Below are 55774 nucleotides of genomic sequence, written 5' to 3' on the forward strand. Positions count from 1 at the left end.
GCGCCCACCGGCCCGACCTGCTGCGCGACCCCGACCCGGCGCTGGTGCGCAAGCTGGTCGACGCCGCCCGCGGCCACGCCCGGATGGTCACCCTGGCCCCCGAACTGCCCGGCGGCCTGGACTCGGTGCGGATGCTCGCCGACCTCGGGGTGATCGCCGCCGTCGGCCACACCGACTCCGACTACGCCACCACCCTGGAGGCGATCGAGGCCGGCGCCACCGTCGCCACCCACCTGTTCAACGCCATGCCCGGCATCGCCCACCGCGCCCCCGGCCCGATCGTGGCGCTGCTGGAGGACGAGCGGGTCACCGTCGAGCTGATCAACGACGGCGTGCACCTGCACCCCTCCGTCCTGGACCTCGCCTACGGCACCGCCGGCGCGAACCGGGTCGCCCTGATCACCGACGCGATGGGCGCGGCCGGCATGGGCGACGGCCTCTACCCGCTCGGCCCGCTCCAGGTCCAGGTCAAGGACGGCGTGGCCCGGCTGGTCGAGGGCGGTGCGATCGCCGGCTCGACCCTCACCCTGGACGTGGCGTTCAAGCGCTCGGTCACCGTCAACGGGCTGAGCCTGAACCAGGCCGTCGAGTCGCTGTCCGCCACCCCGGCCCGGCTGCTCGGCCTGGGCGACTCGATCGGCTCGCTGGAGACCGGCAAGCTCGCCGACCTGGTCGTGGTCGACTCGGAGGGCTACGACCTGGTCGCGGTGATGCGCCGCGGCCGGTGGATCGTCGGCGGCGAGAGGTTCTCCACCGTCAAACCCGCCTGAGCGACGCCGACGGCCGCCCTCCCCCACGCGGGGACGGGCGGCCGTGGTGTGTCCGGAGGAGGGGCGGGCTCAGCCGCCCGGCTCGATGGTGATCTGGTCGACCAGGACCGCGCCGGAGGGCACCGTGAGGGTCACCGTGTTCGGCCCGGCCTGGAACTGCGGCAGTATCCAGGTGCTGTACCAGGCGGAGGTCTGGTCCTTGGGCTGCGGCCCGTAGATCCTGTACGTCACCCCGCTCGGCCAGTCCTTGCCGTTCACCGCGGCCGAGCCCTTGAACTCCGCGCCCGAGTAGTTGTAGTGCACGGTCAGCTTGTAGGACCCGGCGGTAGCGATCTCGCCGGTCCAGGTCACCGAGCCGCCCGGCTGGAGCGTCAGGTAGCTGCCGTCGGCCGACTTGGCGCCCTTGACGGTGTTGCCGGAGGGCGCGTTCTGCCCCTGGAGCTGGCCGGCGTCCACGGTCGTCGGTCCGGAGACCGGGGTGGCGCTCGCCGAGGGGGAGCCGCTGGCGGTCGTGGCGGTCGGCCCCGGGGTGGTGGGGGCCGGCGGGGCGGTGGTGGCGGTGCCGCCCTTGCCGGTCTTGTTGTCGTCCGGGTCCCCGGTGGAGAGGGCTATGCCCGCCCCGATCGCTATCGCCGCGACCACGGCCACCGCGCCGATCACCGCGCCCTTGCTCCGGCCGCTGCTGCGCGGCTCCTCCCCCGGCTGCGGCCGGGAGTGCTCGGCGTAGCGGGTCTGCTGGGTGGGCGCCGCACCGTACTCGGGCTGCTGCGGCGGGCCGGGCTGGCCGTACGGGGCCTGCGGCTGGCCGCCCGGGTACTGCGGCGGCATGCCCTGCTGGCCGTACGGCTGCTGCTGCTGTTGCTGCTGCGCCCGCGGCGGGTAGCCGTACTGGGCGCGCCCGACCTCCATCGGGCGGCTGTACGGCGTGCGCGGGACCCCCTGCTGCGGCTCGGCCGGCTGCCCGGTGGAACCGTCGGCCGGGCGGTAGAGGTAGCCGAACGGGTCGTCGTCCTGCGGGGCACCGCCCCCCTGGCCCTCGGGCACTCCGTTGCTGCCGGCGGTCGTCACGGTGGTCTGCTCCCCCATCCGGTGCGCCGCCTGCTGCGGGCGGCGCAGATCATGGACGCTGTCGTACCGGGAACCCTACCTGCCGTATGTGACGGCGGGAAAAGAACCCTTGACAACTCACGGGTAACCGGGACCGACCAGGGCCGGCCCGGGCCCGCGGGGGCCGTCCGCCGGCTCAGCCCGCGCGCCGGTGCGAGCGCTCGCCGCGCGCCCCGCGCACCGCCCCGCCCCGGGCCCGCTTCTCGTCGTACATCCGCTCGTCCGCGGTCTGCAGCACCTCCTCGATGCTCATCCCGCAGCCGGCCCAGCCGACGCCGAGGCTCACCCCCACCCGCATCGCCCGTCCGTCGATCCGCATCGGCGGGATGATCGCGCCCCGCAGCCGGTGGGCGAGGTCCTTGGCCTCCTCGCGGCCGATCCCGTCCGCCAGCACCACGAACTCGTCGCCGCCGAGCCGGGCCACCGTGTCGCCGTCCCGGACAGCCTGGCTCAGCCGCCGGGCGACCTCGACCAGCACCGCGTCGCCCGCGTTGTGGCCGAACCGGTCGTTGATCGACTTGAAGCCGTCCAGGTCGCAGAAGAGCACCGCGAGCCCCTTGTCCACCGCCGCCGCGCCCGAGCGGAACGGCGCCGACCAGGCCTCGCCGCCCGGCCCGTACTCGGCCGGGACCACCGCGTGCACGTGCTCCCCGAAGCCCGGGCCGAGCCCGCTCGGCAGCCCCTCGGGCAGGCCGTAGCCGTGCGCCGGCCCGGCGTACCGGTCCGCGCCCTCCGGCCCGTCGTGCGCCGCGTGCGCGCTGTAGGAGTCGGCCGGGTAGCCGTACGGCTGCGGGTAGGCCACCTCGACCTGCCCCCCGGTGGCGCCGACCGGCTGCGGCTGGGCGCAGAGCCGGCGGGCCAGCCGGGCCTTGAGCTCGGCGCCGTTCGGCAGCCCGGTCAGGGCGTCGTGGCTGGCCCGGTGGGCGAGCTGGAACTCGTGCCGCTTGCGGTCCTCGATGTCCTCGACGTGGGTGAGCAGGAAGCTCGGCCCCTCGGCCGCGTCCGCGACGATCGAGTTGCGCAGGCAGACCCACTGGTAGCCGCCGTCCCGCCGGGACAGCCGCAGCTCCGCGCGGCCGCTCTCGGCGCTGGTGCGCTCCAGCAGCGCCCGGTCCTCGGGGTGCACGAGGTCGGCGAAGCTCTGCTGGCGCAGCACCGCCCGGGGCCGGCCGAGCAGTCGGCAGAGCGCGTCGTTCACCCTGGTCAGCTGGCCGCGCCCGACGCCGTGCAGCTCGGTGATCGCCATCCCGCTGGGCGCGTACTCGAAGGCCTGGCGGAAGCTCTCCTCGCTGGCCCGCAGCGCCTGCTGCTCCTTCTCCAGGCGGGCCAGCGCGCGCTGCATCTCGGCCCGCAGCCGGGCGTTGCCGATCGCGATGGAGGCCTGCAGGGAGAACATCTCCAGCGCCTCGCGGGTCCAGGCGCCGGGCCGCTTGCCGCTGCGCGGGCGGTCCACCGAGAGGACGCCGAGGAGGTCGCCGCCGGCGCTGTACATCGGGGCGAGCAGCCCGTCGGCGGGGTGCCAGTCGTTGGCGTACACCGGCAGCGGGCCGTCCCCGATCCAGCGCGGGATGTCGCTGGCGACGGCCCAGCCACGGTCGTACGGCAGGAAGCGCAGGGTGCCCCAGTGGTCGCTGACGCCGAGCAGCCGGTCCCAGGACTCCCGGGAGCCGACCTGGCCGAGCAGGACGGAGGGGCCGCCCATCGGGCTCTCCTCCAGCTCCCAGACGGCCGCCACCACGAGGTCGCCGTCGGGCCGGACGAGGCTGACCGCGGCGGCGTCGAAGCCGAGCCCGTGCACCGCGCCCTCGACCACGGCCTGGAGCGTGCCAGCGAGGCTGCGGGCAGCGTTGAGGTCCGCCACGACCCGGTGCAAGGTGCGGAGGGTCGCGAGACGGACGTACGGCTCCGACTCGGCTTCCATGCGGGGGCTCCCCGGCTGCTTCGGATAGTTCTTGATTGGTTATCGTCCGATTGCCAGAAGAACTGAATCACAGGGAGCACAGCGCTCGGCACGCTCGGTCAGCAATAGGCCATCACTTGTGACTTAAATCACACGAGACTAATGCGCCCTTAATCAGTTCATCTGTCCCGTAGTGGGACATACAGCGCCATCGGAACTTTTCTGGTGGTCGACCGCATTGGCCGCCGACTGAAGCCGACTGCACCCGCCAGTCCGGTCGCTTCACTCCTGAGGGTGAGTTCGGCCACCGGGCGTAACCCTTCGGCCGGACCGCCGGTCCTACGACCAAGGCCCGATGCCGTTCCTCCCGGGTGACGACTACCGTGCGGTACGTGTACCCGTCGCCGCAGCCCGAAGCTGCCCCCCACGCCACGCCCGACGAGTTCCGGGCTGCCCTCTCCCAGCTCGCCGCCGGCGTGAGCCTGGTGACCGTCCACGACCCGGAGGACGGCGAGGACGTCGGCATGACCGCCACGTCCTTCCTCTCGGTGTCGCTGGAGCCGCCGCTGGTGCTGATCTCGGTCCGCGAGGACTCCCGGATGGACGAGGTGCTCTCCCGGGTGGACACCTGGGCGGTCTCGGTGCTGACCGAGGGACAGAAGACGCTCGGCTCCCGGTTCGCCATGAAGGGCCGGCTCAGCGACCGGCTGCTGTTCGCGGACACCCCGCACCACCGCGGCCCGCGCACCGGCGCCCCGCTGGTCGACGGCGCGCTGGCCACCGTCGAGTGCCGCACCGAGCAGCGGATACCCGCCGGCGACCACACCCTGCTGCTCGGCCGCGTCTTGGAGGCCACGGTGCCCGACCCCGGCGGCCGCCCGCTGCTCTACTTCCGCGGCGGCTACCGCACCCTCGGCTGAGGCCGCGCCGGCTACTCGCCGCCCCGCGGCGCCCGGCGGCCCTGCTTCAGCTCGGAGCGGTGCTTCTTGTTCTCCAGCCGCCGCTGGACCATCCCCCGGCTCGGCCTGGTCGCCCGCCGGGCCTTCGGCGGCGGCGCGCACGCCTCGGTCAGCAGCGCCGACAGCCGGGCCGCGGCCGCCTCCCGGTTGCGCCACTGCGAGCGGAACTCCGAGGCCTGGACCACCAGCACCCGGCCGTCCACCAGCCGGCCGGCCAGCCGCTCCAGCGCGCGCTCGCGCCACACCTCGGGCAGCGCCCTGGTCGAGGCCAGGTCGAAGCGCAACTCGGCCTTGGAGTCGGAGGTGTTGACGTGCTGGCCGCCGGGGCCGGAGGAACGCGAGAAGCGCCAGACGAGCTCGGCGTCGGGGACGACCACCGACCCCCGTACGCGGATGGGCTCGGACATGCGCCCATCATCCCGCGCCCGGCCCGTCCGGTCACCCGGATATCGGTACGCCCCCCGCTTCCGCACCCGGTTACCCCCGGGCGCCCCGAGCCCCGACAATGGCGTACGTGATCGAGCTCGGCTACTCCCTCTCCAACCGCTTCCCCGACCCCCCGCAGACGGACTACCGCACCGCGTCCGTGCACGCCCTGCGGTACGACCTGTTCTGCGGCGACGTCTACCTGGACGGCGAGGGCTCGGAACTGTCCACCGCCTGGGGCTGGGTGCCCGTGCTCGACTTCGCGTGGGCGCTGTGCGACGTCGCCGAACTCCTGGACCGCGACCCGGACGGCGTCCGGGCCGCCCGGGTGCAGACCGCCGACCTCGACTTCACCCAGAACACCGAGCTGCTGCGCTTCGCCCGCCGCTTCAACTGGGTCGAGGTCACCGCCACCTGGCTGCCGGACGAGCCGCCGGTGGTGGTCCGCCACGGCGAGCTGCGGCGCGAGGCCCGGGACTTCCTCCAGGACACCCTGGCCGACCTCTTCGACATGCACCCCGACCTGGCCGACAACCCGAACATCTGGACGCTGCAGGGCCGGTTCCGGCGCATCTGACACGTCCTTTGCCCGGTCTTTGCCCTCCGTTGGGCGCCCACGAAGAATTCACGGCCCCTGCGGAACCAAGCCACCGCGGTATTGCGTTGTCCCGGGAAATAGCGAACGAAGCGAACGAAGGGACTGCAATCGTCATGCCAGTGAGCCTCTCCAAGGGTGGCAACGTCTCGCTGACCAAGGAGGCCCCCGGCCTGTCCGCGGTCACCGTCGGCCTGGGTTGGGACGTCCGCACCACGACCGGCGCCGAGTTCGACCTCGACGCCAGCGCGATCGTCCTGAACGCGGACGGCAAGGTGCTGTCCAACGGCCACTTCGTCTTCTTCAACAACACCAGCACGCCGGACAACACCGTCGTGCACACCGGTGACAACCGCACCGGCGAGGGCGCGGGCGACGACGAGTCGATCAACATCAACCTGGCCGGCCTGCCGGTCGAGGCCGCCAAGATCACCTTCCCGGTCACCATCTACGACGGCACCGCCCGCGGCCAGAACTTCGGCCAGGTCCGCAACGCCTACATCCGCGTGGTGAACGCGGCCGGCGGCGCCGAGATCGCCCGCTACGACCTCTCCGAGGACGCCGCCACCGAGACCGCGATGATCTTCGGCGAGCTCTACCGCAACAACGGGGAGTGGAAGTTCCGCGCCGTCGGCCAGGGCTACGCCTCCGGCCTGGCCGGCATCGCCCAGGACTTCGGCGTCCAGCTCTGACGCACCCGCGGACAACGCCGCGGCGCGGGAAGTCGGTCCGTCCGACTCCCCGCGCCGCGGTTTCTCCGTTTCCGGGGCCCGGCGGGCCTCAGCGCGAGGCGCGCAGCTCCGGCAGCTGGATCAGCTCGGTCTCGTCCTCCGGCGTCAGGTCCACCACGGTCGGCCCGCCCTGCTCCGGCCGCTCGGCCGACTCCGCCGCCCGGGCCTCGGCCACGGCCTTCTCGGCCACCGCCTCGTCGCCCACCACGTCCGCCAGGTCGGCGCGCTCCCCCAGTTCGGCGACGCTGCCCACCGCCGGTGCCGGGGCCGCCGGGCGCGCCGGGGCAGCCGCACCGCGGCCGAAGAAGCTGAAGCCCTGCCCGCGGGCCGGACCGGACTGCGCCGGGCGCGGCCGCTGCCGCTCCACCGGCGCGGGCGCCGCGGCCGGCCCGGCCGACGCGCCGCCGAGCTGACCGACCGTCGCGGTCAGCGCCGGACGCACCGGCTCGGGCCGCACCGGCGCCGGGGCCGCCGGAGCCCGCCCCGGGGTCGGCACCGAGGGCGCCACCGGGGCCGGCACGGCCACCGACGCGGCCGGGGCGACCGGCGACTCCTTCGCGGGCTTCCGCAGGGCCACCTCCGCGCCCGCCGTACGCGCCCGCCGGGCCTCCTGCTCCGCCGCGCGGCGCTCCAGCAGCCGCAGCACGGACGCCGCCCGCACGTAGGCGGCCGGGCTGGCCGGATGCTTCGGACGGCTCGCGGCGAGCGCCTGCTGGGCCGCCTCGGCCTCCTTGAGCGCCTGCTCGGCCACCGCCACGGCCCGCTCGCGCAGCAGCCGGGCGATCTCGGTCTCGGCCTTCGCCAGCCGCGACTTCTCCGCCGTCAGCCGCCGCCCGAACCGGGTGGCCCGCTCCTCGGCGACCTCCGCCGCGTACTCGGCCTCGGCCAGCTGCTCCTCGAACCGCTCCTCGGCGCGCAGCCGCTGGGCCGCGGACGTCTCGGCGGCCGCCCGGGCCGCCTTGTCCCGCTGGCGCAGCAGCAGCGCGAAGCCGAGCGTCGCGATCACCGCCGCGACGCCCACCGAGCGCACCAGGACGGTGTCCTGACTGAAAAGCAGAGCGGCCAGTGCGGCGACCAGCAGCACGCCGGCGGCGGTGGGGGGAAAGACCCGGCCGAGGACGGAGGAATGACGGTGGCGTCCGCGAGACATGTCCAAGAAACTAGCGTGCGAATTGGGGGCCTGTCAGCCCAGGGTCCCCTTCCGCCCTTGACAGGGTGCGGTTTTTACCGCACGTGCCCGGATTCTCACGCAAGATCACGAAGAAAGCCCTGCTCAGCGGTGCCGACCAGGCGGACGGTGCCGGCGGGGCCGTCGAGGCCCCCGTGACGCCCGGGCGGCGCCCCGGCGCTGCCCCGGCCGCGTCTCAGCGGTGCGACGCCGCCGGACCGCCCGGGTCGTCGTGGTTCTCCGGCAGCTTGCACACGTGCTGGATCCAGAGCGCCGCCGCGATCACCGCGGCCCCCGCCAGCACCGCGAGCCCGGCCGTCACGGCCTGGTCCTTGCGGGCCGACACGTCCAGCTCGCCCAGCAGGTAGATCCCGGCCCCCGCGTAGATCCCGGTGACCACCGAGGAGACCAGCGCGCTGGCCTGCCCCAGCACCACCGCCCGGGCCGCCAGCAGCGGGTCGACCCCCTTCGCCCCGGGCTGCCGCTCGCGCACCGCCTTCAGCCGGGCCCGCAGCGACAGCGCGGTCGCCAGCAGGACCACCGCGACCGCCGCCAGCACCACCGGCGCCGCGGCCGGCACCGCCGGCAGCGTGTCCACGGAGGCCCACAGCTTGGAGCCGGCCCAGGACAGCGCCGTCGTGGCGGCGGTGATGCCGATCAGGAGGCGGAGGCGAAGCAGCTTCACTCGGAGGAGGTCCTTCCCGGGTACCCGAACCGGCCGCCCGCCCGGTGGCGCGGCGACGCCAGGCCACCGTACCGGGCCCGGCCGGGCGGGCACCCGCGTGAGCGGCGGACACCTACTCGTACGGCCGGGCCCCCGGCCGAGTTCCCCGGGCAACGGCCCCGGTCACCGGCCTCCGGACCTACTCGGGCAGCGTCAGCCCGATGTCCTCGCGGCGCTTCACGCCCTGCGCGTCCGGACCGCCCAGCGCGGTCAGCAGCGCGTCCACCCGCCCGTGCCCGGGCACCTCGGCCTCCGGCTGGGCGTCCAGCCAGGGGGCGAGCACGAAGGCCCGCTCGTGCGAGCGCGGGTGCGGCAGCAGCAGCTGCGGGTCGTCGCTCAGCACGCCCTCGTAGGCCAGGATGTCGACGTCCAGGGTGCGCGGGCCCCAGTGGACGGTCCGCACCCGCCCGAAGGCGTCCTCGATGGCGTTGCCGCGCTCCAGCAGGTCCCGCGGGGGCAGCGAGGTGCGCAGCACCACGACCGCGTTGTAGTAGTTCGGCTGCTCCTCGGGCCCGCCGACGGCCTCGGTCTCGTACACCGCGGAGACGGCCTTGATCTTCAGCCCCGGGGTGTCGGCGAGCGCGTCGACGGCCCCCTGGAGGGTGTCCAGCCGGTTGCCCAGGTTGCTGCCGAGCGCGATCACCGCGCAGCGCTGGCTGTGCAGCGTGGTGTCGGCGGAGTCCACCCGGCTCTCCAGGTCGAACGCGTTCGGCGTGGCGGTCGGGTCACTGGTGCTCATGCGCCCGCCTCGCTTCGCTCAGCAGGGGCACTCACCCATGCGCACCTCTTGATCATCCGCTCGCTTCGCTCGCTCATCGGAAAACGTCCTCTACATCGGATACCGGGCGCGCGGTGGGGGTCATGCGCGGCCCCGGTGGATGGTCACGGTCACGTCGTCGAACGGCACGGTGATCGGGGCGTCCGGCTTGTGCACGGTGACCTCGACCTCCTCGACCGCTTCGTGCTTGAGGCACTGGTCGGCGATCCGCTGGGCCAGCGTCTCGATCAGGTCGACCGGCTCCCCGGCGATGATCGCGGTGACCTCCTCCGCCACCAGCCCGTAGTGCGCGGTGCGGGTGAGGTCGTCTCCGGCCGCGGCGGGGCGGGTGTCCAGGTGGAGCACGAGGTCGACCACGAAGGTCTGACCCTCGACGCGCTCGCGCTCGAAGACGCCGTGGTGGCCCCGGGCTCGCAGCCCCCGCAGGGTGACGCGGTCCAGCAAACGAATCACTGCTCCCAGTCGGACGGGCCCCGCCCGGAGAAAGGCATGGACGGGCAGGGCGAAGGCGGGCGGCACGCCCGCCACTCCGTTTCGAATCTACCCGCGAGCACGGACAACGCCTGACCGTCCTACCCGGCACGAACCGACGCCACGCGCACCGATATGGCGATTGACGTGAACGTTCGGTGACCACTCGGAAATTCCCGGCGACTTCCCGGCACCGCATTTCCGCAAGTGCCGGAATCAGCTCTCCTCGTCGTCGTCCCCGCTGGTCAGAACGGGTGAACCGTGATGCGACCAGAGCTTCCACCCGGCCGGGGTACGACGGAACAGATTCGTCGACACGACCTTTCCGCCGACCAGCGGCCCGAGTTCCCCCTCCTCCTCCGACTCTCCGCCGGACAGGATGTTCTCGGTGCACGTGACAAGGGCCACATCACCGTGCACCTCGGCCTCGACATCGGTCAGGAAGAACTGGATGTACTCCGTGTTCATCATGATCAGCATGTACGAACGGGTCACCTGGGCCCGGCCGCGGAGCACCGGCCAGCCCGGGTGCACGCACACCACGCCACCCTTGTCGTCGGCGTCCGCGGCGCCCAGCCAGGCATCCTCGACCGCTTCCAGGTCCCCCCGTTCCAGCGCCTCGTAGAGCCCCTGGTTCGCCGCCAGAACGGCCTCCAGGTCCGCCTCGCGGGCCCGCCCGGCCGTACCGCCGCTCAACCTGCCGTCACCTGTCACAGACCCTCCCTCACCCCAACCGCGCCGCGTGCTGCCAGGCCGCGACCACCCGGACGGCATCCGCCGTGCCGGACACGTCGTGCACCCGCACCGCCCAGGCTCCCGCCCGTGCGGACAGCACCGACACCGCGGCCGTCGCGTCGTCGCGCTCCCGGGCCGGGCGCAGTTCCCCGGTTGCCGGGTCGGCGAGCAGCGTACCCAGGAACCGCTTGCGCGAAGCCGCCACGAGCACGGGACGGCCGAGCGCGGTGAGCGCGTCCAGCCGGCCGAGCAGCGCCCAGTTGTGCTCGGAGGTCTTGGCGAAGCCGAGCCCCGGGTCGAGGATCAGCTGGTCCTCCTTGACCCCGGCCGCCAGCAGCGCGTCCACCCGGTCGGTCAGCTCGGCGACCACGTCCCGCACGACGTCGTCGTAGACGGCCATCCGGTCCATGTCGGCGGACTGCCCGCGCCAGTGCATCACCACGAAGGGCGCGCCGGTCTCGGCGACCACCCGGGCCATCGCCGGGTCGGCGAGCCCCCCGGAGACGTCGTTGACGATCGCGGCGCCGGCCTCGACGGCCCGCTCGGCGACCGAGGCGCGCATGGTGTCCACCGAGACCACCACCCCGGCGTCGGCGAGCTCGCGCACCACCGGGATCACCCGGCGCAGCTCCTCCTCCTCGGGGACCCGCTGCGAGCCCGGCCGGGTGGACTCGCCGCCGACGTCCACCAGGTCGGCACCGCGGGCCCGCAGCGCGAGGCCGTGCGCGATCGCCTTGGCGGGGTCGTGCCACATCCCGCCGTCCGAGAAGGAGTCGGGCGTGACGTTGACCACGCCCATCACGGCGCAGCGCTCCAGTCGCGGCAGACCGGCCGGCAGGGAGAAGGAGGGCGAATCGTTCATGCTTCCCATTATCGAACGGGGCCCCCGCCGAGGATTCTCGGCGGGGGCCCCGTTCCGTGCCGTCGCGGCCCCGAAGGCCCGCGACGGGCCTCAGGCGGCCTCGGTGACCTCACGGGTCGACGGGACCGGCATCAGCCCCTCGCGCTGGCGCCGGCGGCCGAAACGCGGCATCCCGAGCGTGATGAAGGCCTCCGCCTGCATCGCGGCGAAGCCGATCCGCGGCAGGTCCCGGGTGCTCGGGAAGACCAGGAAGCGCGGCTCCCACTCGGGCTGGAACTTGGCGTTGAACTTGTACAGCGACTCGATCTGGAACCAGCGCGACAGGAACACCAGCAGCCCCCGCCAGGCGCGCAGCACCGGGCCGGCGCCGATCCGCTCGCCGCGGGCCAGCGCCGAGCGGAACATCGCGAAGTTGAGCGACACCCGGCGCACGCCCATCGCGGGCACCGCCTGCAGCGCGGCGACGATCAGCAGCTCGTTCAGTCCCGGGTCGGCGGCGCGGTCGCGGCGCATCAGCTCCAGCGAGATGCCGTCCGGCCCCCAGGGCACGAAGTGCAGCACGGCCTTCAGGTCGTCGCCCTCCTCGCCCTCCTCCGGGGCCTTGTGGGCGGTGACCACCACGCAGTCGTCGTCCAGCGGGTCGCCGAAGCGGCCGAGGGCCATCGAGAAGCCGCGCTCGGTGTCGGTGCCGCGCCAGCGGGCGGCGGCGTCGGCGATCCGGTACTTCTCCTCCACGGTGAGCTCGGAGACCCGGCGCACCTGGCAGGAGTAGCCGTTGCGCTCGATCCGCTTGACCATCTGGCGCACGTTGCGCATGGCCCGGCCGGAGAGCGAGAAGGACGCGGTGTCCACGATCGCCTCGTCGCCCAGCTCCAGCGCGTCCAGGCCCGCCTCACGGGTCCAGACCTCGCCGCCGACCTCGCTGCACCCCATCACGGCCGGCACCCAGGCGTGCTCGCGGGCCTCGGCCATGAACACCTTGATCGCACCCGGCCAGGCCTCGACGTCGCCGACCGGGTCGCCGGAGGCCAGCATCACGCCGGAGACCACCCGGTAGGAGATCGCGGCCTTGCCGGTGGGCGAGAACAGCACGCTCTTGTCGCGGCGCAGCGCGAAGTAGCCGAGCGAGTCGCGCTCGCCGTGCCGCTTGAGCAGCTCGCGGACCTTCTCCTCGTCCTCCGCCGTCAGCTCGGGCTTCGGCTTGCCCGGGCGCAGCGCCAGGTACGCGGTGGTGAAGGCGGTCAGCAGGCCGAGCCCGCCGAGCAGGTAGGCGACCAGGTCGGACATCCGGACGTTGTTGTACCGGATCGGGCCCTCGAAGCCGAACAGTCCGTACCCGACGTGCTGCAGGCGCTCGGTCAGGCCCGGGTGGCCGATCTCGTACTTGGTCCGGGTGCTCACGATCAGCAGGCCGAGCAGCACGCTGAGGACGCCCATGACGACCAGGTTGACCACCGCCCGCCAGCGGGTGCGCGGGTCGGCCTTGGCGTAGAACTCGCGCTGGTGGACCAGCATCACGGCGAGGACCACCAGCGAGACGACCGCCGGGCCGATCTGGTGCCAGCGCACGATGTGCAGTCCGGCGCTGACCGGCAGCAGCACGCAGACCGCCCGCCAGGCCCGCCGCTTGCGCCGGCGCAGCGCGTGCGCCAGCGGCACCAGCAGGATGCCGACCATCAGCGCGCCGACCGCCGCCAGGCTGGTGGTGCCGCCCGGCAGCTGCCCCGCGAAGGTGTGCACCTTCGTGTGCCGGAGCCTGGGGAACACCGCGCTGGCGATGTCCACGAGCCCGATCAGCAGACAGGCGTAGCCGACCGCTCCGGGGAGCCAGGCCCTCGGGACGGCGGACGCCTGGTTGCGCAGCGTCTGCAGGCCGCGGCGACGGCGCGGCGGCTGCTCGGGGCTCGGCTCAACGGACACGGGAACGCTCATGGAAGCTCAGCGTAGAGGCTGCGGTGCGGTGTCCGGTCACTCCGGGGGAGGACGCGTGATGGACCTTCATGCCTATTCCTTCATCAGGCAATGCGCATACCAAGGACCCGGAAACGGTCGGTAAACCGGGGCCGTGGTCGCGCTGCGGGTTGAGCCGGCGGTGGGAGCCGGGGGCCCGCCGCAGCGTGGCGCGACGGGACCCTCCGGGACGCGTTACGTACGGTGGACGCCGCATTCTAGGGCGCCGGTTGCCTCCGGCTCTCCCCGCCCTACCAGCCCGCCCGGGCATCCGGACAGCCTAGCCACGGTGGCCCGGCCTGACGGACCGCCAGACGATGAAGCCTGCACCGACAGTGTCCCACCGGAAGGCCGACGGCATGGAACTGACCAGCGACGCGCTGGTGAACTCGCTTCTCGCACTCGGCGCCGCGGCGGTCGTCACGACCCTGTGGCTCTGGCCGCGGCTGGCGCCGCAACGTCCGCTGCCGGTGCTCGGCCGGATCGGGTTACTGACGGTCGTTCAAGCCTCGGTCCTGGCCGTGCTCGCGCTGTCGGTGAACAACTCCTTCGGGTTCTACACCTCCTGGGACGACCTGCTCAGCCCCGGCGGCGCCAAGCTCGCGCTGGCCGGCAACGAGAACCACAGGGGCGGCACCCCGGTCCCCGACGCGCTGGTCCAGCCCACCACCGAGGGCGGCCTGGAGACCATCACCAACCTGCCGAAGGGCCCGCCCGAGGAGGTCGGCAGGATCGAGTCGGTCCGGGTGAGCGGCAAGGAGACGGGCTTCTCCGACCAGATGTTCGTCTACCTGCCGCCCGCGTACTTCGACCCGAAGCTCACCCTGGTCCGCTTCCCCGTCCTGCTGGCCATCGCCGGCTACCCGGGCACCACCCTGAACCTGCTGCACGAGCTACCCCTCGCCCAGACCGCGATCGAGCTGCAGCGCTCCGGCAAGATGCCGCCGACCGTCCTGGTGATGGCCCGCCCGGCGGTCGTCCCGTCCCGGGACACCGAGTGCGTGGACGTCCCCGGCGGGCCGCGCACCGAGACCTGGTTCGTCAAGGACGTCCCCGAGGCCATCCTCAGCGCCTACCGGGTCGGCCGCACGGCCGGCTCCTGGGGCACCCTCGGCTACTCCACCGGCGGCAGCTGCGCGCTGCGCCTGGCGATGCGCTTCCCGAACGTCTACGGCAGCGCGGCGAGCCTGCACGGCGACTTCACCGTGCGCCAGGACAACTACACCGGCGGCGACCTCTTCAACGGCGACAAGGCGCTGGCCCAGCAGCACGACCTCGGCTGGCGGCTGCAGAACCTGCCGGTCCCGGCGCTCAACGTGCTGGCGGTCTCCACCCGCGCGGAGGGGGACTACCCGCAGACCGTCCAGTTCGTCGACCTCGCCACCAGGACCGCGGCGGCCAACCCCCAGTTCAAGATCGACTCGCTCTACCTGGACGACGGCGGGCACAACTTCGACAGCTGGACCAGGGAGCTGCCGGCCACCCTCGAATGGCTGGGCTCGCACCTCGGCTAGCGCACGTGGGTGACTACCCGCCGGTCGGCCCGCCCGGCCGGCGGCCCGGGGGAACGTATCGCGACCGCCCGTCGGCCCCCGCCGGGCGCCCCCGGACCCGCGCAGGAGGCACTGTGCTGAGCACCCGCTCGCTCTTCGACGAGATCTACCGCAACGACCAGGCGTACCAGCTGTTCTGCAGCATCGCGGCCGGCGGCGAGGACCAGGGCGGCTGGGAGAACGAGCGGATCGCCGCCCTCACCCGGGACCCGGTCCTCGCCCCGAAGGTCGCCCGGCACGGTGCCGACGAGCGCAAGCACGGCCGGATCTTCGCCCAGCTGCTGAACCGGCGCGGCCTGCCCAAGGTGCCCGTGCCCGACGAGACCGACTACTGCATGCTGCTGGAGCGCCAGGGCATCGGCCTCTCGCACGAACGGCTGAACAGCGACGTCCCGCTGACCGACCGCGAGCTCATCACCTACCTCGCGCACAGCCGGGTCACCGAGCAGCGCGCCGCCGAGCAGATGCGGCAGCTGGTCAGGGCGTACGCGGACAACCCGGCCCTCGGCCGGGCGATGCGGGTGATCTCCGCCGACGAGGACGACCACCTCGCCTACTGCCACGAGGAGCTGCTGCGGCTGATCTCCGAGGGCCACGGCCCGTACGTCCGGCACGCCCTGGAGACCAGTGCCCGGGGCGAGGTCCGCACCTACCGGGACGTCGGCCTCGCCGTCACCGCCCGGATGGCCCGGATCCTGCGCTGGCCGCGCTGGCAGCTCGCCCTGATCACCCTCGGGGTGCGCGCGCTCCACCTGTACGACCGCGCCTACGGCTGGCGCCGGATGGTCACGCTGCGGATGCCCGAGCACCGCAACGCGCTGGGCACCCCGGCTCCGCCGCACGCGGAGCACGAGGTGCCCGGTTCCTGAACCGTCGGCCCGGCCGGCGCCCTACCGGCCGATGATGAGGCTCATCGCCTCGGCCCGGGTGGCCGGGTCGCGCAGCTGGCCGCGCACGCAGGAGGTGATGGTCTTGGCGCCGGGCTTGCGGATGCCGCGCATCGACATGCACATGTGCTCGCACTCGACCACGACGATCGCCCCGCGCGGCTCCAGGATCCGCATCAGCGCGTCGGCGACCTGGCTGGTCAGCCGCTCCTGCACCTGCGGCCGGCGGGCGTAGACGTCGACCAGCCGGGCGAGCTTGGACAGCCCGGTGATCTTGCCGCTGGTGGACGGGATGTACCCGACGTGGGCCACGCCGCGGAACGGCACCAGGTGGTGCTCGCAGACCGAGGTCAGCTCGATGTCCTTGACCAGCACCATCTCGTCGTGGCCGAGGTCGAAGGTGGTGGTGAGGACGTCCTCGGGCTCCTGCCACAGGCCCGCGAATATCTCCTTGTAGGCGCGCGCCACCCGGGCCGGGGTCTCCAGCAGGCCCTCGCGGTCCGGGTCCTCCCCGACGGCGAGGAGCAGCTCGCGGATGGCGTTCTCGGCCCGCTTCTGGTCGAAGGTACCGACGGCGGGCGGACCGTCGAAGGTCACCGGGTCGATCATGCGGGCCTCGCTTATGTATCGGAAGACTCTGGCTGAACAGCACGGATGCCGCGCCTCCAGGGTACAAACCCTGGTGACGCGGCATCCATTCCCTACGGAGCGGGGGTCAGCCCTCGGTCGGCGGCTCGGTGGCCGGCAGCGGCGGGAGCTTCACGACGTCCACCGGAGCGGCCTCGCCGGAGGCGGCGCCGTTGGTGAGCGCCAGCTCCTTCGGGGACTGCACCGGAGGCCGGGTGGACGGCGTGCGGCGGGCGGAGCCCGTCCAGGCCGGCCGGGTCGGGCGCTTGACGATCGGGGCGAAGACCTCGGCGATCTGCTCCTTGTTCAGGGTCTCCTTCTCCAGGAGCTCCAGGACCAGGTTGTCGAGCACGTCGCGGTTCTCGACCAGGATCTCCCAGGCCTCGTTGTGCGCCGTGTCGATGAGCTTCTTGACCTCTTCGTCGACCAGCCCGGCGACCTCTTCCGAGTAGTCGCGCTGGTGGCCCATCTCGCGGCCGAGGAACGGCTCCGAGTTGTCCGAGCCGAACTTGATCGCGCCGAGGCGCTCGGTCATGCCGTACTGGGTGACCATGGCCCGGGCCGTCGCGGTGGCCTTCTCGATGTCGTTCGAGGCACCGGTGGTCGGGTCGTGGAAGACCAGCTCCTCCGCCGCGCGCCCGCCCATCATGTAGGCGAGCTGGTCGAGCATCTCGTTGCGGGTGGTGGAGTACTTGTCCTCGTCCGGCAGCACCATGGTGTAGCCGAGGGCCCGGCCGCGGGACAGGATGGTGATCTTGTGCACCGGGTCGCTGTACTGGCAGGCCGCCGCGACCAGGGCGTGGCCGCCCTCGTGGTACGCGGTGATCTTCTTCTCCCGGTCGGACATGATCCGCGTGCGCTTCTGCGGACCGGCCACGACGCGGTCGATCGCCTCGTCCAGGATGCCGTTGTCGATCAGCTTCTTGTCCGAGCGGGCGGTCAGCAGCGCCGCCTCGTTGAGGACGTTCGACAGGTCGGCACCGGTGAAGCCGGGGGTGCGCTTGGCGACGGCCGACAGGTCGACGTCGGGCGCGATCGGCTTGCCCTTCTGGTGCACCTTGAGGATGTCCAGCCGGCCCTGGAGGTCGGGGCGCTCGACCGCGATCTGGCGGTCGAAGCGGCCCGGGCGCAGCAGCGCCGGGTCCAGGATGTCGGGGCGGTTGGTCGCGGCGATCAGGATCACGCCGCCCTTGACGTCGAAGCCGTCCATCTCGACCAGCAGCTGGTTGAGGGTCTGCTCGCGCTCGTCGTGGCCGCCGCCGAGGCCCGCACCGCGGTGCCGGCCGACGGCGTCGATCTCGTCGACGAAGACGATCGCCGGGGCGTTCGCCTTGGCCTGCTCGAAGAGGTCGCGGACGCGGCTGGCGCCGACACCGACGAACATCTCGACGAAGTCCGAGCCGGAGATGGAGTAGAAGGGCACCCCGGCCTCGCCCGCGACGGCGCGGGCCAGCAGGGTCTTGCCGGTGCCGGGCGGGCCGTAGAGCAGCACGCCCTTGGGGATCTTGGCGCCGACGGCCTGGAACTTGGCCGGCTCCTGGAGGAACTCCTTGATCTCGTGGAGCTCCTCGACCGCCTCGTCCGCGCCGGCGACGTCGGCGAAGGTGGTCTTCGGGGTGTCCTTGGTGAGCAGCTTGGCCTTGGACTTGCCGAACTGCATGACCCTGGAGCCGCCGCCCTGCATCTGGTTCATCAGGAACAGGAAGACCAGGACGATGATCACGATCGGGAGCATCGACAGCAGCAGGCTGACGAAGGTGCTCTGCTTCTCCGGGCTGATCGTGTAGCCCTCGGCGAGCGTGCTCGAGTCCTTGTCGTTGACCTGGGCCTGGAGCTTGTCGGCGATGGCGACACCCTGGTCGCCGATGTAAGAGGCCTGGAACTTGGTACCGGACGGGGTCTTGCCCGTTCCGGCACTGGGCAGCGTGGCGCCGTCCTTGAGCTGGATCTTGATCGTGTTCGAGTCACCGGTGGTGATCTGCGCCGACTTGACGTTGTGCGCGTCGATCGCCGCGACGACCTGACCGGTGTCCACCGTCTTGTAGCCGTTGGAGTCCGAAACGACCTGCATCAGCACGATGACGGCGAGGACGGCCAGCACGATCCACATGATCGGCGCACGGAAGTATCGCTTGACGTCCATCCATGCGGGGCGTTGCCGCCCCGTCCCTCCTGCCACTCAACGGCGCCGGGGGGCTGTTGGGCCGCGGCGCAATCCGATTGGTGCTCATGTGAAGAGCGGTTTATTGGACCGTACCGCAGTCGGACCCACCCATGGCGGGAGCACGGCGAGACGGCTGTGGTTCTTTGTCCCCGGGGGTCCAACGGGCGGGAACGGCCTACTGTTCCCGCCCGTAACCCGAACGGGGCCGTCAGCCGCCGTAGACGTGCGGGGCGAGGGTCCCGATGAAGGGGAGGTTGCGCAGCTTCTCCGCGTAGTCCAGGCCGTAGCCGACCACGAACTCGTTGGGGATGTCGAAGCCGACGTACTTGACGTCGATCTCGACCTTGGCGGCGTCCGGCTTGCGGAGCAGCGCGCAGACCTCCAGCGAGGCCGGACCGCGCGAGCCCAGGTTGCCGAGCAGCCAGGACAGCGTCAGACCGGAGTCGATGATGTCCTCGACGATCAGGACGTCACGGCCGGCGATGTCGGTGTCCAGGTCCTTCAGGATCCGCACCACACCGGAGGACTTGGTGCCCATCCCGTACGAGGAGACGGCCATCCAGTCCATGGTGACCTGCGAGTGCAGGGTCCGGGCCAGGTCGGCCATGACCATCACAGCCCCCTTGAGGACGCCGACGATCAGCAGGTCCTTGCCTGCGTAGTCCCGGTCGATTCGCTCGGCCAGCTCCAGGAGCTTGGCGTCGATCTCGTCCTTGCTGATGAGCACCTTCGCGAGGTCAGCGCCCATGTCGTTCTGGTCCACCGGGGATACGTCCTCAAACGTTCGGGGTCTGTGTGGCCGGCGGTCGGCTCCCCCTGGGCATGCCTCGCCCGTCAGTCGCCCTGCCGCCGAAAGACCAGCGTGCCACACCTGCGGGTGGCCTCGACGCCCCCGGGTAGGTGCAGCGGGCCCTGTCCGCGCCATCCGGTGACCAGCAGGTCGATCGTCTCCAGGTGCCGGGCGAACAGGTCCCCGGCCGGACAGCCCGCCCGCAGCGCGGCCCGGCGCAGCACCCGGCGGCGCACCGCGGGCGGCAGTTCGGCCAGCTTCACGGCGTCCAGGGCGCCGTCGCCCGTACGGAGGTCGCGTTCGGCCAGTGCGGCCCACTGGTCGAGGGCGTCGGCGTCGTCGCGGAACAGCCGGGCGGTGCGGGCCAGCGCCTCGACCACCCCGCCGCCCAGGTGCTTCTCCAGGACCGGCAGCACCTCGTGGCGGACCCGGGAGCGGGTGTAGGCGGGATCACAGTTGTGCGGGTCGTCCCAGACCGGGATCGACTGGGCGGCGCAGGCCTGCCGGGTGGCCGCCCGGTCCAGCTCCAGCAGCGGGCGGCGGTAGCGGCCCTTCTGGGCGGGCATCCCGGCCAGCGAGCGGGAGCCGGAGCCGCGGGCCAGGCCCAGCAGCACGGTCTCGGCCTGGTCGTCCCGGGTGTGGCCGAGCAGCACCGCGATCGCGCCGTGGCGGTCGGCGGCCGCGTCCAGGGCGGCGTAGCGGGCGTCCCGGGCGGCGGCCTCCGGGCCCCCGGCGCGGCCGACCCGGACCGGGACCGCCTCCACCGGGTCGAGGCCGAGGCTGCGCAGCCGGTCGGCCACCTGGGCGGCGCGCTCGGCGGATCCCGCCTGGAGGCCGTGGTCGACGGTGACGGCGCCGACCCGCAGGCCGATCTTGGGGGCCTCGAAGGCGGCGGCGATGGCCAGCGCCATCGAGTCGGCGCCGCCGCTGACCGCGACCAGGACCAGCGGCGAGCCGGGCGCGGCCGGGGTCCGGGGCAGACCGGAGGGGTGGCGCGCGGCGTTGCCGATCAGGGTGGTGCCGACCGCGGCACCCACCAGCGGCGCCCCGGCCGGGCGCTCCCGCGGTCGGCGCACCGGCGCGGTGAAGGTGGAACCGGCCTCGGCGGCGAGGTCGGTGAGCGTACGGCGAACGGCCAGGCGTATCGCGGCGACGGCGGGGTGAGGACCCACGGCGGACGACTCCTCGACGGAGGGGGGACAGGACGTGCGGCGGACGCGGCGGGGACCGCGCACCCGCATGAGCACCCGGTTACCGGGCGCTCACAGATGGTGGCAGATAGTGGCTACCCACTACGCCACCCGCGCCCCCGGCAGGTCGACCGTCCCACGTTCGGGTGAATGAAGAAACGCTTCTTCACTCGTCGTCGGCCTGATTGGACCACTCGTACGAGCGGGTTTGACCGGCGCGCGCCGCTTGCCGTCCGGCGTACGGCGCGCCCGCGTCACGACCGCGCTCAGCGGGCCACCCGGGCCACCCAGGCGGCCGGGTCGTGGATCTCGTCCTTGGTCGGCAGGGTGTTCGGGGAGGTCCACACCCGGTTGAACCCCTCCATGCCGACCTGCTCCACCACCCCGCGCACGAACACCGCGCCGTCCTGGTACTGGCGCAGCTTCGCGTCCATGCCGAGCAGCCGGCGCAGCAGCAGGTCGAGCCGGTTGGCGCCGCGGTCCCGGCGCTGCTGGAACTTCTCCCGGATCTCGGCGACCGTCGGCACCACGGCCGGCCCGACGCCGTCCATCACCACGTCCGCGTGGCCCTCCAGCAGCGACATCACGGCCGTCAGCCGGCCGAGGATCTCGCGCTGCGCGGGCGACTGGACGATCTCCAGCAGGTTCCCGGAGGAGGCGCCCTCCCGGCTGCCGCCACCCGGCAGGCCGCCGAGCGAACCCGCCGCGTCCCGCAGCCGCTCCAGCAGGGCGCCCGGGTCGACGTCCGTCTCGGCGAGGAAGGACTGCACCTCGGACTGGATGTGGTCGCGCAGCCACGGCACCGCGGTGAACTGCGTCCGGTGCGTCTCCTCGTGCAGGCAGACCCAGAGCCGGAAGTCGGACGGGTCGACGTCCAGCTCCCGCTCGACGTGCACGATGTTCGGCGCCACCAGCAGCAGCCGGCCCGGCCCGGGGCCCTCCGGCCCCAGCCGCGGCTTGTCGAACAGCGCCGCCGGGCTGTCCGGCGCCTCCAGCGGGGGCTCGGCCGGGGCGAAGGTCTCGTACTGGCCCAGCACCTTGGTGGACAGGAACGCCAGCAGCGCCCCGACCTCGATGCCGGTCGCCTTCTCGCCCACCGCGCCGAACACCCCGGCCGCCGTGCTGTTCGCCCGACGCGCCTGGAGCTTCTCCACCAGCGGCTGGACGACCGTGCGGAAGCCCGCCACGTTGGCCCGGATCCACCCCGGACGGTCCACCACCAGCACCGGCGTCGCCGCGGCCTGGGACAGGCTGGACGAACGCATGCCGGTGAACGCCCGCACGTGCTCCTCCGCCTCCAGGGCGTGCCGGCGCAGCTCGGCGACCACCGCCGCCGCTTCCTCCCGGCTCACTTCCGGACCCGGCCGAACCAACCTGGTCGCGGTTGCGACCGCGAGGTTCCAGTCGACCATGTCAGCACCGCCACTCGCGCTCGTCATGCCCTCACCGTACGTGCTCCCCACCACCAACGGCAGCCACCCGCCGCGAACACCTCTCCCCAACGGGCCCCGGCCCCACCGGTCTCCGGCCGCGACCGGGAGCCGACGGGGTCCCGGGGCGTGCCCGGCGGTGGGCGGCGGACCGGTGCGCGGCGGCGGGGCGCGCGCCTCGCGGCGGCGGGGTTGTTGAAGGGCGGCGGCGGGTCAGTGGCAGCCGCAGGTGGTGAGGCGGGCGGCGACGCGGTCCATCGCGGCGCGGGCGGTGTCGGCGGGGGCGGCGGTACGGGTCATGACGGCGAAGGCGAGCAGGCGGCCGTCGGCGTCGACGACGGTGCCCGCGAGGGTGTTGACGCCGCTGAGGGTGCCGGTCTTGGCGCGGATCAGGCCGGCCGCGTCGGCGGCGCCGGACCCGGAGCCGTAGCGCTTGTTGAGGGTGCCGGTGAAGCCGGCGACCGGGAGGCCGGTGAGCACCGGGCGCAGGGCGGGGTGCTGCTCGGAGGCGGCCAGCGCGAGGAGTCGGACCAGGACGGCGGGCGGGATCGCGTTGCCCGGGTGCAGGCCGCTGCCGTCGTTGAGGACCACGGTGCCCATCGGCACGCCGAGCCGGGTGAGCTCCTGGGTGACGGCGGCCGCGGCGCCCTCGAAGCTCGCGGGCTGGTGGGCGGCGATGGCGACCTGACGGGCGATCGCCTCGGCGAGCTGGTTGTCGGAGGTGGTCAGCAGGCGTTCGACCAGCCGGGCGACGGTCGGCGAGAAGACGTCGCCGAGGGGCGCCGTGCCGGTGGCGGTCGGGGCGGGCGCGGGCGCGGCGGCGGGGCCGGCCTTTCCCGTCACGGTGATGCCGCGAGCCCGGAGCAGCGCGGCGAAGGCCTCGGCGGCCGCGGCCGCCGGGTCGGCGACCCGGTCCGGCGCGTCCTCCCGGCTCTTCGGGTCCGCCTTGGCCTCGTCCACCATCAGCGGGACCACCAGGGCGATGTTCTGGGCGTCGTGGTTCCTGTGCTGCGGGCCGCCCGCGTACATCGACAGGTCGTAGTCCAGCTGGACCGTCGTGGTGCCGAGGCGATTGAGGCTGTCGGCGGTCTGCTGGGCGAGGGAGTCCAGTGAGGCGGGGGCGGTGTCGGCGTCGGCCGGCTGCCCGCCGATCTGCACCTGGTCGGCGGGCAGCGCGGTGAGCGTCGGGTCGCCGCCGCCGACCAGGGTGATGGTGCCCGGGGCCGCGCCCTGGACCACCCGGGTGTGCAGCCGGGTGTCGCCCGGGATGAGGGACAGGGCCGCGACCGCGGTGGCCAGCTTGGTGGTGGAGGCGGGGGTGGCCGGGGTGTTCTCCCCGGAGCCGTACAGGAGTTGGCCGGTGCCGGCGTCCGCGACGGCGAAGGTGACCTCGCCGAGGCTCTTGTCGGCGAGCACGGCGGCGAGCGCCTGCCGGAGGCCCTGCGCGGTGGGGACGGCGGCGCCCGGGCCGCCCTCGACGGCGGCCAGGACGGCGCCCGGCGCGGGGGCCGGGCGCGCAGCGGACGCGTCGCCACCCCCGGTGGCGGGCACGGAGGCGGCGGGCACGGAGGCCGCGGGCGTGGGCGCGGCGGGCGGCGCGGCCCGACGGGCGGGCGCGGCGCCCGGGTCGTCGTTCGACCGGGGACCGGCGCCGCCCTTCCCGTGGTCGCCCTTCCTCCCGCCGTGGCCGTTCGGTCCGTCGTGGTCCTCACCCTCGCCCGGCCCGGCGCTGTGCCCGCCCGGCGGCGGGGCCGGCTGCGCGACCGCACCACCCGAGGTCAGGACCGTACCGACGACCAGGAGCGCCGCTCCGAACAGCCCCGCGGCCGTCCCCCCGCGGCGGCCCGCCGCCCCTCCCCCTGTGCCCACCGACCGGCCCCTTTCCCGAGCACCCGCTCCCGTAGGAGACACTTGGATTCTGTCAGTCCCTACCTTGGAGGAACCGTTGGAGTTCGACGTCCTTATCGAAATCCCGAAGGGCTCTCGTAACAAGTACGAGGTCGACCACGAGACCGGCCGTCTGCGGCTCGACCGGATGCTCTTCACCTCGACCCGCTACCCGGCCGACTACGGCTACGTCGAGGGCACGCTCGGCGAGGACGGCGACCCGCTGGACGCCCTGGTCATCCTGGACGAGCCGACCTTCCCGGGCTGCCTCATCAAGTGCCGCGCCATCGGCATGTTCCAGATGACCGACGAGGCCGGCGGCGACGACAAGCTGCTCTGCGTCCCGGCGACGGACCCGCGCTGGGAGCACCTGCGCGACATCCACCACGTGTCGGAGTTCGACCGCCTGGAGATCCAGCACTTCTTCGAGGTCTACAAGGACCTGGAGCCGGGCAAGTCCGTCGAGGGCGCCAACTGGGTCGGCCGCGCCGAGGCCGAGGCCGAGGTCACCGCTTCGATCAAGCGTCTGGCGGAGCAGGGCGGCCACTGAGCCGTCGTTCCGATCCCACTCGGCCGGGGACGGTCGGAGGCAGGTCGGGACAGCCCGGGGCCGGGGTTCGCGGATTCGTCCGCGGACCCCGGCCTCTGTCGTGTCCGGGGACGGGACGTCTTGCCGACAGCCTGTCGGCAAGACGTGAAGTTAGGTTAGGCTAACCACACATTCAGCCGATTCCCACCGGCCGATCCCGGACCCTGGAGGCCGCATGCCCACGCCCGCGCCCGCCCCGTTCTCCACCGTGCTCCGCACCGCCAGCAGCGAGGAGCACGAGGCCGCCGAACAGTCCTCGTTCATGAGCCGGCTGCTGGGCGGCGGTCTCGGGATCGAGGCGTACGCCGACCTCACCGGCCAGCTCTGGTACGTCTACCGGGCCCTGGAGGACCGGGCCGAGCAGCTCGCGGAGCACCCGCTGGCGGGCCCCTTCATCGACCGGTCGCTGCTGCGCACCGCCGCCATCGAGCGCGACCTGGCGCACCTGCGCGGGCCCGACTGGCGGGACGGCCTGGCCCCGCTGCCGGCCACCGCCGCGTACGTCGCCCGGCTGGAGGAGCTGGCCGCCGAGTGGCCGGCCGGGTACCTCGCGCACCACTACACCCGCTACCTGGGCGACCTGTCGGGCGGTCAGATCATCCGGGGCATAGCGGAGAAGACCTGGGGCTTCGAGCGCAAGGGCGACGGCGTGCGGTTCTACGTCTTCGAGGAGGTCGACAACCCGGCCGCCTTCAAGCGCGAGTACCGGGCGAAGCTGGACGCGGCCGGGGAGGCGATGGACGAGGTCGAGCGGCGCCGGGTGGTCGAGGAGTGCAAGCGGGCCTTCGTGCTCAACGGGGCGGTCTTCCGCGACCTGGACACGCGCTACCCGCTGAGTGCGTAAACGTTCCTCCTTACCCCGGTCACGGGAAACGGCCCCGGCGAGCGCTTGCTCGCCGGGGCCGTTCGGCACTCCCGCACAGGTGTCAGGCCCGGGCAACGCCAAGGCGGTTGCGCACCAGGACGGTGGCGCTGCCGCCGACCAGCAGCAGACCGGCCGCGGTGGCCAGCAGCGGGACCACCGGGGTGTCCGCGCCGGTGGCGGCCAGCGAGCCGCCGCCCGTACCGCTCAGGCCGCCGGTGGTCAGCGAGGCCCCGCCGGAGGTACCGCTGCCGGCGCCCTGGCCGCCGCCGGCCGCGGAACCGCCGCCGGCACTGCCGTTGCCGTTGCCGGAGGAGCCGGCCGGCGGCAGCTTGGCGTCCTTGTCGAAGGCGAGGGTGGCGCTGACCGGGTCCAGAGCCGTACCGGCCGGGTAGTTGGAGAAGGCCGGCACCCCCTCGGCGGTGAGCGTGGCCGGCACGCCGGAGAGCGTCACCACACCGCCGACCGGCTTCAGGGCGGAGGCCGGGACGTCCAGCCGGGCGATCCTGACACCGCTCAGCGAGGTCGAACCGCCGTCCTGGGACTTGCCGTTGACGTCGGCGGTCAGGAAGGCGCCGTCCCGGTCGATGGTCAGGCCCAGCTTGGAGAGCGTGGTGTCCAGCGCCCAGCCGTCCTTGCCGGGGTGACCGAGGAAGCGGACCGAGCCGTTGAAGGCGGCGCTCAGGGAGTGGTCGGTGGTGTTGTAGGCACCGGTGGCACCGCCGAAGCGGTAGTCGGCCGCGCCGCCGCCGAACTCGACCTTCCCGGCGGCCATCGGGGACTCCAGGTACGTGCGGAAGCTCTCCTTGACCTTCCAGTCCAGCGTCCCGTTCACCACCGGCAGGGTGGCCGGGGCCGTGCCGGGGCCCCCGCTCGCGGACGGGGAGGCGGTGGCGCCGGGCGCCTGGGTGGCCGACGGCGAGGAGCCGGCCGAGGGGGTGCCGGACGACGGGGCCGCGGTCGGCGTGCCGGTGGCCGTGGCGGTGGGGCTCGCGCTCGGGCTGCCGGTGGGGCCGCCGGTCGGGCCCGTGCTCGGCGAGGAGGTGGCGGACGGCGTGGCGGTGGCCGTCGCGGTCGGCGGCACGGTCGGCGGGGTCGTGGCCGGGCTCTGCTTCAGCAGCAGCGACAGCGGGTCCATGTCCGCCCCCGCCGGGTAGAAGCCGGCGAAGGCCCGGGCGCCCTGCTCGGTCAGCTTGGCCGCGGCGGGCGTCCCGTTGGTGGTGTCCCGCGCGACGGTGAACGTCACCAGCGGCACGTCGTCCCGGCGGGTGACGTCGGCGGCGCCCACCGACTCCTTGGAGGCGGTGTCGGCGGTCAGCGTGCCGGTGGTGCCGGAGGTGGTGATCCGCAGGTCGCTGAGCGCGACGTCCAGCGCGCCGTGGTGGGCGGTGAAGTGCACGCCGCCGGTGAAGGAGGAGCTGAGCGCGTGCGTGGTGAGGTCGTACGCCGCGTTCGCCAGGCCGAAGTGGAAGGTGCCGTCGGCGTTGCGGGTCGCGCCGCCGGTCAGCTCGATCGCGCCGCCCTGGGAGGCCGGGCCCTCGATGTAGCTGCGGAAGCCGGCCTTCACACCCCAGTCCAGCGCTCCGGTGTCGTACGTGACGCTGCTCGGGCCGCCCGCGCCGAAGGCCAGTGCGGGGGCGCCGAGGGCGGTCAGGCCGAGGCCGGCGGTGGCGGCCGCGAGGGCGGCCAGCCGGGTGCGGTTGCGGGACATGCTGGGTACTCCGTTCGGATGGGGGGAGGGAGCGGGGGGACGCTCCCGGAGGGGTCAGGCCGCGTCGTCGGCGTCGGGCCCGGTGGCGGGGGCCCCGGCCGCGGCGGCCGCCCGGCGGCGGCGGACGAGCAGGCCGCCGGTGGTGGCGAGGGCCGCCACCAGCACCGCGCCGCCGACCACGGCCGGCACCGGGACGCCGTCCGGGGAGGACGCGGCGACGGGCGCGGCGGCCGGGGAGGCGGGCGGGCTCGCGACGGCGCCCGGCGGGGTGGCCGGGGCGCTGCCGAGGTCGGGCAGCGGGGGCAGCGCGGCGGCCGGGTCGAGGGCGACGGCGAAGCTCAGCGGGTCCATCGCGGTGCCCGCCGGGTACAGGCCGCCGAAGGCCTCGGCGCCGCCCTCGGCGAGCGTGAGCGGCAGTTCGACGGCCGTCAGCAGGCCGCCCTCGGCCTTGAGGCCGGCCGGGTCGAAGGTCGCCAGCTCGACGCCGGGGAGCTGCCGGGTGCCGCCGTCCGGGGTCCGGCCGGCGACGTCGGCGAGCAGTCGGCCCTGGCCGCCGGAGACGCTGACGCCCGGGTTGGCGAGGGTGAGGTCCAGGCCGTAGCCGTCGCCGGCGCGCATGCCGGTGAAGCGGACGGTGCCGGTGAAGGCGGCGGTCAGCTCTCCGGTCGCCGGGTCGTACGTGCCCTTGGCCGGGGTCCAGCGGAAGAACGCGCCGCCGTCGGCCGCGCCGCCGCCGAGCTCCCAACGGCCTTGGGCGATCGTGCCGGTGACGTAGTCGCGGAAGGTGCGGCGCACGCCCCAGTCGAGGGCGCCGTTGGCGAACCCGGTACGGGCCGGGGCCTGGGCGGCCGGCTCGGTGGCCGGCGGGGCGGCCGGCTCGGCCGGCGACGGGGCGGTCGCCGGCGGCGTGGTCGCGGGCATGGCCGTGGCGGCCGCGCCGGACGTCGGGGCGGGGGCCGCCGGCGTCGGCTGCGCGGCGGGCAGGTTGACCGAGAGGCTGAGCGGGTCGAGGGCCGTGCCGGCCTGGTAGAAGCCGCCGAAGGCCTTCGCCCCGGCGTCGGTGAGGGTCGCCGGGACACCGCTCAGCGTCAGGGTGCCGGCCGCGCCGCGCAGGTCGACGCCGGCCAGCGAGAGGTCGGCCAGCTTGGCCTGGCTCGCGCTGCTGACCTGCCCGGTCTCCTTGGACTTGCTGCTGACGTCGGCGTACAGCCCGGCCGCGCCGCCCTGGACGGCCTTGAAGGTGAGCCGGCCGATGCTCAGGTCGAGCGCGTTGGAGCCGCCCTCCTGGTGCCCGGTGAACCGCACGCCACCGGAGAAGGCGGCGGTCAGCGCGCCGGCCGCCGGATCGTACGTGCCGTTCGCCGAGTGGAACCGGAAGGTGCTGCCGCCGACCGTGGCCGCGCCGCCGGTCAGCCCCCAACTCCCCTTGGCGATGGGCCCGGTGACGTAGGTCAGGAAGGACTGCTTGATGCCCCAGTCCAGCCGTCCGCCGGAGACCCTGCCTTCGGCGGCGGCCGCCGGCCCCGGCGACAGGCCCACGGCCAGCAGGGCGGCGAGGGAGGCCACCAGGGCGGCGGCCAGACGGCGGAGCCGGCTGGACAGGGGCACGGCGAATCACTCCTCAGGGGGCATGGGGGGATGCCGCAAAGGGGGCCCGGTGGGCACCACCCCCTTGCGGAACTCAGGTAAGGCTAACCTAATATATGAGTCAAGAGCCCCGCCGCCCCCTCCCCCGGCGGCGGGGCGCCACAGGCGTCAAGTCCCGGTGAAGGGAACCAGGTTGAGCAGCGTTACGATCCGATCCGGGGCGGCCCGCGGGCCCGTCCTCCTGCTGCTCGCCCTCGGCCTGCTGCTCGCCCTCACCGCCTGCGGCGCCGCGAGCGGGACGGCCGGGGCAGCGGGGGCGGCCGTCTCCCGCACCCCCGACGCCGTCGAACCGCTGCCCGGCGAGCCCGTCCCCCGGCTCCCGGCCACCACCGCCTCCGCCGACGGCCGCCAGGTCACCGTCACCAGCGCCGAACGGGTCATCCCGCTCAACGGCAGCCTCGCCGAGCTGGTGTTCAGCCTCGGCCTCGGCCCCAAGGTGGTCGCCCGGGACGTCTCCACCACCTTCGAACAGGCCGCCGCCCTGCCGGTGATCACCCAGGCCCACGACGTCTCCGCCGAGGGCGTGCTCTCACTGCACCCCACCGTCGTCCTCGCCGACCGCTCCACCGGCCCGGCCGAGGCGATCGCGCAGATCCGGGCGGCCGGCGTCCCGCTGATCGTCCTGGACGACGCCAAGCGGCTGGCCGACGTCGGACCGCGCATCGACACCGTCGCCGCCGCACTCGGCGTCCCGGACGCCGGACGGCAGCTCAAGGAGCGCACCGAGCAGCGGATCGACCAGGCCATGGCCGCCGTCCCGGCCGACGGCCGGCACCCCCGGGTCGCCTTCCTCTACCTGCGCGGCAGCGCCTCCGTCTACCTGCTCGGCGGCCCCGGCTCCGGCGCCGGCTCGCTGATCGAGGCGGTCGGCGGCGAGGACGCCGGCACCGCCGCCGGCCTCACCAACGACTTCGTCCCGCTCACCAGCGAGGCCCTGGTCAAGGCCGCGCCCGACGCGATCCTGGTGATGAGCAAGGGGCTCGACTCGGTCGGCGGAACGGACGGCCTGCTCAAGCTGCCCGGCGTCGCCCAGACCCCGGCCGGGCTCGACCGCCGGATCGTCTCGATCGAGGACGGCCAGCTGCTCAGCTACGGCCCGCGCACCCCGCAGGTCCTGCGCGGGATCACCGCCCAGCTCTACCCGGCGGACGCCAAGTGACCACCGCCGTACGGGAGGAGACCTCCCGCGAGGCGCCCGGGGAGAGCGCCGCACCGACCGCCGGCCGGACCGCCCTGCTCACCGCCGGACTCGCCGCCGCCCTGCTCCTCTGCGCCCTCCTCGCGGCCGGCGTCGGCGCCTACCGCATCCCGCTCGGCGACATCCTCGCCTCCACCGCCCACCGCCTCGGCCTCGGCGGCCACGCCCTGGACCGGGTGCCCGAGTCCGTGCTGTGGAACGTCCGGCTGCCCCGGGTGGTGCTCGCCCTGCTGGTCGGCGGCTCGCTCGGCTGCGCCGGGGCACTGATGCAGGGCGTGTTCGGCAACCCGCTCGCCGAGCCCGCCGTGATCGGGGTCTCCTCCGGCAGCGCGGTCGGCACGGTGGCCTGCATCGTGCTCGGCCTGAACACCCTGGGCGGTTGGACGGCCCCCGTCTTCGCCTTCGCCGGCGGCCTGCTGACGGTCGTCGCGGTGTACGCGATGTCCCGCTCCGGCGGGCGCACCGAGGTGGTCACGCTGATCCTCACCGGCGTCGCCGTGAACGCCTTCTGCGGCGCGCTGATCGGCATCCTGCTGTTCATCGCCGACCCCGCCGCGATCAGCCAGGTCACCTTCTGGCAGCTCGGCTCGCTCTCCCAGGCCACCTGGGGCAAGGTGCTCGCCGTCCTGCCGTTCGCGCTGGCCGGCCTGGCCGTCGCCCCGCTGTACGCCCGCAGGCTGGACCTGCTGGCGCTCGGCGAGCGCCCGGCCCGCCACCTCGGGGTGGACGTCGAGCGGATGCGGCTGGCGCTGATCACCGTCGTCGCCCTGCTCACCGCGGCGGCCGTGGCGGTCAGCGGCATCGTCGGCTTCGTCGGCCTGGTCGTCCCGCACCTGCTGCGGATGCTCGCCGGGCCCGGCCACCGCTTCCTGCTGCCCGCCTCGGCACTCGGCGGCGCGCTGGTGCTGGTGGCCGCCGACCTCGCCTCCCGCACCGTCGCCGAGCCCGCCGAGATCCCGCTCGGGGTGGTCACCGCACTGATCGGCAGCCCGTTCTTCTTCTGGCTGCTGCGCCGGACCAGGACCAGGCAGGGAGGCTGGGCGTGAGACTGCGACGCCACCGGGAGATCCCCGAACGACCGGAGCCCGGAAGCGAGTTGCTCGCCGCCGAGGGCGTCCGGCTGAGTCTCGGCGGGCGCCCGCTGCTGGACGGCGCCGCCGTCCGGGTCGCGGCCGGCGAACTGGTCGCGCTGCTCGGGCCGAACGGCGCCGGCAAGTCCACCCTGCTGTCCGTACTGGCCGGCGACGTCCGGCCGGACGGCGGGTCGGTCACCCTGCGCGGCCGCCCGCCGGCCGACTACGGCGCCGCCGAACTCGCCCTGCACCGCGCCCTGTTGCCGCAGTCCGCCGCACTGTCCTTCCCGTTCCCGGCCGACGAGGTGGTCCGGATGGGCCGCGCGCCGTGGGCGGGCACGGCGGCGGCCGCCGAGGACGCGGCGGCCGTGGCCGAGGCGATGGCGGCCACCGAGTCCACCGCCTTCGCCGGGCGCCCGTTCACCGCCCTGTCCGGCGGCGAGCGGGCCCGGGTGGCGCTGGCCCGGGTGCTGGCCCAGCGCACCCCGCTGCTCCTGCTGGACGAGCCGACCGCCGCCCTCGACCTGCGCCACCAGGAGCTGGTGCTGCGGGTCGCCCGGGCCCGGGCCGCGGCCGGGGACGGGGTGGTCGTGGTGCTGCACGACCTGTCCCTGGCGGCGGCCTACGCGGACCGGGTGGTCCTGCTGACGGGCGGGGCGACGGTCGCGGACGGGCCGGTCGCCGAGGTGCTGCGGGCGCCGCTGCTCAGCGAGGTGTACGGGCACCCCGTCGAGGTGCTGGCGCACCCGCGCACCGGGGTGCCGCTGGTGCTGCCGGAGCGCTGAGCGCTTCGCCGGCGCTCAGTCCTCCAGCCGGAAGCCGACCTTGATGCACACCTGGTAGTGCTTGATCCGGCCGTCCTCCAGGTGGCCCCGGACCTGCGAGACCTCGAACCAGTCGAGGTTGCGCAGCGTCCGGGAGGCCCGCTCCACCCCGTTGCGGATCGCGGCGTCGACGCTCTCGGCCGAGGACCCGACGATCTCGGTCACCCGGTACACATGGTCGGTCATGGCGGACTCCCTCAGCTGTACGGACGCCCCCCGGTCCACCGTGCACCGACCCGGGTCCGCCCGCACCCCGACGGGCGGCCTCCGACGCCGTGGGCTGGTCCTAGAACGCCGCCCGCACCTCGCCGACCGGCACGCCGCCGCCGAGCAGCGGGGCCGCGCCGATCCGCTCGACGGTCCCGTCCGCCCCGGCCACCCCGAGCCGGCGCAGCGCGGCCGCCAGCACCGGGCCGCGGGCCCGCTCGGCGCCGTCCTCGATCTTGAAGGCCAGCGCCCGGCCGTCCGGCAGCGCGACCACCTGGACGGCCTCGGCGCCCATCTTGGACAGCGCGCCCGGCACCGCCCGCATCAGCCAGGTGTCGGCCCGGCGGGTGCCGGCCACGTACTCGGGGTGGGCGCGCATCGCGTCGGCGACGCGGCGCGGCCCGCTGCCCTCGGCGGCCAGCAGCAGGCCGCGGTAGCCGCGGGCCAGGCCGGTCAGCGACACGGCCAGCAGCGGCGCGCCGCAGCCGTCCACCCCGGCGTGGGCGGCGGTCTCGCCGGTGGCCTCCTCCAGGGCCTCGCGGGCCAGCCGCTGGATCGGGTGGGCCGGGTCGAGGTAGCTCTCGGTGTCCCAGCCGTTGGCCGTGCAGGCGGCCAGCCAGCCGGCGTGCTTGCCGGAGCAGTCCATCAGGATCGGGGCGCGCCCGCCGCCGGCGGCGAGCAGCAGCTCCGCCTCGGTCTCGTCCAGCGGCAGGTCGGCCGGGGTGCGCAGGGCCGACTCGTCGAGCCCGGCGGAGCCGAGGATGCTCCGCACGCCATCGAGGTGAAACGATTCCGCGGAGTGGCTGGAGGCCGCCAGCGCCAGCAGCTCGCCCTCGATCGCCAGCCCGGCCCGCAGCGTGGCCACCGCCTGGAACGGCTTGGCGGTCGACCGCGGGAAGACCGGGGCGTCCGGGTCGCCGAGCGCGAACTCGACCGAGCCGTCGGCCGCGAGCAGCACCAGGGAGCCGCGGTGGCGGCCCTCGACGAAGCCGGAGCGTATGACCTCGGCGAGAACGGGCGCGGGGGCGGGCAGGGACATGGCGGTGTGAGCCTTCCGGGGCGAGGGTGGGCCGGGAGCGAGCCGGGCCTCACCCGCCCGCGGTGACCCACCCGGTCAGAGCGGCCCCCGTGCGAGCAGGTCGTCGACCCGTGCTTCCCCATCACGGTACCTGCGGGTGATCTCGGCGTTGCAACCGTCGGCCGTGCGCAGCAGCCGCTGGCGCCGTCCGGACACCTCCCGCTCGTACGCCCGCAGCCGCTCCAGGGCGGCCAGCAGCTCCTCGGCCGGGTGCGCCGCCAGGTCGGCGAGCTGGACGTCGCCCATCAGCGCGTCCGCCTCCAGCCGGGACTCCCGGGTGCGCGGCGGCCCGAGGGTGACGTGCCGGGCCGAGCGCCGCACGGTGGAGGGCGCGTCGGTCAGGATGGCCGGCAGCCGGTCCAGCAGGTCGCCGGGGGCCGGGTTGGGGCCGGACGGGTCGGCCGTACGGACCGGGCCCGTGCCGGGCCGCCGGTCGAGTTCGGCGCGCAGGATGTCCATCCGCCCGTGCAGCAGCCGCCGCAGGTAGGACAGGTCGGCCTCCTGCTCCAGGGTCTCCCGGCGCAGCACCCGCAGCTGCTCCAGGCCCAGCCCCTCCAGGTCGGGCTCGTCCTCCGCGCCCGCCGCCGGACCGTCCGGGCCCCCGGGGGCCCGCACCACCGACCCGGACCGGTCCCGCGCCACGCTGCTCGCGTCCATCACCCAACCACCTGACGTCGTCCGATCCCGCCCGCTCGCGGCACCCCGTCGCTGCCGCCGGTCCGACCCGTCCCCCGACGGGCCGCGCGTCCCGTCCACCGGCCCGCCGGGAACCCCCGGAGGCTCCGGTCCCCGGCCGTGACGCCCACCGGGGCGGCACCGCCAGACGCCTGACCTACCGGCTCGACCGCCCGGCCGAACCCGGGTCCGGCGCGGCGGACCTCCTGGCGCCCCGGACCCCTCGTACGGTCCACCAGCGTGCCACCCCACCCGGCGCACGCGCACCGCCCGTGCACCCGAACGGCCCCCTGGCGAACGGGGGTGGCTGATATGACCAGCCCTTTCCCCAGGAAGAGTGGCGCCCGATTCCGCGCAGGCGCGCACCCCAGGGCGTGCACGGCCTCCATGCGCGCCCCTGGTGTGCGCCCTGGGGAGGCCGCCGGGGCGGAGGGACGGGGCCGACCGGAGGGGCGGCCGGGCGGAACGGCCGGGAAGGGTGCGGCGCTGAGCCGGGGGCACGGCGGATGCGCGGGCGCGGAGGGGAGGCGGACGCGCCGGGCGCGGGCCGCGCGGAAAGCACCCGGGGGTCCTCCGGAGGCCGTACGGCGCTCCGGCACAATGGCGGCATGCGAGCAGTGGTGCAGCGAGTGACCGAGGCCCGGGTGACCGTGGCCGGTGAGACCGTCGGCGCGATCGAGGGGCCCGGGCTCTGCGTCCTGGTCGGCGCCACCCACGACGACACCCCCGCCAAGGCCGCCCAACTGGCCCGCAAACTCTGGACGCTGCGGCTGCTGCCCGCGAACGACGAGGGCGTCGAGCAGAGCTGCTCGGACCTCGGCGCCCCGCTGCTGGTGATCAGCCAGTTCACGCTCTACGGCGACGCCCGCAAGGGCCGCCGCCCCACCTGGAACGCCGCCGCCCCCGGCCCGGTCGCCGAGCCGCTGGTGGACGAGGTGGTGGCGCAGCTGCGCGCGCTGGGCGCCAAGGTGGAGACGGGCCGGTTCGGCGCCGACATGCGGGTGGCGCTGGTGAACGACGGCCCGTTCACCGTCCTCGTCGAGGTCTGACCCCACCGGGCCCGGCCGGGGCGCCGAGCGGCCCCGGCGCGGCCCTGGACGGCCCTACTGCGGGACGATCACGTCCTGGGTGCCCGGCACCGTGCCGGCCAGCAGCACGGCGTCCACCGGGACGTTCCGCTTGACGATCGCCAGCGCGATCGGCCCCAGCTCGTGGTGCCGGGCCGAGGAGGTCACGAAGCCCAGCGCCCGCCCGTCCGGGTCGGTGGCCAGCCGCACCTCGGTGCCGTGCGGGGGCAGCGTCTCCTCGGTGCCGTCCAGGTGCAGGAAGACCAGCCGGCGCGGCGGGCGGCCCAGGTTGTGCACCCGGGCGACGGTCTCCTGGCCGCGGTAGCAGCCCTTCTGCAGGTGGACGGCGGTGCGCAGCCAGTCCACCTCGTGCGGGATGGTCCGGTGGTCGGTCTCGAAGCCCAGCCGGGGCCGGTGGCCCTCGATCCGCAGCGCCTCGTACGCCCAGACCCCGGCCGCCGGACCGTACCCGGCGGTGAGCCGCTCCAGCTCGGCGCGCGGCACGAACAGGTCGCGCCCGTACGGGAGTTCGCGGACGGCGGCGGCGCCCTCGACGGCGGCGGTGGAGCCGGCCGGCAGGTGGACCACGGCGTACTCGGCGGTCGCGTCGGCGACCTCCACCCGGTAGAAGAACTTCATGCCCTCCAGGTAGGCGACCAGCGCCTCCTGGGTGCCCGGCTCGACGTGCGCCCAGGTGGTGGTGCCGTCGTCCACCAGGTAGAGCGCGTGCTCGACGTGCCCGTTCGGGGAGAGCACCAGCGCCTCGGCGGCCTGCTGCGGCGGCAGCTCGCTGACGTGCTGGGTGAGCAGCAGGTGCAGCCAGGAGAGCCGGTCCGCGCCGGTCACGGTGACCACGCCGCGGTGCGAGAGGTCGACGAAGCCGACGCCCTGCGACAGCCTGCGTTGCTCGCGGAAGATGTCGCCGTAGTGGGCGGCGACGCCCTCGTCGGCCCCCTCGGCGGGGACGGCTCCGGGCAGGGAAAGCAGCGGGCTCTTCACACCGGTCATACCGGCCAGCTTACGGCTGGTCCCCGACGAGCTTGGCGGTGCAGTCGGCGCAGCGGCCGAAGATGGCGAAGTGCTTGAGGTCGGTGTCGAAGCCGTGCCGCTCGCGCAGGCTGTCGATCAGCGGCTGGGCGATCTCGGTGCCGGTCTCGGTGACCTTGTCGCAGTCCCGGCAGACCAGGTGCAGGTGGTGGTGGCGGCCGGCCAGGTGGTAGGTCGGGGCGCCGTGGCCGAGGTGGGCGTGCGAGACCAGGCCCAGCTCCTCCAGCAGCTCCAGGGTCCGGTAGACGGTGGAGATGTTGACGCCGCTGGCGGTCCGGCGGACGTGGCAGAGGATGTCGTCGGGGGTGGCGTGGTCGAGCTCGTCGACGGCCTCCAGCACGAGCTGCCGCTGCGGGGTGAGCCGGTACCCGCGTTCGCGCAGGTCGGCCTTCCAGTCGCCGGAGAGCTGCCAGTCGGTGGTGCCGGTGTCCGCCACGGTACTCGTCCCTGCCAATGGTCGGGGGTCCTGGAGCAAGTGTAGGGACCGGCCGGGGGCCGGTCCCTACCTCGTGCACGGAAGTGCCGGTCGCGCGATCGGCCTACTTGAAGAAGGCGATGCCGTCGTCCGGCAGGTCGTTGATGTCCTTGATCAGCTGGGCCGGGCTGAGCACCTTCTTCAGCTGGGCGGACATGTACGGGCGCAGCGGCACGCTCGGGGCGGCCTTCTCGCCGACCCAGAGCAGCTCGCCGTTGACGAAGCCGTACAGCCGCTTGCCGCCCGAGTACTCCGGGGAGCCCTCGATCCGGGCGACCGCGTCGGTGGAGACGTCGACCTGGGGCTTGCCGTCGGCCAGCTCGCCGTACCAGATCTCGACCGTGCCGTCGTCGCGGACGGAGGAGATCTCGATCCCCCGGACACCGCTGGTGCCGTCGTGGTTGCTGGTGATGCGCCAGAACGCGTGCTCGTTCTCCAGCGGACGGACCTTCTCGCCCTCGCTGTCCAGCACCCAGGTCCGGGAGCGGAACTCCAGGAAGGGGCGGCCGTCGTGGCGGATCACGATCTCCTGGCCGAAGTTGCACTTCTCCGCGCCCGGGAAGTCGTAGACGCCCGCGCCCTCCCAGGTGCCGAGGAGGAAGGCGAGCGGGACGACGTCCCTGTGGAGGTCAGAAGGGATCTCGATCATGTTCCTGGTCGCTGTTCTCGTCGGTGTGGGACTGCCTCAACCGTACGGCAGTCTCAGCGCTGGCCCTGGTACAGCTTCATCACCGAGAAGATGGCGAACCAGGTGATCAGCACGGCCATGAGGGCCAGCAGACCGTCGAAGAAGATTTCCAGACCGGACACGGGTGGCTCCCAGGCGGCGACAGTGTGGTGGATTGTGCTCGGCTCACTCTATCCGCCGGGTTCCGGAGGGTCGCGGTGAGCCCCACCACGTCGCCGTTCGCGCCGTCCTCCCGCGGCTGCTCAAGCTTTGCCCAAGGCTTCCGGGGATGCCGGACGGCGGGGGCGCCGGCACCTCTAAGGTGGCGCCATGGCGAAGAAACTGGTCATCAAGGTCACCGCAGGGGCGGACGCGCCGGAGCGGTGCTCGCAGGCGTTCACGGTGGCGGCGGTGGCCGTCGCCAGCGGGATCGAGGTCTCGCTCTGGCTGACCGGGGAGTCCTCCTGGTTCGCGCTGCCGGGCCGGGCCGCGGAGTTCGAACTGCCGCACGCGGCGCCGCTGCCGGACCTGCTGGAGTCGATCCTGGCAGCCGGCTCGGTGACGCTGTGCACCCAGTGCGCGGCCCGGCGCGGGATCACGCAGCAGGACACCGTCGAGGGTGTCCGCATCGCGGGCGCCCAGGTCTTCGTCAGCGAGATCATGTCGGACAACGTCCAGGCGCTCGTGTACTGAGGCACCTCGCACATTGACGCCTACGGGCGTTCCTCGTGGTCGGGGCGGTCCCGGTCGTGGCCGGGCTCGTCCCACTTCGGGTCGTCCCAGCGCGGGTCGTTCCACCAGTCGTCGTCCGGGTCGCGCTTGTTGGCGAACACCGCGGCGGCCGGCGGGATGACCATCGCGACCACGCACATGCCGATCGCCGCGCCGACCGAGAAGAACCGCACCACGCCCCAGGCCATGACGAACAGGCCCAGGCACACGCCCATCATGGCGAAGTAGTAGCGACGCCGCCGCCTTGCCTGCACCCCTCCACGGTACGACCGAGGGCCCCTGCTCGGCAGGGGCCCTCGGAGTCTGGTCCGGGATCGTCCCGGCTCCGGTCAGACCGCGATCGCGACCTCGACGGCGGTGCCCTGGGAGGCCACCACCTGACGGTCCACGGTCTGGCCCGGCACCAGCGCGCGCAGGGTCCACTTGCCCGGGCGGGCGAAGAACCGGAACTGGCCGGTCGCCGAGGTGGGCACCTCGGCCGTGAACTCGCCGCCCTCGTCCAGCAGCCGCACGTAGCCGTTGACCGGCTCTCCGTCGCGGGTCACCGAACCCTGGATGATCGTCTCGTTCGCCACGTCAACTCCTGCCAGGTCCGGGCCGCCGGCCTTCGCACCGCACATGTCTGTCTCCTTCTGACTTACGGGTCGAGCCGGGGGCTCAGTTGCTGCCGAGCTCGATCGGCACGCCGACCAGGCTGCCGTACTCGGTCCACGAGCCGTCGTAGTTCTTGACGTTCTCCTGGCCGAGCAGCTCGTGCAGCACGAACCAGGTGAGCGCGGAGCGCTCGCCGATGCGGCAGTAGGCGATGGTGTCCTTCGCCAGGTCGATGCCCTCGGCCTCGTACAGCGCCTTGAGCTCGTCGTCGCTCTTGAAGGTGCCGTCGTCGTTGGCGTTCTTGGCCCACGGGATGTTGCGGGCGCTCGGCACGTGGCCGGGGCGCTGCGACTGCTCCTGCGGGAGGTGCGCCGGGGCGAGCAGCTTGCCGGAGAACTCGTCGGGCGAGCGGACGTCGACCAGGTTCAGGGTGCCGATGGCGGCGATCACGTCGTCGCGGAAGGCGCGGATCGAGGCGTCGGCGGCCTGCGCCGTGTACTCGGTGGCCGGGCGGGCCGGCACCTCGGCGACCAGGTCGCGGGAGTCCAGCTCCCACTTCTTGCGGCCGCCGTCCAGCAGGCGGACGTCGCCGTGGCCGTATAGCTTGAAGTACCAGTAGGCGTACGAGGCGAACCAGTTGTTGTTGCCGCCGTACAGCACGACGGTCTGGTCGTTGGCGATGCCCTTGGCGCTCAGCAGGGCCTCGAAGCCGGCCTGGTCGATGAAGTCGCGGCGGACCGGGTCCTGGAGGTCCTGCTTCCAGTCGATCCGGACGGCGTTGCGGATGTGGTTCTTCTCGTACGCGGAGGTGTCCTCGTCGACCTCGACGATGACGACCTTCGGGTCGTCCAGGTGGGCCTGGACCCAGTCGGCGTCGACCAGGACGTCGCTGCGGCTCATGGTGGGTTCTCCATCCGAGGGCGGTTGTGCGGAAGGTGCTGCTCAGGAGGGTGCTGCAGGGTGCCCGGGAGGGTACGGTCCGAAACCCTGTCCGAATAGCGGGACGAGGGGGTGGGCCGGTGCGGCCGGGCAGGAGACTGCGGAGTACCTCGGCGACCGCCGGCCCGGGGGGCCGGGCGCGGTCGCCGGAAAGATCGGCGGCGGGCGTCAACTGCCCTGCCGGGGGCGCCGAATCAGCGCATTCGACACAGACAGGCGGCCACGCGGCACAGGTCTACCGCCCGCCGCTTCGTGAGGTCCGTCTGTCGCTTCATGCCGACGATGCTAGGGACACCGGAGGCCCGCTGTCATCAGCGTATCGAATAGTGGGATCAGAATGACCGGATGATGGGATTTGCCCCCGGTCCGGCCTGTCCGGGCCCGGCCGGCGGCCCCCGGAGGGCGTGCGCGGGGAGCGAACGACACCGCTCCACGGCCCGCGCTGGACAGCGCGTCTCGCGGAGCGGAACGATTCGGCACAGCCCTGGGCGGGCCCCGGGACCGGGCCGGGGACGGGCCGGGGACGGGCTGGGCACGGGCCTGGATCAGCCCAGGAGCTTGACGTCCTTGCCGTCGAAGGTCAGCTGGAGGCCCTCCGGCAGCGGCGTCACACCGCCGCCCCCGCCCTCCTTGTCGGCCAGCTTCAGCCCGGCCGGCAGCGAGTCAAGGGTGAAGCTCATCGGCTCCAGCTGCTGGTTGGTGGCGCCGGCCACCAGCCCCGCCAGCGAGCTCAGCCGGAAGCCGTCCACCGTGACGGTGTTCCCCTTGTTGCGCACGCTGCCCTCGCCGATCTCAATCGGACCCAGCGAGGCCTTGACCTTGCCCGGACCGGCGTAGGCCAGGCTCAGCCGGGAGTTGCCGCCCACCGGCAGCTTGGCGCCGTGCAGCAGCTGGGAGGCGGGCGGCAGCAGCTGCGCGAGGTCCGGGTAGGAGATCACCCCGCTGCCGGTGCCGCTGTCCACCGTGGCACTGCTCATGCTGTCGCTGACCTTGACCCCGGCGAGCCGCGCCTTGAACGAGTGCAGCGCCACCTGGTGGCTGCCGTCGCCGACGGCCAGGCCGTCGGAGGAGATCCGGACGTCGTCCAGCTTCATCGACAGCACCTGGGTGAGGAACGGGAAGCCCTCGATCGAGACGTCCGGGCGCTGGCTCATCCGGCCGCTCTTCACGATCCGGTCGGCGGCCTCGTCCTCGGCCACGCCCACCGCGATCCGGTCCGCACCCAGCAGCAGGCCGGAGAGCACCGCCAGACCGATCGTGGCCTTCAGCCATCCGCGCATCGTGTCCCCCGTCGTCGCCGGTCGCTGTGGTCGTTCGTCGCTGTGGTCGTTCGCAGTGGGTCGTTCACCGTTCCGCGGCGGACGCAGGACACGTCCGCCCTCGCACGACCGTACGACGTCCCGCCCCGGAACATGGTTCCGGGGCGGGAATTCGACCTGAACAGGCCTGGACGGGTGGGTACGGGTGGCTCAGGCCAGCAGCTCCGTGGCGATCCAGGCCAGCGGCGCGGCCACCGCCAGCGGCAGCGCCACGCCCGCCGTCATGTGCACGAAGCGGGACGGGAAGTCGTACGCCGCGACCCGACGGCCGACCAGCGCACCCAGCCCGGCCAGCGCACCGAGCGCCGGCGGGGCCCCGACCAGCAGGCCCAGCAGCACCGCCGCGGCCAGGCCCAGCACCGGGCCCAGCTGCTTCGGCCCGGGCAGCGGCGCCGCGGCCAGCAGGGTGGCCAGCGCCACCGCGCCCACCGCGGCCGGCACCCAGTCGGCCAGCAGCAGCGCGGTGCACAGCACCGTCACCACGGTGGCCGAGCCGAGCACGGTCAGCGCGTAGAACCGCTCCTTCGGGTCCGACGGGCGGAACGTCTGCAACACCAGGACGAGCAGGAAGAACCCGCCCAGGGTGCCCACCACGGCCGCCACGCCGCCGTCGGAGTCCGCCAGCAGCACCGCCACGTCCGCCGTCAGGCCCGCCAGCGCGGCGAGCAGGATGCCCTGCCGGGCCGGCCACATGCCGTTCAGCCGGAACCAGCCGGCCGCCGTCAGCAGCTGGAGCGGCGCGACCACCAGGGCCAGCGCGACCTGCCCGAGCGCGGCACCGCCGGCCAGCAGCGCGGCGATGCCCACCGTGATCAGGGCCGGCTGCAGGCCCGGGTCGATGATCGGCGAGCCGGTCCGGCCGCGCGGACCGGCGGGCGGCACCGCCTGCGGCGGGACGGCCCCGTACGGCGGCGCGGCGGGGGCGCCCAGCGGGCCGGGGGCCACCGGGCGCTTGAGCGTCATGGTCGGCGGGTCGAAGGCCTCCGCCGCCTGCTGCGCGGGGGCCTGCTGCGGCGCCGGGGCCGCGTGCCGGGCCCGCGGCCCCGGCGGCCGGGGGAGCTGCAGCTGGATCGTCGGATCCGGCTGGGGCTGCACCGGCTGCTCCGGCGGCCGCCGCCGCTGCCGCGGCTGCGGGGCCTGCGGCGGCTGCGGGACCTGCTGGGGCTGCTGGGCCTGCGGGACCTGGGGCGGCTGGTACGGCTGGTGGGCCTGCTGCGGCTGGTGACCCTGCGGCTGATGCGGCTGGTGACCCTGCTGCCGGGGCGCGCCCGACAGCGGACCGGACACCACCACCGGCGGCAGCAGCGCCGTCGCCTCGGCGTCGCTCACCGCCGGCACCGGCGGCAGCAGGGTGGTCGCGGCCGCGTCGTCGAACGCGGGCACCGCCGGCAGCACCGCGGTCGCCGCCGCGTCGTCCACCGGGTAGCCGTACGGCGACTGGTGGCCGGGCTGCTGCGGCGGGACGTACGGCTGCTGCTGCTGCGGGTACGGCTGCTGTCCCTGCGGCGGGTACGGCTGGTGGGGCTGCTGCGGCCACTCGCCGTGGCCGCCGTGGTTCGGGTGGTTCGGGTTGTTCATGTCCGTCACGCCGCTCAGCCTCCCGCGAACGGCGGGAGGACCTCGACCGTCCCGCCCTCGGTCAGGGCGACGGTCGCGTGGTCGCGGCCGCCCACCTGGGCCCCGTCGACCAGGTACGAGCAGTGCCCGAGCAGCTGGACGAGCTTCGGCCGGTCGGCGTGCCGCGCCCTGGCCGCCGCCAGCGCCTCCGCCAGGGTCGCCGCCTCGTACGGCTCCTCGGCCAGCCCGGCCTCGGACTTCGCCGCCGCCCAGTAGCGGATCGTCCCGCGCACCCGGGCGCCGCTCGCGGGCTCGGTGGTCGCGCCCATCGGGCCACCCCTTCTCGTCGTCCTCGCCCGGCTCCGGTACCCCGGTCCGGCTCGCCACCGCGACGGCCGCCCGACCACCCGAACGATGGACCCGAACAGCGCCTCCGATGTGCGCCCCCCATGATGGCGTGTCGGCCACCACGAGCGGCAATCGCCCTGGCCGGACCAGCACGGAGTACGCACCGGCCTCGCACCGGACCGCCACCCGGAGGCGCCGGACCAGCGCCGGACCGGCGCTCGAAGCTGTGTCCAGCCTCACCCGGCGCACGCCCGAATTGGGCGAACCGCCGGATTCCGGCACTCCCGGCGGAGGGGGCGGTCGGCTATCCTCGACCACCAAGAGGGATCCGGGCAGAGTCGCCCCCGGGTCCTTTTGTGCTTCCAGGACGCCGGTACGGACGTTCTTGCGATTCGTCGGCCCACCCCCGGCGCGCAGCAGGGACCTCCCGGCCGGCGCGGCACAACGACGTGCCCCGGCCGGCCGGGGCATCGCCACCCGGCACCGGGCCGCCACCCGGCGCCGGACCAGACCGGAGGGTTCGCGGTGAGGAACAGGGCAGAAACGGTGCGCCCGGGGTTGCGGGACCCCCGGCGGACCCGCCGTCGCGCCCCGCACGCCGTCCGCTCCCCCGGTCCGCCGCGACCGGCCGTCGTCCTCCCCTCCCCCTCAGCACGTGCGCCATCCGGCTGTGGCGGCAGCCGTCACGCGACCGCGACGACCCGGAAAGGGGACCACCGGGTATGAGTTCTCTCCTCCTCCTCACCAATGCGCTGCAACCGTCCGCCGAAGTGCTGCCCGCCCTCGGACTGCTGCTGCACAACGTCCGGGTGGCCCCCGCCGAGGGCTCGGCCCTGGTGGACACGCCCAGCGCGGACGTCATCCTGGTCGACGGCCGGCGGGACCTGCCGCAGATCCGCAGCCTCTGCCAGCTGCTGCGGTCCACCGGCATCGGCTGCCCGCTGATCCTGGTGGTCACCGAGGGCGGCCTGGCCGCCGTCACCGCCGAGTGGGGCATCGACGACGTCCTGCTGGACACCGCGGGCCCGGCCGAGGTCGAGGCCCGGCTGCGGCTCGCGCTCGGCCGCCTCCAGGTCGTCACCGACGACAGCCCGATGGAGATCCGCAACGGCGACCTCTCGGTCGACGAGGCGACCTACTCCGCCAAGCTCAAGGGCCGGGCGCTCGACCTCACCTTCAAGGAGTTCGAGCTGATCAAGTACCTCGCGCAGCACCCCGGCCGGGTCTTCACCCGGGCGCAGCTGCTGCAGGAGGTCTGGGGCTACGACTACTTCGGCGGCACCCGGACGGTGGACGTGCACGTCCGGCGGCTGCGCGCCAAGCTCGGCGTGGAGCACGAGCAGCTGATCGGCACCGTGCGCAACGTCGGCTACCGCTTCGTCGTCCCGGAGAAGCCCGAGAAGGGCGAACGGCCGGAGCTCGCCCAGCGCCCCGCCACCCCCCTGGACGCCTGAGGACCGGCCGGGCGGGCCGTCCCCCGCCCGGCTTGTCCGGTTCCTCCCGGAGCCGCCCGCCGGCCTGCCGAACAAGGCCCCAGCTCCCCCTGCCGCCCCGGAGGCCACACGCGTAGACTCCCCCCGTGGCCAAAGTGACGCGCGACGATGTAGCCCGGCTGGCTGGTACCTCGACCGCGGTCGTCAGCTACGTCATCAACAACGGTCCGCGCCCGGTCGCACCCGCGACCCGGGAGAAGGTCCTCGCGGCGATCGACCAGCTCGGCTACCGGCCGAACAGCGTCGCCCAGGCGATGGCCTCCCGGCGCACCAACCTGATCGGCATGGTCGTCCCGGACGCCCGCCAGCCCTTCTTCGCCGAGATGGCGCACGCCGTGGAACGGGCCGCCTCCGAGCGCGGCAAGCTCGTGCTGATCGGCAACTCCGACTACGTGGACGACCGCGAGGTGCATTACGTCCGCGCCTTCCTCGGGATGCGCGTCTCCGGCCTGATCCTGGTCAGCCAGGGCCCCTCGCAGCGCGCCGCCGAGGAGTTCGCCGCGATGGAGGGCGCCAAGGTCGTGCTGCTGCACCGCCGGCCCGAGGCGATCGACGACGTCGCGGTGGTCACCGACGACGTGGCGGGTGCCGAGGCGATCGTGCGCCACCTGCTGGAGGTGCACGGGCACCCGTACGTGGCCTGCTTCGGCGGCCCGGTCGAGTCCCCCGCCCCCGGCGACCCGGTCATCGACCACGTCGAGGGCTGGCAGCGCGCCATGGACGCGCACGGCGTCCCCACCGAGCCGCACCTGATCGACGCGCCCTTCCACCGCTACGGCGCCTACGACGTCGCGCTCGGCGTGCTCCGCTCGCCGGACCGGCCGCGGGCGATCTTCTGCTCCACCGACGACCAGGCGATCGGCGTGCTGCGGGCCGCCCGCGAGGTCGGCCTGCGGGTCCCGGAGGACCTCGCGGTGGCCGGCTTCGACGACGTGCCGGAGGCCGCGCTCGCCGACCCGCCGCTGACCACCGTCGCCTCCGACCGCGACGCGATGGCCCGGGCCGCCGTGGACCTGGTGCTGGACGACTCGCTGATGGTGCCCGGCTCGGACACCGAGCGGGTCCGCACCTTCCCGTCCCGGCTGGTCATCCGCCGTTCCTGCGGCTGCGGCGGCGACGCCCCCGACCGGTCCGTACCGGAGTAGCCGGCCCGGACCAAAGCGGCGGGCTCGTACCGGAACGGCCGGTTCCGCTCGGCAGGCGGGCTGACCAGGCTTTATGAGAACCCAACGGGCTTCTCTCCCCGTTCTGAGCCGGTTCTCATCCACTCCTCATGCACCGGGCCGAGCTTGGTCGACATGAGCGAGAAGCAGCAGCACCCCAGCGAGCAGTACGGCCCGTACGAGCCCCACGAGCAGTACGACCCCTACCAGGCCCACGGCCGGTACGGGCAGCACGGCCAGTACCAGGCCCCCGGGCAGTACGAGGCCCAGGAGCCCCGGGTGATCGAGGGCACCGTGCTCGGCGGCGGCCCGGCCGCCGGCGGCTCCGGCACCACCGGCGCGGACGGGTACGGGCCCGGGTACAGCTACCGCGAGGACCACTCCGACGGCGGCTTCGACGCACCGCCGCCGCCCCCGCCGATCCCGCCCGAGCCGCCCACGATCCTCGGGCCGGGCTCCCCCGAGGGCCCCGGCCACCACGGCGGCCGGGCCCGGCGCGGACTGCTGCGCGGCCGGCTCGCCCTGGTCACCGCCGTCGCCGCGGTCGCGGCCGTCCTCGGCGGGGTCACCGGCGGCCTGGTCGCCGCCGACCACCAGGGCTCCGAGAACCGCGTCGGCACCATCGCCAGCCCGGTCTCCGCCCGCTCCGACGGCACCGCCGACGTGGCCGCCGTCGCCGCCGCCGTCTCGCCCAGCACCGTCGAGATCACCGTCAAGACCGGCAACGGCACCGCCACCGGCACCGGCGTCGTCCTGAACACCGACGGACAGATCCTCACCAACTACCACGTGATCGACACCGCGTCCGCCGGCGGCCGGATCACCGTCACCTTCAAGGACGGCTCCACCGCCCAGGCCACCGTCACCGGCACCGACAAGGCCCTCGACGTCGCCGTGATCACCGCCACCGGCGCGAAGAACCTCACCCCCGCCGTCCTCGGCGACTCCTCCACCGTGGCCATCGGCGACCCGGTCGTCGCCATCGGCAACCCCGACGGCCTCACCGGCACCGTCACCTCCGGCATCATCAGCGCCGAGAACCGCGACGTCACCGTCCAGCTCGACGAGGGCAGCACCAGCAACAACGGCGGCTTCGGCCTCCCCTACCTGCCCGGCGTGCCCGGCCTGCGCGGCACCGCCCCGCAGTCCGACAGCGGCAGCACCACCACCTACAAGGCCTTCCAGACCGACGCCGCGCTCAACCCCGGCAACTCCGGCGGCCCGCTCATCAACGCCAACGGCCAGGTCATCGCCATCAACTCGGCGATGTACGCGCCCGGCGGATCCGGCTCCTCCGGCGGCTCGGCCGGCAGCGTCGGCCTCGGCTTCGCCATCCCGATCAACGACATCAAGCAGGTCCTGCCGAAGCTCGAAGCCGGCCAGAACCTGTGAGCACCGCTCCCTGAGACGGACAATTGCTCCCAGCAGGCCCTCCACCCGACGAGAAAGGGCACCCGCCCATGACCCCGTCCGCCGACGACCGCACCACCGCCGAGGCCGGCCACCCCTTCGCCCGGCTCCTCGTGGTCGACGACGAACCCGCCCTCCGGGACGCCCTGGAGAGCAGCCTCGCCTTCGAGGGGTACGAGGTCGCCACCGCCACCGACGGCTACGAAGCCCTGGAATCCGTCGAACGCGACCGGCCCGACCTCGTCCTGCTGGACATCATGATGCCCCGGATGGACGGCCTCACCGCCGTCCGCCGGATGCGCTCCCGCGGCGACACCGTCCCGGTGCTGATGCTGACCGCCCGCGACGCCGTCGGCGACCGCGTCACCGGCCTCGACGTCGGCGCCGACGACTACCTCGCCAAGCCCTTCGAGCTCGACGAACTGCTCGCCCGCGTCCGCGCCCTGCTGCGCCGCAACGCCCTCGCCGCCGAGGCCGCCGCCCGCGCCGCCGTCGAGGACGAGAGCGAGGTGCTCGCCTTCGCCGACCTGCGGATGAACACCGCCACCCGCGAGGTCACCCGGGCCGGCAAGCCGATCGAGCTCACCCGCACCGAGTTCATGCTGCTGGAGATGTTCCTCGCCCACCCCCGCCAGGTCCTCACCCGCGAGCAGATCCTCAAGGCGGTCTGGGGCTTCGACTTCGAGCCCTCCTCCAACTCCCTCGACGTGTACGTGATGTACCTGCGCCGCAAGACCGAGCAGGGCGGCATGCCCCGCCTGATCCAGACCGTACGCGGCGTCGGCTACGCCCTGCGCCCGGCCGCCGGCACGAGCGCGTGAACCACGTCCCGCCCCCACCGCTGGCACCCCCGCTGGCACCGCCCCGCACACCCCGCCGCCGACAGCGCCTCCTCCACTGGTTCCGCTCCCGCTCGCTGCGCAGCCGCCTCACCTTCCTGAGCGCGGCGGCGGTGGCGGTGGCGATCGCGCTGTCGGCGCTGGCGTGCTGGTTCATCGTGGAGAAGCAGCTCTACGGTCAGGTGGAGACGGAGCTGCGCAACGCGCCGCAGCCGCGAGGGGTGGTTCTCCACGTCCCCTGTCCCAGCTCGCCGGAGGCGGCTCTCCAGCAGGTGCAGACGGCCTCGCCGGAAGTGACCGGTGGCCCCGTTCCCCGCGACACCCAGTACGTCGTGACGGATCCGATCCAGGTATGCCTGCCTCCGAACGCGGCCAGGGCGATCGCGCTCCAGAAGGACGACGCCCAGGCGCTCCGGCTCAAGGGCACCCAGTCGATCATTCGCGACGGCCACTACACCAACGGCGATCCCGCCATGGTCCGGATCTCCGTCGCACGCAACCCCGGACTCCCACCGGTGCTGGTGATGGTGGCGACGCCCACCCAGCCCGTCGAGGACTCCCTCCAGGGCCTCGCCATCCTCCTCGGCTCCGTCTCCGCCGGCGGCATCCTGCTCGCCGCCATCGCCGGCCGGCTGGTCGCCCGCTCCTCCCTCAAGCCCGTCGACCAGCTCACCGACGCCGTCGAGCACATCGCCCGGACCGAGGAGGTGGGCACCACCATCCCCGTCAACGGACACGACGAGATCGCCCGCCTCTCCACGTCCTTCAACTCGATGAGCACCGCCCTCGCCAACTCCCGCGAGCGGCAGACCCGGCTGATAGCCGACGCCGGGCACGAGCTCCGCACCCCGCTGACCTCCCTGCGCACCAACGTCGACCTGCTGATCCGCAGCAACGACACCGGCCGCCCGCTGCCCGCCGCCACCAAGACCAAGCTGCTCGGCAACATGAAGGCGCAGATGCAGGAGCTCACCGTGCTGATCGGCGACCTGCTCCAGCTCTCCCGCCCGGACACCCCGAAGAGCGGCCCGGCCCCCACCGTGGTCGCCCTGCACGAGCTCGCCGGACGGGCCGTCGAACGGGCCAAGCTGCGCGGCCCGGGGCTGGTCTTCGAGACCGACACCGAGCCCTGGTACGTACACGGCGACGCGGCCGGGCTGGAACGGGCGGTGATCAACCTGCTGGACAACGCGGTCAAGTACAGCCCGCCCGGCGGCACCATCGACGTCCGGCTGCACCGGGGCGTGCTGACCGTCCGCGACCACGGCCCCGGCATCCCGCCGGACGAGCTCCAGTACGTCTTCGACCGGTTCTGGCGCTCGCCCTCCTCGCGCCAGCTGCCCGGCTCCGGCCTCGGGCTGTCGATCGTCGCGCAGAGCGTCCGGGAGGCGGGTGGCGAGGTCACCCTCGGCCCGGCCGCCGACGGCGGTCCGGGCGCGCTGGCCACCGTCCGCCTGCCCGGCGGCCCCGCCCCGGAATGACGGAATGACGGAATGACGAAAGGGGCGGGTGGGGCGCCCCGACAGCGCCCCACCCGCCCCCGTCCCAGGGCTCACGCCCCGGAGCCGGCTCACGGTCAGTCGATGTCGCTGCCCGGGCCGATGATCTTGATCCGGTCCCGCGCCGGGGCCTGGAGCGGCGAGGCCGCCGTGCTGTGGGCGCTCAGGTAGGCCACGAAGACGTCCAGGTCCGAGGCGCCGACCAGCTTGTCGGTGCCGGCCGCGAAGGCCGGGAAGCCGTCGCCGCCGCCGGCCAGGAACTCGTTGGCCGCGACCCGGTAAGTGGCCGCCGGGTCGACCGGCGCGCCGTTCAGCCGCACCGAGTCCACGACCACCCGGTCCGCACCGGTCTTGCGCATGTCCAGGGTGTAGTGCAGGTTCGAGGACACCTGGAGGACCTTCGGCGCGGCCGCGTTGGAGCCGCTCACCTGCTGCTGGAGCAGCTGGATCAGCTGGGCCCCGGTCAGCGTCTTGACCTGCATCATGTTGGTGAACGGCTGGACGGTGAACGCCTCGCCGTAGGTCACCACGCCGTCGCCCTCGCCGCCGGAGGCCTTGTAGACCAGGTCGGAGCGGATGCCGCCGGGGTTCATGAAGGCGACCTGGGCGCCGCCCTTGTCGGCCGGGGCCAGCCCGGCGAGCTGCGAGTCGGCGATCACGTCACCGAGCGGCTTCTCCAGGTCGCTGCTGCCGCGGCCGTTGATGTCCGAGGCGACGTAGCCGACCGGACGGTTGGCGATCGGGGCGGCCAGCTTGGAGTAGTGGTCGACCAGCGCCGTCATGTCGGACGCCTTCTCGACCGTGCGGCGCACCACGTGGTTCTCGGCCTTGACCGAGGGGCGCACGATCTCGCCGGTGGTCTTGTCCAGCTTCATGTCGATCTCGGTGAAGAGCCGGCCGAAGGAGGCGGCACTGGTCACCGAGCGCGGGACGCCGTCGGGGTCGGGGATGCTGCAGGCGTACGCGTTGTGGGTGTGGCCGGTGACGATGGCGCCGACCGCCGGGTCGATCTTCTTGGCGATGTCGACGATCGGGCCGGAGATGCCCTGACCGGCCGCGCCGCAGTCGTAGTTGTAGACGCTGCTGGCCGGGTAGCCGCCCTCGTGGATCAGCGCGACGATCGAGTTGACGCCCTTGGCCTTGAGCTCGGCGGCGTACTTGTTGATCGTGGTGACCTCGTTGGCGAACTTCAGGCCCTTGACGCCCTCGGCGGTCACGATGTTCGGCGTGCCCTCCAGGGTGACGCCGATGAAGCCGACCTTCACGCCCTGGGACTTGGTCACCCAGTAGGGCGCCAGCAGCGGCTTGCCGGTCTTCTCGTCGGTGACGTTGGCCGACAGGTAGTTGAAGTTGGCGCCCTTGAAGGTGCGGCCGGGCTCGTAGCAGCCGTCGGTCGGGTGGCAGCCGCCGTCCTGCATGCGACGCAGCTCCTGCGCGCCCTCGTCGAACTCGTGGTTGCCCACGGAGGTGACGTCCAGGCCGAGCTTGTCCATCGCCTCGATGGTCGGCTCGTCGTGGAAGAGCGCCGAGGTCAGCGGGCTGGCGCCGATGATGTCGCCGGCCGCGACGGTGATCGAGTCGTCGGCCGGGATGCGCGCCTTGCGCAGCTCGGTGGCCAGGTACTCGATGCCGCCGGCCGGGGTGGCGACCTCCTTGCCGGTGGCCGGGTCGATCTCCTTGATCGTGCCGGACGAACCGGCCGGAGGCTCCAGGTTTCCGTGGAAGTCGTTGATCGCCAGCAGCTGGAGGTTGACGGTCTTGTGGCGCTTGGCGTCGGCGGCCTGGGCGGCCGTCGGCACGACGACCGTGCCGAGCAGACCAGCGGCGGCGACGACGGCGAGCGCCGTCCGTCGGGATCTGACGGTGAGCATGAAGGGTTCCCCTGCACCTTGGAGGGAGCACCGGCTGCGGACAGCGGCGGCGTTCGGGCGTGTGACATGTGTTGCGACTGCGAAGCCTAGGGTCAACGCGCGTAGCTGTCAGGACGTGGAACGTAACGAGAGGATTACCTACGGACGAACCGTCACCGTCCGCCGGGTGCGGAGCCTGCGGAGAAGGCCCCTCAGACCCCCGGCTCGGCCGCCAACTTCTGGTCCGCGCGCACCCGTTCGGCCACCGCGTCCTCGGTCATCGCGCGGTCGGTGTAGACCAGCGGGCGCTCCGCCTCGGTGATGATGTGTTTGACCACCTGGACGTTGCTGTTGACGTCCCAGACCGCGATGCCCGGCGACAGGGTCGGGATGATCTCCACCGCCCAGCGCGGCAGGCCCAGCACCCGGCCGGTGGCCCGCGCCTCCTCGGCCTTCTGCATGTAGATCGTCCGGGTCGAGGCCATCTTCAGGATCGCCGAGGCCTCCTTGGCCGCCGCGCCGTCCACCACGTCGGACAGGTGGTGGACCACCGCGACGAAGGACAGGCCGAGCCGGCGGCCGAACTTCAGCAGCCGCTGGAACAGCTGGGCCACGAAGGGGCTGTTGATGATGTGCCAGGCCTCCTCGACCAGGAAGATGCGCTTCTTCCGGTCCGGCCGGATCCAGGTGTGCTCCAGCCACACCCCGACGATCGCCATCAGGATCGGCATCGCGATCGAGTTGCGGTCGATGTGCGAGAGGTCGAAGACGATCAGCGGCGCGTCCAGGTCGATGCCGTCGGTCGTCGACCCGTCGAACATGCCCCGCAGGTCGCCGTCGACCAGCCGGTCCAGCACCAGCGCCACGTCCAGGCCCCAGGACTGCACCTCGCCCACCGCCACACCGAGTGACTCCACCGAGGACAGCTCGGGGTTGCGCAGGGTGTCGATGATGTCGTCCAGCACCGGCTGGCGGTCCTTCACCGAGGCCACCACGTGGGCGTGCGCGGCCTTCAGCGCGAAGCCGGCCCGCTCCTCCAGCCCGCGCCCCATCGCCACCTCGACGATCGTGCGCAGCAGCGACAGCTGGCCGTTCTGGGTGATCGCCGGGTCCAGCGGGTTGAGCTTCACCCCGCCGTCCCGGGCCGCCATCGGGTCCAGCCGGACCGGCTTTATGCCCAGCGCGTTGGCGATCAGGTTCCACTCGCCCACGCCGTCCTCGCCCTGCGCGTCCAGCACCACGACCTGGCGGTCGCGGAACCTCAGCTGCCGCAGCACGTACGTCTTCTCCAGCGCCGACTTGCCGTTGCCGGACTCGCCGAGCACCAGCCAGTGCGGGGCGGGCAGCTGCTGCCCGTACAGCTGGAACGGGTCGTAGACGTACCCCTTGCCGCTGTACACCTCACGCCCGATGATCACCCCGGAGTCGCCCAGCCCCGGCGCGGCGGTCGGCAGGTAGACGGCCTGCGCCTGGCCGGTGGAGGTGCGCACCGGCAGACGGGTGGTCTCCACCTTGCCGAACATCAGGCTGGTGAACGCCTCGGAGAGGTTGCCGAGCGCCATGGGCGGGCTCCTGACGGGTCAGCGGTGGACGGACGTACGGACGTACGGGTGTGCGGGTGCACGGGTGTGCGGGTGCGTCCGCTCAGCGGCGGATGCCGGTGGCGAACGGGAGGGTGTTGACGAAGGCCCGGTGGTGCTCGCGGTCGCACCACTCCAGCTTGAGGTAGCTCTTGCCGGCCGAGGCCCGGATGGTCCGCTTGTCGCGGGCCAGCGCGTCGGGGTTGCGCGAGGAGACCGTGATGTAGCCGACCAGGTTCACCCCGGCCGCGCCGGAGGCCAGGTCGTCGCCGCGCTGGTCCACCCGGCCGGTGTGGGCCAGGTCGCGCGGGTCGACCGTGCGGTTCATCTTGGCCGCGCGGCTCGCCTCGGCCTCGTCGTTGGTCTTCTCGGTCAGCATCCGCTCGATCGCGACGTCGGTGGGCTCCAGGTCCATCGTCACCGCGACCGTCCGGATCACGTCCGGGGTGTGCACCAGCAGCGGCGCCAGGAAGTTGACGCCCACCGGGGTGAGCGGCCACTCCTTGATCCACGCGGTCGCGTGGCACCACGGCTCCCGGGTCGCCGACTCCCGGGTCTTCGCCTGCAGGTACTGCGGGTCGGTCGCGTCCAGCTCGGCCGGCCAGGCGTTGCGCCGGGACATCGCCTGGATGTGGTCGATCGGGTGGTCCGGGTCGTACATCGAGTGCAGCAGCGAGGAGAGCCGGGCCTGGCCCAGCGGCTGGCGCACCCGGATGTCCGCCTCGGCCAGCCGGGCGCAGATGTCGGTCAGCTCGCGCGCCATCACGGCCGCCAGCCCCTCGTCGTCCCGCGCCCGCCGCCCGGTGGCTGTCCGGCCCATCGCGTGCGCCTCGGCGGCCAGGTCACGGGTGTAGTGCATGCAGGCCACCAGGTACGCCCGGTGCTGCTCCGAGGAGGTCGACACCATCGACTGGAGCTGGTCGTACGAGTCCTGCAGCCAGCGCGGCGAGGACGGGTCCCCGCGCCGCTCGACGTCCTTGGCGTGCGCGTCCGGGTCGGCCGGCAGGGTCCGGGCCAGGATCTGCAGCCGCGTCACGAAGCCGTCCCCGTTGGCGACGTGCTTCAGCAGCGTCCCGAAACGGTCGACCAGGGCCTCCTGGTCCTCCGAGTCCCGCAGGCCCACGCCCGGGCCCTCGATCTCGATCGCGGCCGTCACCGTGCGCCGCTCCAGGTGCATCAGCACCCCGACCTCGTCCGGCCCGAACGGCGCCGTCAGCCAGCGCAGCCGCCCCACCCCCGGCGGCGGGCCGACCTCCACCTCCCGGCCGTCCAGCCGGGTGCCCGCGTCCATCACGTCCGAACGCCACACCGCCCGCCCGCTGCGGACCGTCCGGCGGTAGGTGCGGTTGATCTCCACCCACTTGTAGAACGTCCGCCTGCGGTACGGCACGTACACCGCCGCGATGGCGAGCGCCGGCAGACCGACCAGACCGCCGATCCGCAGCGGCAGGACCGGCATCAGCAGGCCCCAGAGCATGCCGAGGAAGGCCCCGAAGATGATCAGCACGATCTCGCCGGACTCCCGGTTCCGGCCGATCGGCGCGTTCGGGCGGGCCTTGCCGATCAGGTAGGTGCGGCGCTGGTGGACGTACGGCTGGGCGTACTGGGCACCGTACTGGCCGAGCGGTTCACTGCTCACTTACCCGTCACCCTCCCTTCGCTGGATTGCTGTCGCGGATCGGAACCGGGCCCTGCTTCGGCCCGCCCTGCGGCGGCGGGGACGGCGTCCGCCCGGCGTGCGCGGCGATGCCCGGCGCGACCGAACCGCCGCCGGCACCCCCGCCGCCACCCGTACCGGCCGCCTGACCGCGGTCGCCGTGGGTGCTGATGCCCTGCTTCATCAGGTTCGCGGTGCCGTTGATCATCGCCGAACCGGCCTGCACGGCATTGGCCCGGGCCCCGCGCATGTTCAGCATCTCGTCGCCGAAGCCCGGCACGAAGCGGTAGACCGAGGCGCTCGCGAAGATCGACAGGAACAGGATCGCCAGCCCGGACAGCACCCGGGCGAAGTCGTCGTCCGCCCCGGAGCCGGTCGCCACCGCGCCCGCCAGGCCCAGGATGACCACGATGATCGGCTTCGCCAGGTCCACCGCCAGCATCACCCCCGCCCAGCGCCGCACGTGCTTCCACAGCTGCCGGTCCACCAGCCCCGCGTACACCGCCGTACCCAGCAGCGCGCCGACGTACAGCATCGCCGCCCGGATCAGCAGCTCCACCCAGAGCACCGCCGCCGCCAGCACCGCGACCAGCGACACGATCACGAGTATCAGCGGGCCGCCGCCCACGTCGCCCTTCTCCAGCGTGTCGGCGAAGCCCCCCAGGTACGACCCGGTGTCCGTCTTCGTCCCGACCGCGATCGCCTTGGTCAGCCCGTCCGTCACGCTCACCACGGTGTACAGGATCAACGGCGTGAACGCGGACGCCACCACCGTCAGCCACAGGAAGCCGATCGCCTCCGAGAACGCCGTCGCCAACGGCGCCCCCCGCACCGCCCGCTTCGCCACCGCCAGCAGCCACAGCACCAACGTGATCACCGTCGACACGGCGAACACCACGGCGTACTGCTGCAGGAACGACGCGTTGGTGAAGTCCACCTGCGTCGTCCCGTCGATCGCCCCCGACAACTTCCGCACCACCCACGCGGCGGCCTGCGCACAGCTCTTGGCCAACGACCCGAGCGGATCGGCCACAGCCCCGACGGCGCCGCCACCGGGGATGACGACCGCTCCCCCGGGAGCACAGCCAGCGTCACTGCCGGGGATCGGGAGATCGACCTTCTGACAGGTCGGAGTGGCTGTCGGCGACGGCTCCGCGAACACCCGCTGGGCGGCCGACAGCGCCGCCACCTGCAAGGTGGCCAGCACACCGGCGAGGGTGCCCACGCGGCGCCGTGCGCCGGAACGACGTGAGGTCTGGTCAACGCGCAAAGCGGAACCCCCCGAACTGCTGGACGGCGCCGGTGATCTCATCGGCGGTGGCGGCCTGCTGGTCTGCGGGCAGCGGCGCGGGGCCCTGCCTGCTGGTGTAGTCGGTGAGCTTCCAGTCGCTGCCCGTCCAGTGCAGCGAGAGCGTGAGGGTGAACCAGTTGGTGGTCACCGGCTGGACGGAGTGCTCGCCGGCGAGGCCGGTGAGGCCGGTGCACCACACCTCGACCTTGGCGTCGCCGTCGCTGTAGCCCGTCGACTTGGTGCCGACCGGTACCGTGCGGCTGACGAAGGTGAGGCCCTTGGGCGCGTGGCCCTGGGCGTCGAGGCCGTAGCGGGTGGCGGTGTCGCCGCCGAAGCCCTGGTCCAGCCGGCCCTGGAGCCCCGCCAGGGCGCCCGGGTCGGCGATGGTGGCGATGATGCCGTGCCGGCTGTCGGTGCGGAACATGTCCGCGGAGCCGATCGCCACCGCGTAGTTGGTGGCGGCCGACTGGGCGCCGGGTTCGGTGTGCGGGTAGCCGGTGGGGATGCCGTTGACGGTGGTGCCGACGGGCTGGTCGCCGCTGGGGGCGGGGCCGGCGCCGGAACCGGCGCGGTCGGCGGAGGCGCCGCCGCCTCCGGTGCCGCTTCCGCTGCCGGGTGTGACCCGGTTGGCGATGGCGATGGCCACGACGAGCAGGGTGACGACCACGAGGACGGCCAG

Annotated in this window: 54 protein-coding genes (1 of these 54 cut by a window edge); 18 read left to right on the forward strand and 36 right to left on the reverse strand. The window is 73.6% G+C overall.

Features of this window, described 5'->3' with window-relative positions; all coding sequences use genetic code 11:
* A partial coding sequence (locus ACWDCZ_RS14100) for an N-acetylglucosamine-6-phosphate deacetylase (RefSeq protein ID WP_449816044.1) occupies positions 1–770 on the forward strand: 770 nt, incomplete at its 5' end.
* Positions 771–839: 69 nt separating this feature from the next.
* Here ACWDCZ_RS14100 and ACWDCZ_RS14105 read toward each other — a convergent pair.
* Positions 840–1856, reverse strand: coding sequence for a carbohydrate-binding protein (locus tag ACWDCZ_RS14105; protein WP_049655180.1), 1017 nt, complete (start codon positions 1854–1856; stop codon positions 840–842).
* A gap of 157 nt (positions 1857–2013) precedes the next feature.
* A complete protein-coding gene (locus ACWDCZ_RS14110; protein WP_449816045.1) occupies positions 2014–3798 on the reverse strand; it encodes a diguanylate cyclase domain-containing protein in 1785 nt (594 codons plus the stop codon).
* Between the two features lie 362 nt (positions 3799–4160).
* On the opposite strand from ACWDCZ_RS14110, the gene ACWDCZ_RS14115 reads away from it, so the two are divergent.
* Positions 4161–4697 carry a flavin reductase family protein gene (locus ACWDCZ_RS14115; RefSeq protein WP_369808329.1) on the forward strand — a complete coding sequence of 179 codons (537 nt, stop codon included), beginning with the start codon at positions 4161–4163 and terminating at the stop codon, positions 4695–4697.
* A gap of 11 nt (positions 4698–4708) precedes the next feature.
* Here the strand turns inward: ACWDCZ_RS14115 and arfB are convergent, their stop codons facing one another.
* On the reverse strand, positions 4709–5143 hold the full coding sequence (gene arfB, locus ACWDCZ_RS14120; protein ID WP_117489044.1) for an alternative ribosome rescue aminoacyl-tRNA hydrolase ArfB: 435 nt from the start codon (positions 5141–5143) through the stop codon (positions 4709–4711).
* Between the two features lie 98 nt (positions 5144–5241).
* On the opposite strand from arfB, the gene ACWDCZ_RS14125 reads away from it, so the two are divergent.
* Positions 5242–5739 (forward strand): hypothetical protein, encoded by a 498-nt coding sequence (locus ACWDCZ_RS14125; RefSeq protein ID WP_369808326.1) that lies wholly within the window; start codon positions 5242–5244, stop codon positions 5737–5739.
* A gap of 134 nt (positions 5740–5873) precedes the next feature.
* Positions 5874–6449 carry a TerD family protein gene (locus tag ACWDCZ_RS14130; RefSeq protein WP_049655167.1) on the forward strand — a complete coding sequence of 192 codons (576 nt, stop codon included), beginning with the start codon at positions 5874–5876 and terminating at the stop codon, positions 6447–6449.
* Between the two features lie 88 nt (positions 6450–6537).
* On the opposite strand, the gene ACWDCZ_RS14135 is transcribed toward ACWDCZ_RS14130, so the two are convergent.
* The 7 genes from ACWDCZ_RS14135 to ACWDCZ_RS14165 all read right to left on the reverse strand — a co-directional run bounded on the left by ACWDCZ_RS14135 (position 6538) and on the right by ACWDCZ_RS14165 (position 13158).
* The gene (locus ACWDCZ_RS14135) at positions 6538–7638 is read right to left on the reverse strand and encodes a hypothetical protein (RefSeq protein WP_387976256.1); all 1101 of its coding nucleotides are present in this window, start codon (positions 7636–7638) and stop codon (positions 6538–6540) included.
* A gap of 214 nt (positions 7639–7852) precedes the next feature.
* Positions 7853–8341, reverse strand: a complete 489-nt coding sequence (locus ACWDCZ_RS14140; protein ID WP_049654061.1) for a DUF3180 domain-containing protein — start codon at positions 8339–8341, stop codon at positions 7853–7855.
* A 178-nt stretch (positions 8342–8519) separates the two neighbouring features.
* On the reverse strand, positions 8520–9119 hold the full coding sequence (gene folK, locus ACWDCZ_RS14145; protein WP_049654060.1) for a 2-amino-4-hydroxy-6-hydroxymethyldihydropteridine diphosphokinase: 600 nt from the start codon (positions 9117–9119) through the stop codon (positions 8520–8522).
* Between the two features lie 120 nt (positions 9120–9239).
* Entirely contained in the window at positions 9240–9599 is a 360-nt protein-coding gene (gene folB / locus ACWDCZ_RS14150) for a dihydroneopterin aldolase (RefSeq protein ID WP_049654068.1), read from the reverse strand.
* A 246-nt stretch (positions 9600–9845) separates the two neighbouring features.
* Positions 9846–10325 (reverse strand): nuclear transport factor 2 family protein, encoded by a 480-nt coding sequence (locus ACWDCZ_RS14155; RefSeq protein ID WP_049654066.1) that lies wholly within the window; start codon positions 10323–10325, stop codon positions 9846–9848.
* Positions 10326–10353: 28 nt separating this feature from the next.
* The gene (gene folP / locus ACWDCZ_RS14160; RefSeq protein WP_049654059.1) at positions 10354–11226 is read right to left on the reverse strand and encodes a dihydropteroate synthase; all 873 of its coding nucleotides are present in this window, start codon (positions 11224–11226) and stop codon (positions 10354–10356) included.
* Between the two features lie 90 nt (positions 11227–11316).
* A complete protein-coding gene (locus ACWDCZ_RS14165) occupies positions 11317–13158 on the reverse strand; it encodes a phosphatidylglycerol lysyltransferase domain-containing protein (protein WP_380741892.1) in 1842 nt (613 codons plus the stop codon).
* 377 nt (positions 13159–13535) lie between these two features.
* On the opposite strand from ACWDCZ_RS14165, the gene ACWDCZ_RS14170 reads away from it, so the two are divergent.
* Positions 13536–14690 carry an alpha/beta hydrolase gene (locus ACWDCZ_RS14170; RefSeq protein ID WP_063780220.1) on the forward strand — a complete coding sequence of 385 codons (1155 nt, stop codon included), beginning with the start codon at positions 13536–13538 and terminating at the stop codon, positions 14688–14690.
* A gap of 113 nt (positions 14691–14803) precedes the next feature.
* Positions 14804–15598 carry a ferritin-like domain-containing protein gene (locus tag ACWDCZ_RS14175; protein ID WP_049654056.1) on the forward strand — a complete coding sequence of 265 codons (795 nt, stop codon included), beginning with the start codon at positions 14804–14806 and terminating at the stop codon, positions 15596–15598.
* Between the two features lie 21 nt (positions 15599–15619).
* Here the strand turns inward: ACWDCZ_RS14175 and folE are convergent, their stop codons facing one another.
* The 6 genes from folE to dacB all read right to left on the reverse strand — a co-directional run bounded on the left by folE (position 15620) and on the right by dacB (position 23686).
* The gene (folE, locus tag ACWDCZ_RS14180) at positions 15620–16225 is read right to left on the reverse strand and encodes a GTP cyclohydrolase I FolE (RefSeq protein ID WP_049654054.1); all 606 of its coding nucleotides are present in this window, start codon (positions 16223–16225) and stop codon (positions 15620–15622) included.
* Positions 16226–16331: 106 nt separating this feature from the next.
* The gene (gene ftsH / locus ACWDCZ_RS14185; RefSeq protein ID WP_049654053.1) at positions 16332–18386 is read right to left on the reverse strand and encodes an ATP-dependent zinc metalloprotease FtsH; all 2055 of its coding nucleotides are present in this window, start codon (positions 18384–18386) and stop codon (positions 16332–16334) included.
* A gap of 229 nt (positions 18387–18615) precedes the next feature.
* On the reverse strand, positions 18616–19170 hold the full coding sequence (gene hpt, locus ACWDCZ_RS14190; RefSeq protein ID WP_049654051.1) for a hypoxanthine phosphoribosyltransferase: 555 nt from the start codon (positions 19168–19170) through the stop codon (positions 18616–18618).
* Positions 19171–19241: 71 nt separating this feature from the next.
* Positions 19242–20369, reverse strand: coding sequence for a tRNA lysidine(34) synthetase TilS (gene tilS, locus ACWDCZ_RS14195; protein ID WP_074006435.1), 1128 nt, complete (start codon positions 20367–20369; stop codon positions 19242–19244).
* Between the two features lie 284 nt (positions 20370–20653).
* Entirely contained in the window at positions 20654–21826 is a 1173-nt protein-coding gene (locus tag ACWDCZ_RS14200) for a zinc-dependent metalloprotease (RefSeq protein ID WP_049659916.1), read from the reverse strand.
* 204 nt (positions 21827–22030) lie between these two features.
* The gene (gene dacB, locus ACWDCZ_RS14205; RefSeq protein WP_449816046.1) at positions 22031–23686 is read right to left on the reverse strand and encodes a D-alanyl-D-alanine carboxypeptidase/D-alanyl-D-alanine endopeptidase; all 1656 of its coding nucleotides are present in this window, start codon (positions 23684–23686) and stop codon (positions 22031–22033) included.
* 76 nt (positions 23687–23762) lie between these two features.
* On the opposite strand from dacB, the gene ACWDCZ_RS14210 reads away from it, so the two are divergent.
* Complete coding sequence (locus tag ACWDCZ_RS14210; RefSeq protein ID WP_030244505.1) at positions 23763–24254, forward strand: inorganic diphosphatase; 492 nt, start codon at positions 23763–23765, stop codon at positions 24252–24254.
* Between the two features lie 214 nt (positions 24255–24468).
* On the forward strand, positions 24469–25137 hold the full coding sequence (locus ACWDCZ_RS14215; RefSeq protein ID WP_049660339.1) for a biliverdin-producing heme oxygenase: 669 nt from the start codon (positions 24469–24471) through the stop codon (positions 25135–25137).
* 82 nt (positions 25138–25219) lie between these two features.
* Here the strand turns inward: ACWDCZ_RS14215 and ACWDCZ_RS14220 are convergent, their stop codons facing one another.
* Together ACWDCZ_RS14220 and ACWDCZ_RS14225 are read right to left on the reverse strand one after the other, a co-directional pair.
* Positions 25220–26866, reverse strand: coding sequence for an HtaA domain-containing protein (locus ACWDCZ_RS14220; protein WP_449816047.1), 1647 nt, complete (start codon positions 26864–26866; stop codon positions 25220–25222).
* A gap of 54 nt (positions 26867–26920) precedes the next feature.
* Positions 26921–28474, reverse strand: a complete 1554-nt coding sequence (locus ACWDCZ_RS14225; protein WP_449816048.1) for an HtaA domain-containing protein — start codon at positions 28472–28474, stop codon at positions 26921–26923.
* Between the two features lie 172 nt (positions 28475–28646).
* On the opposite strand from ACWDCZ_RS14225, the gene ACWDCZ_RS14230 reads away from it, so the two are divergent.
* The 3 genes from ACWDCZ_RS14230 (at position 28647) to ACWDCZ_RS14240 (ending at position 31569) form a co-directional block, all read left to right on the forward strand.
* Positions 28647–29672 (forward strand): heme/hemin ABC transporter substrate-binding protein, encoded by a 1026-nt coding sequence (locus ACWDCZ_RS14230; protein ID WP_234348688.1) that lies wholly within the window; start codon positions 28647–28649, stop codon positions 29670–29672.
* Between the two features lie 74 nt (positions 29673–29746).
* A complete protein-coding gene (locus ACWDCZ_RS14235) occupies positions 29747–30757 on the forward strand; it encodes a FecCD family ABC transporter permease (protein WP_380778621.1) in 1011 nt (336 codons plus the stop codon).
* A 2-nt stretch (positions 30758–30759) separates the two neighbouring features.
* Positions 30760–31569 carry a heme ABC transporter ATP-binding protein gene (locus tag ACWDCZ_RS14240; RefSeq protein ID WP_259316906.1) on the forward strand — a complete coding sequence of 270 codons (810 nt, stop codon included), beginning with the start codon at positions 30760–30762 and terminating at the stop codon, positions 31567–31569.
* A 15-nt stretch (positions 31570–31584) separates the two neighbouring features.
* On the opposite strand, the gene ACWDCZ_RS14245 is transcribed toward ACWDCZ_RS14240, so the two are convergent.
* From ACWDCZ_RS14245 to ACWDCZ_RS14255, 3 genes are all read right to left on the reverse strand, one after another.
* Entirely contained in the window at positions 31585–31794 is a 210-nt protein-coding gene (locus tag ACWDCZ_RS14245; RefSeq protein ID WP_049661518.1) for a dodecin, read from the reverse strand.
* Positions 31795–31894: 100 nt separating this feature from the next.
* The gene (locus ACWDCZ_RS14250) at positions 31895–32854 is read right to left on the reverse strand and encodes an asparaginase (protein WP_387830966.1); all 960 of its coding nucleotides are present in this window, start codon (positions 32852–32854) and stop codon (positions 31895–31897) included.
* Positions 32855–32929: 75 nt separating this feature from the next.
* Positions 32930–33550: an RsiG family protein gene (locus tag ACWDCZ_RS14255; RefSeq protein WP_449816049.1), complete on the reverse strand. Its 621-nt coding sequence runs from the start codon at positions 33548–33550 to the stop codon at positions 32930–32932.
* A gap of 626 nt (positions 33551–34176) precedes the next feature.
* On the opposite strand from ACWDCZ_RS14255, the gene dtd reads away from it, so the two are divergent.
* Positions 34177–34617, forward strand: coding sequence for a D-aminoacyl-tRNA deacylase (gene dtd, locus ACWDCZ_RS14260; RefSeq protein WP_049656260.1), 441 nt, complete (start codon positions 34177–34179; stop codon positions 34615–34617).
* Positions 34618–34671: 54 nt separating this feature from the next.
* On the opposite strand, the gene ygfZ is transcribed toward dtd, so the two are convergent.
* The 3 genes from ygfZ to ACWDCZ_RS14275 all read right to left on the reverse strand — a co-directional run bounded on the left by ygfZ (position 34672) and on the right by ACWDCZ_RS14275 (position 36806).
* Positions 34672–35634, reverse strand: a complete 963-nt coding sequence (ygfZ, locus tag ACWDCZ_RS14265) for a CAF17-like 4Fe-4S cluster assembly/insertion protein YgfZ (protein ID WP_049656263.1) — start codon at positions 35632–35634, stop codon at positions 34672–34674.
* A gap of 19 nt (positions 35635–35653) precedes the next feature.
* Positions 35654–36118 carry a Fur family transcriptional regulator gene (locus tag ACWDCZ_RS14270; RefSeq protein WP_049656259.1) on the reverse strand — a complete coding sequence of 155 codons (465 nt, stop codon included), beginning with the start codon at positions 36116–36118 and terminating at the stop codon, positions 35654–35656.
* A 103-nt stretch (positions 36119–36221) separates the two neighbouring features.
* Positions 36222–36806 carry an FABP family protein gene (locus ACWDCZ_RS14275; protein ID WP_049656257.1) on the reverse strand — a complete coding sequence of 195 codons (585 nt, stop codon included), beginning with the start codon at positions 36804–36806 and terminating at the stop codon, positions 36222–36224.
* 348 nt (positions 36807–37154) lie between these two features.
* On the opposite strand from ACWDCZ_RS14275, the gene ACWDCZ_RS14280 reads away from it, so the two are divergent.
* Positions 37155–37517: a DsrE family protein gene (locus ACWDCZ_RS14280; protein WP_049656255.1), complete on the forward strand. Its 363-nt coding sequence runs from the start codon at positions 37155–37157 to the stop codon at positions 37515–37517.
* A 20-nt stretch (positions 37518–37537) separates the two neighbouring features.
* Here the strand turns inward: ACWDCZ_RS14280 and ACWDCZ_RS14285 are convergent, their stop codons facing one another.
* The 7 genes from ACWDCZ_RS14285 to ACWDCZ_RS14315 all read right to left on the reverse strand — a co-directional run bounded on the left by ACWDCZ_RS14285 (position 37538) and on the right by ACWDCZ_RS14315 (position 42294).
* A complete protein-coding gene (locus ACWDCZ_RS14285) occupies positions 37538–37810 on the reverse strand; it encodes a DUF3099 domain-containing protein (protein ID WP_082346012.1) in 273 nt (90 codons plus the stop codon).
* A 75-nt stretch (positions 37811–37885) separates the two neighbouring features.
* Positions 37886–38176: a DUF1416 domain-containing protein gene (locus ACWDCZ_RS14290; RefSeq protein WP_030059605.1), complete on the reverse strand. Its 291-nt coding sequence runs from the start codon at positions 38174–38176 to the stop codon at positions 37886–37888.
* A gap of 37 nt (positions 38177–38213) precedes the next feature.
* Positions 38214–39050 carry a sulfurtransferase gene (locus tag ACWDCZ_RS14295; RefSeq protein ID WP_049656251.1) on the reverse strand — a complete coding sequence of 279 codons (837 nt, stop codon included), beginning with the start codon at positions 39048–39050 and terminating at the stop codon, positions 38214–38216.
* 233 nt (positions 39051–39283) lie between these two features.
* Positions 39284–39364: an Ms5788A family Cys-rich leader peptide gene (locus ACWDCZ_RS14300; RefSeq protein ID WP_350517234.1), complete on the reverse strand. Its 81-nt coding sequence runs from the start codon at positions 39362–39364 to the stop codon at positions 39284–39286.
* Between the two features lie 270 nt (positions 39365–39634).
* A complete protein-coding gene (locus ACWDCZ_RS14305; protein WP_049656250.1) occupies positions 39635–40369 on the reverse strand; it encodes an LmeA family phospholipid-binding protein in 735 nt (244 codons plus the stop codon).
* A gap of 189 nt (positions 40370–40558) precedes the next feature.
* Positions 40559–41995 carry a hypothetical protein gene (locus ACWDCZ_RS14310; protein ID WP_449816050.1) on the reverse strand — a complete coding sequence of 479 codons (1437 nt, stop codon included), beginning with the start codon at positions 41993–41995 and terminating at the stop codon, positions 40559–40561.
* A gap of 5 nt (positions 41996–42000) precedes the next feature.
* Entirely contained in the window at positions 42001–42294 is a 294-nt protein-coding gene (locus ACWDCZ_RS14315; RefSeq protein WP_049659718.1) for a MoaD/ThiS family protein, read from the reverse strand.
* Positions 42295–43035: 741 nt separating this feature from the next.
* On the opposite strand from ACWDCZ_RS14315, the gene ACWDCZ_RS14320 reads away from it, so the two are divergent.
* The 5 genes from ACWDCZ_RS14320 (at position 43036) to ACWDCZ_RS14340 (ending at position 48699) form a co-directional block, all read left to right on the forward strand.
* Positions 43036–43767: a response regulator transcription factor gene (locus ACWDCZ_RS14320; RefSeq protein ID WP_074006427.1), complete on the forward strand. Its 732-nt coding sequence runs from the start codon at positions 43036–43038 to the stop codon at positions 43765–43767.
* A gap of 125 nt (positions 43768–43892) precedes the next feature.
* Positions 43893–44951, forward strand: a complete 1059-nt coding sequence (locus ACWDCZ_RS14325) for a LacI family DNA-binding transcriptional regulator (RefSeq protein ID WP_449816051.1) — start codon at positions 43893–43895, stop codon at positions 44949–44951.
* Positions 44952–45104: 153 nt separating this feature from the next.
* Positions 45105–46361: a S1C family serine protease gene (locus ACWDCZ_RS14330; protein WP_380781563.1), complete on the forward strand. Its 1257-nt coding sequence runs from the start codon at positions 45105–45107 to the stop codon at positions 46359–46361.
* Between the two features lie 68 nt (positions 46362–46429).
* Positions 46430–47200, forward strand: a complete 771-nt coding sequence (locus ACWDCZ_RS14335) for a response regulator transcription factor (RefSeq protein WP_074006426.1) — start codon at positions 46430–46432, stop codon at positions 47198–47200.
* Positions 47197–48699 (forward strand): HAMP domain-containing sensor histidine kinase, encoded by a 1503-nt coding sequence (locus tag ACWDCZ_RS14340; protein WP_449816052.1) that lies wholly within the window; start codon positions 47197–47199, stop codon positions 48697–48699. Before ACWDCZ_RS14335 ends, ACWDCZ_RS14340 begins: the two co-directional genes overlap by 4 nt.
* A gap of 95 nt (positions 48700–48794) precedes the next feature.
* On the opposite strand, the gene ACWDCZ_RS14345 is transcribed toward ACWDCZ_RS14340, so the two are convergent.
* The 5 genes from ACWDCZ_RS14345 to ACWDCZ_RS14365 form a co-directional block, all read right to left on the reverse strand.
* Positions 48795–50588 carry a bifunctional metallophosphatase/5'-nucleotidase gene (locus tag ACWDCZ_RS14345; protein WP_380777463.1) on the reverse strand — a complete coding sequence of 598 codons (1794 nt, stop codon included), beginning with the start codon at positions 50586–50588 and terminating at the stop codon, positions 48795–48797.
* Positions 50589–50779: 191 nt separating this feature from the next.
* Positions 50780–52129 carry an ATP-binding protein gene (locus ACWDCZ_RS14350; protein ID WP_049654291.1) on the reverse strand — a complete coding sequence of 450 codons (1350 nt, stop codon included), beginning with the start codon at positions 52127–52129 and terminating at the stop codon, positions 50780–50782.
* An 82-nt stretch (positions 52130–52211) separates the two neighbouring features.
* Complete coding sequence (locus ACWDCZ_RS14355) at positions 52212–53786, reverse strand: SCO6880 family protein (RefSeq protein WP_049654294.1); 1575 nt, start codon at positions 53784–53786, stop codon at positions 52212–52214.
* 7 nt (positions 53787–53793) lie between these two features.
* Positions 53794–55116 (reverse strand): hypothetical protein, encoded by a 1323-nt coding sequence (locus ACWDCZ_RS14360; protein WP_449816053.1) that lies wholly within the window; start codon positions 55114–55116, stop codon positions 53794–53796.
* Positions 55064–55774 carry the 3' portion of a hypothetical protein gene (locus ACWDCZ_RS14365; RefSeq protein ID WP_449816054.1) on the reverse strand. Its footprint extends 105 nt past the window's final position, so only the last 711 of its 816 coding nucleotides appear in the window; its start codon lies beyond the right edge, outside the window; the stop codon is at positions 55064–55066. Before ACWDCZ_RS14365 ends, ACWDCZ_RS14360 begins: the two co-directional genes overlap by 53 nt.

It is taken from the genome of Kitasatospora sp. NPDC001225, from assembly GCF_053597855.1.

What these genes read in the sequence shown, in the direction of transcription:
- ACWDCZ_RS14105 (WP_049655180.1), bottom strand. Translation starts at nt 1,856, where the DNA reads ATGGGGGAGCAGACCACCGTGACGACCGCCGGCAGCAACGGAGTGCCC.
- ACWDCZ_RS14110 (WP_449816045.1), bottom strand. Translation starts at nt 3,798, where the DNA reads ATGGAAGCCGAGTCGGAGCCGTACGTCCGTCTCGCGACCCTCCGCACC.
- arfB (WP_117489044.1), bottom strand. Translation starts at nt 5,143, where the DNA reads ATGTCCGAGCCCATCCGCGTACGGGGGTCGGTGGTCGTCCCCGACGCC.
- ACWDCZ_RS14125 (WP_369808326.1), top strand. Translation starts at nt 5,242, where the DNA reads ATGGCGTACGTGATCGAGCTCGGCTACTCCCTCTCCAACCGCTTCCCC.
- ACWDCZ_RS14130 (WP_049655167.1), top strand. Translation starts at nt 5,874, where the DNA reads ATGCCAGTGAGCCTCTCCAAGGGTGGCAACGTCTCGCTGACCAAGGAG.
- ACWDCZ_RS14135 (WP_387976256.1), bottom strand. Translation starts at nt 7,638, where the DNA reads ATGTCTCGCGGACGCCACCGTCATTCCTCCGTCCTCGGCCGGGTCTTT.
- folK (WP_049654060.1), bottom strand. Translation starts at nt 9,119, where the DNA reads ATGAGCACCAGTGACCCGACCGCCACGCCGAACGCGTTCGACCTGGAG.
- folP (WP_049654059.1), bottom strand. Translation starts at nt 11,226, where the DNA reads ATGAACGATTCGCCCTCCTTCTCCCTGCCGGCCGGTCTGCCGCGACTG.
- ACWDCZ_RS14165 (WP_380741892.1), bottom strand. Translation starts at nt 13,158, where the DNA reads ATGAGCGTTCCCGTGTCCGTTGAGCCGAGCCCCGAGCAGCCGCCGCGC.
- ACWDCZ_RS14170 (WP_063780220.1), top strand. Translation starts at nt 13,536, where the DNA reads ATGGAACTGACCAGCGACGCGCTGGTGAACTCGCTTCTCGCACTCGGC.
- folE (WP_049654054.1), bottom strand. Translation starts at nt 16,225, where the DNA reads ATGATCGACCCGGTGACCTTCGACGGTCCGCCCGCCGTCGGTACCTTC.
- ftsH (WP_049654053.1), bottom strand. Translation starts at nt 18,386, where the DNA reads ATGGACGTCAAGCGATACTTCCGTGCGCCGATCATGTGGATCGTGCTG.
- ACWDCZ_RS14200 (WP_049659916.1), bottom strand. Translation starts at nt 21,826, where the DNA reads ATGACGAGCGCGAGTGGCGGTGCTGACATGGTCGACTGGAACCTCGCG.
- ACWDCZ_RS14215 (WP_049660339.1), top strand. Translation starts at nt 24,469, where the DNA reads ATGCCCACGCCCGCGCCCGCCCCGTTCTCCACCGTGCTCCGCACCGCC.
- ACWDCZ_RS14220 (WP_449816047.1), bottom strand. Translation starts at nt 26,866, where the DNA reads ATGTCCCGCAACCGCACCCGGCTGGCCGCCCTCGCGGCCGCCACCGCC.
- ACWDCZ_RS14245 (WP_049661518.1), bottom strand. Translation starts at nt 31,794, where the DNA reads ATGACCGACCATGTGTACCGGGTGACCGAGATCGTCGGGTCCTCGGCC.
- ACWDCZ_RS14250 (WP_387830966.1), bottom strand. Translation starts at nt 32,854, where the DNA reads ATGTCCCTGCCCGCCCCCGCGCCCGTTCTCGCCGAGGTCATACGCTCC.
- ACWDCZ_RS14255 (WP_449816049.1), bottom strand. Translation starts at nt 33,550, where the DNA reads ATGGACGCGAGCAGCGTGGCGCGGGACCGGTCCGGGTCGGTGGTGCGG.
- dtd (WP_049656260.1), top strand. Translation starts at nt 34,177, where the DNA reads ATGCGAGCAGTGGTGCAGCGAGTGACCGAGGCCCGGGTGACCGTGGCC.
- ACWDCZ_RS14275 (WP_049656257.1), bottom strand. Translation starts at nt 36,806, where the DNA reads ATGATCGAGATCCCTTCTGACCTCCACAGGGACGTCGTCCCGCTCGCC.
- ACWDCZ_RS14280 (WP_049656255.1), top strand. Translation starts at nt 37,155, where the DNA reads ATGGCGAAGAAACTGGTCATCAAGGTCACCGCAGGGGCGGACGCGCCG.
- ACWDCZ_RS14290 (WP_030059605.1), bottom strand. Translation starts at nt 38,176, where the DNA reads ATGTGCGGTGCGAAGGCCGGCGGCCCGGACCTGGCAGGAGTTGACGTG.
- ACWDCZ_RS14295 (WP_049656251.1), bottom strand. Translation starts at nt 39,050, where the DNA reads ATGAGCCGCAGCGACGTCCTGGTCGACGCCGACTGGGTCCAGGCCCAC.
- ACWDCZ_RS14300 (WP_350517234.1), bottom strand. Translation starts at nt 39,364, where the DNA reads ATGAAGCGACAGACGGACCTCACGAAGCGGCGGGCGGTAGACCTGTGC.
- ACWDCZ_RS14305 (WP_049656250.1), bottom strand. Translation starts at nt 40,369, where the DNA reads ATGCGCGGATGGCTGAAGGCCACGATCGGTCTGGCGGTGCTCTCCGGC.
- ACWDCZ_RS14315 (WP_049659718.1), bottom strand. Translation starts at nt 42,294, where the DNA reads ATGGGCGCGACCACCGAGCCCGCGAGCGGCGCCCGGGTGCGCGGGACG.
- ACWDCZ_RS14320 (WP_074006427.1), top strand. Translation starts at nt 43,036, where the DNA reads ATGAGTTCTCTCCTCCTCCTCACCAATGCGCTGCAACCGTCCGCCGAA.
- ACWDCZ_RS14330 (WP_380781563.1), top strand. Translation starts at nt 45,105, where the DNA reads ATGAGCGAGAAGCAGCAGCACCCCAGCGAGCAGTACGGCCCGTACGAG.
- ACWDCZ_RS14335 (WP_074006426.1), top strand. Translation starts at nt 46,430, where the DNA reads ATGACCCCGTCCGCCGACGACCGCACCACCGCCGAGGCCGGCCACCCC.
- ACWDCZ_RS14345 (WP_380777463.1), bottom strand. Translation starts at nt 50,588, where the DNA reads ATGCTCACCGTCAGATCCCGACGGACGGCGCTCGCCGTCGTCGCCGCC.
- ACWDCZ_RS14350 (WP_049654291.1), bottom strand. Translation starts at nt 52,129, where the DNA reads ATGGCGCTCGGCAACCTCTCCGAGGCGTTCACCAGCCTGATGTTCGGC.
- ACWDCZ_RS14360 (WP_449816053.1), bottom strand. Translation starts at nt 55,116, where the DNA reads ATGAGATCACCGGCGCCGTCCAGCAGTTCGGGGGGTTCCGCTTTGCGC.